The sequence below is a fragment of the Meridianimarinicoccus roseus genome (assembly GCF_003172915.1).
GTDB classification, from domain to species: Bacteria; Pseudomonadota; Alphaproteobacteria; order Rhodobacterales; family Rhodobacteraceae; genus Meridianimarinicoccus; species Meridianimarinicoccus roseus.
Window position 1 is genome coordinate 1 of sequence record NZ_QGKU01000033.1, and the last position, 56,902, is coordinate 56,902.

A 56,902-nucleotide genomic window follows, 5' to 3' on the forward strand; every position below is an offset into this window, starting at 1 on the left:
GCGCCGGTGTTCGGCAATGGATGGAATTCTACAATCACCGCCGCCCGCACAAGGCCCTTGGCGGACAACCACCAGCGGTGGTCTACTCGCTGGAAATCGAAGCAACCCAACCCGATCAGCAGGAGCAGATTAGAGCTTAAAAAGCGCCAGATCCTGTCCAGGGAATGGGGAGCACCTCACCGGCAGCACGCCGACGTTGCCGACGGCCGCCATCGGTGATGATCTCAATTTCAGGCATAGGAACGCGCTCAGGCATGTGCCTTCGCCTTTTTGGTCATGCCCAAATGTCCAGACGAAACGGGGGCCAATGCAGCAACCTGCGATTGTACGGCTGTGCCGAAGATCACAGGGGCATGGAGATTCGCAGCAAAGCCTATGCGTAAGATGCGTTTCGCCCACTGCGGGAATATGCGAACCTGCAATCGCTCACGTTTAGAGCCCGCAGGTTGCATCGTAACGGCGGTGCGGGAAAAATTGTTAGAAAACCCATACGAAAGACAGCGGATTCTACCGATGTCTATATTTGACCACGCAGTCAACGGCTGTACCCTCAGCGCAATCCAGCATAACCCCTCAGCGAGCGTGTCATGCACGTCAAGGCACCATTCTCACCTGTCGGCCTCCTGGAAGGCCTGACCCGCGCCCGCCGCATTGTGGGCGCTCTGTGCGTTGCATGCCTTACTATGCTTCCTGTCCAGCTTTTCGGTCAAGACTTGGAGTATGCATTAGTTGTTGGAGAAACGGGCTATTCGCTCGCCGACCTTGAACGGCGCCCGCAGATCACGTTCACAACCTTAACGATCTTCGAAGACGAGGCGCTTGTTTTTTCGGGGCCGTCACTGCGCGGACTTCTGGTCGAGAACGGGCTGGCGGACGAAGCCATAGTTGCGCACGGGCTTGACGGCTATGCGGCAGTAGTGCCGCCCGAACTGGTGAACGACAACTATCCAATCATTGCGACACGCATCAACGGGAAAAGATTCGGGCCGCGCAGAAAAGGGCCGCTGTGGATCGTATTTCCTTTCGATCGCTTCACCCCTTTACAAAATGCACAGCTCTACAATGTCAGTGTCTGGCAGTTGCAGCGCATAGACGGTGAAGGCTGACGCTGGTGGAGCGCGTATTCAACACCGAACACGACATCATCAGCCGCCAGCAATGGACGGGGAAGCTGTTCCTGCTGGCCTGTCTGCTTCTGATGGGGCTGGGTGTTCTCGTCTTCACCGCCTTTCTGGTGACCTCACGGGCCAATGACGGCGTGGACATTCATACGCAGGACAACCGGACCTGGTTCGTCTCGCAGCTGGCCGTCGATGCCCAGCGGCTTCAAACGGCACTGACCGTCGCCGAGCTGACGGAAGATGCCACTGCACGCGAGGATGCCTTCAACGCCGCCAAGCGCGCGTTTGACATCTATTACAGCCGCGTCGACACGCTTCATTCCCGGCGCGACATGTTCGTTCGCGACGGCAACGACCGGTCGCTGGAACTGGAAGGCCAGCTGGAGCAGATCAGCGATCACCTCGTTCCGCTAACCGAACTGGTCGACTCGACTGACAGTCCGGACCCTGCGCGGCTCGCCGACATTTCAAGAATGCTCAGCGAAATCGAACCGGTCATCAAGAACTTCTCACTCAATACCCTGCATTTCATGGTCGCGAACGCGGCAGAGCAACGGAAAGGTCAGGAGGAACTGCTGCGCTATTTCGTGGCGGTGGCAATCAGCATGTTCTTCGTGCTGTCGGTTGCGGCGTTCCTGTCCTTCATGGCCGAAATCCGCCTGCAGGACGAACTGTCGCTGCAATCGCGTCTGCGGTCCAGCCTCGACAAGGTGGTCAGCGCCAGCCATGACGGCATCGTCGTGTGCAACGCGCTAGGCCAGCCCGTCAAGGTGAACGAAACGGCCCGCGCCCTGTTCCGGATCGGCACGGAGCACTGTTCCGACAGAGATCTGTGCGATTACCTGATGCTCCACGAACCCGACCCGGACGACGACGGTATGGACGAACTGTCCCCGTCGCTGGTGTCATGGCTTTACACGATGTCCGGCAAGGGCGAGGACAAGACCCGCCTGCCCCGCACCATCCGCAACTCGTTCGGCGGCACGTTCTCGGCCGAAGTGACTGTCACCCAGGACATCAACCACGCATCGGACGAAACTGTCTTCATCATCTTCATCCGCGACGTGACCGAAGCGATCGCTGCGGAAACCGAACTGCGCGCGGCCCGTGACGAGGCGCTGCGCAACGCGGACGTGAAAACGCGTTTCCTGTCCATGATGGGGCACGAAATGCGCACGCCGCTGCATTGCGCTATCACGGCACTGGATCTCATTCAGATCGAGGACGCGGCGGGCGACGCCGAGGAGATGCTCAAGATCGCGCGGAACTCCACACGCGACGCGTTGCAGCAGGTGGACGACGTGCTGGAGCGCACGTCCCGCGAAGACGGCGACAAGAAAGAAGAACCGGGCGTTGTCGAGCCTACGCAGATCGTCTTCGCCACTCTCCAGGGACTGGAGGTCGTCGCACGCGAACGCAACACCGTGATAGAGTTCGACAGCGACCTGCCCGAAGGGTTCACCTGCAAGGTCCTGCCGATGACATTCCGGCGCGCCTTCCGCAACATCGCCCAGAACGCGGTCAAGTTCACAGAGAACGGCACGGTGCGGGTCGAACTGACCTTGCGCGACGAACCCGACGGGTCCGTCTTCTTGGTCGTCAGCGTGGACGATACCGGAATCGGTATTCACCAGGACGACCAGGACAGGATCTTCGAAGATTTCGAAGCTTTGGATCAGGGTTACAACCGCCGCGCGAACGGGGTCGGGCTGGGTCTTGGGATTGCCTACCGCGCGATCAGCGCAATGGGCGGAAAGATGGACCTGGTCAGCGCGCCCGGCGTCGGGAGCAGCTTCACCTTCGAGATCCCGGTCGCGCCGGTCACCACCGAAGACTCGAACGTCACGCGAAAGATGCCGTTCAGCGAAGCCTTCGACGCCTGCAAGACGTGTGAGGTATTCAATGCCAGCCCTCTCGCGATCCTCGTGGTGGACGATTACGAACTCAATCGTCGACTGCTTGGCAAGATGCTTGTGGGGCTTGGCTATGAACCGGACTATGCCAAGGATGGGGTGGAAGCCGTCTCGAAGGCATCGGAACGGAAATACGACCTGATCCTGATGGATATCAGTATGCCGGTGAAGGACGGCGTCCAGGCGACCCGCGCCATTCGGACCGAGGGCGGGCCGTCGGCCGACGCACGGATCACGGCGGTTACGGCAAATGCACTGATCGAGGAACAGGCCCGCTTCGTCCGCGCCGGAATGGACAACGTGCTGCCCAAGCCCGTCAGCGAAGGCCAGTTGAACAACGAGATCTGCCTGCTCACGATGCGGCTGCCGGTCGGCGGCGCATCCTGCGGAAGACGACCGGACGCGGCGGAGCCCAGCAATGGTGCCTCTGCGGCGTCGGTACCCGCAACTGCCGCGGAACCAGAGCCGACCACGGTGGCCGAACCGGCGGCCCAGGCGACCGGCGACGAAATCGACATGGGTGTGTTTTCCATGCTCGCCGAACTGCTTGACGAAGAAGAACTGCAACGCCGGATTGACGAATGCCTCGGCGAAGTGACCGAAAGCCTCGCCTGCGCGCGCCGTTACGCACCGGGCGATGCAGACTGCACCGAAGTCGCGCAAATGGTTCACAAGTCGGCAGGCGTTGCGGCGATGATCGGCGCACCGAAGCTGCACCGGACGCTGTGCCAACTCGAGGACGCGATCCGCGGCCGCTCGGACTCCGACCCGTCGAACATGCTGAAAGCAGCAGAAACCTCGCTCGGGAGCGTCAAGAGCGCGCTCAAGGCAGCAATAGATGCCTGAACGGGCGGGCAATCCAACCCGCCGACCGAACACCCGCAGCCATACATTTGATTGCGTCACCTAGACGAAGTCTTTCTTCGAAACGCCGGAAATTCCGCCTAAACTTGGGTGGACAGGGTTCGCCGTTTTCGGCGTGCCAGCGGGCAGTACGTCACGTGCCGAGAGAACGGCCGGACAGGGGAACGGGAACAGACCACTGCGCAGGGTGCCGTCAAATGAACCCGGACCGCGGCAAAGCGCGAAACGGATCTTGCCACTCGTCCACGGAGCCCGCCAGGGTCAGCGACTGGCCTCCAAAAGCCCGTCTCTACAGGAAAAATACTTTCCCGAATTCCCTGCTCTCGGCGGGTACACAATTGTAAAACACCCGCATGTCGTGTAGCACGAAACCTGTAAGCAAGGCAAAATGCAGCTCGGAACGCTGCCTTTTCCGGCAATTCCATAACCAGGTGGTATGAAAATGGTCGAGAAAGATATCCCGCTTGATCGAGATACCTTCTTTCGCCAGATGTTGAGGACACTGTCCGGCACCTTGGAAGATGTAGTCGGGCTGAGTCAGGCTGAAGGCTACATCACCGTCGTCGGCGCCCGCCTCGGCGACGCTATAAACGCAATGTACAAGGAACGTGCGAACACATCGCGCATCCCGATTGCCGATGTTCCGGGCATCCTTGTCGATCTCAAGGCGCGGCTCGACGGGGACTTTTCTGTCGAATCGGTGGATGAAGACAAGATCGTGCTGGTCAACGCGCGCTGCCCTTTCGGTGAAAAGGTCCGCGGGCGCCCTTCGCTGTGCATGATGACATCGAACGTGTTCGGCACCATCGTTGCCGATTCCAACGGCTACGCGAAGGTGCAGGTGGAAAAGGCCATTGCCCGCGGCGACGCCGGATGCCGCGTGATCGTGCATCTGCGCCACTCAAACGCGCCGGGTCGCGAGTATTTCCCGGATGCCTGAAGGGTTGGACCCAACTCTGCAACAAGCCTTGGAGCTTGATTTCAGCCCGGTGGTGGTGCTGACCCGCGAAGGGATGCCGCTTTTCGCCAACCGGCCATTCCGCGAAACCCCGCGCTTCGCGTGCATCATGGCGTCGCTTCAGGACAAGGTCGGGCTGGAACTGATCCAGCGGGGGCTACGCACGACAACCCCCGTCCCTGCCCGGCTGGCGCTTCTGGACTCGGCGAACACGGTCAAGTGTACTGTGGGCCGGATGACGATGCCTGATGGCACCGGCGCGGTACTTTTGCGCATGCTCCCCGAAGGCGACAGCACGCGCTTTGCGGAACTCACCCGGCGGATGCACCAGATCGAAAGCGAGATCGCCCGCCGGATCCGTTCGGAACACGAAGCCCGGCTGATGTTCGAACACATGTCAGATGGCGTTGCGCTGATCAGCGGCACGGGCTACTTCCTTCGTGCCAACCCATCGCTCAAACGGCTTCTGTCGCACTTCGACAAGTCCATCGTGGGGCAATGCCTGACGGACGTGATCGATCTTGGCGTGATGCAGGAGAAGATGGAACGCAGCGGGTCTTTGAAATCCTGGCTGTCGTCGATCCGCAATCTGACGTTCGAAGCGACCGTCGCGGGCGAGGATGCCACGCTGCACCCGGTCGAGATCAACCTGACCCGCGCCGACGCCGCCGGGCAGGACGTGGTGCTGATGGTACTGCGCGACCTGTCGGAAACACGGCGCTTCGCGGAAGCCTCGGCGCGTGCCGAAGTTCTGGAAAAGGCCTGCCTCAGGGCCGAGGCCGGGGAACGCGCCCGAACCCGGTTCCTTGGGGTGCTGTCACATGAGATGCGCACGCCGATTTCGGCGATCATCGCCACCGCCGAACTTCTGTCCGCGGACGACACCCTGAGTGAAGAACAGGCGAAACTGATCGCGATGATCGAACTGTCTGCCGAGAACGCGCTGGACCAGGTATCCAATGTCCTCGAAATCGTGCGGACCGAAAATCGCCATGAACTGGGGCCCAAAGCCGAATACGTGCTCGCCAACGTGGTTCAGGACGTGATCCGGCAGATCGACCCGATCGCGTGGAAACGCGGCACACGCATCCTGTTCTCGCACAGCGGTCCGCGCGACCAGCGGGTGATGGGCTACCCGCCATTGATCTTCCGGATCGTCCAGAACCTGCTGTCGAACGCCGTGAAGTTCGCGCCGGGGGGCGAGGTGACTGTGTCGCTTTCCGAAACGCCGTCAATCGGTCGGTCCAGCTTCGAATTGCAGGTGGAGGATAACGGCTGCGGCATCGAACCCAACCGCCTGAGCAACATCTTCGACACATTCGAAACCGGCGCACAATACGAGAACATCCGCGAAGGGGCCGGTCTTGGCCTTGCCATCGTGAAACGCGCTGTGGACGAACTGGAAGGCCGGATTGACGTGTCGTCCGAACTCGGGCGCGGCACGCGCTTCCGGGTATCCTTCCGGCAGGAAAGCGCGCCGCGCCGCAATTTGGCCGTGCCGAAGGCCAACCGCAAGGACACGGGCGACGCGCCCCAGCCTTTGTCGGTGCTGGTGGTCGACGATCAGGATCTCAATCGCGAGATCCTCGGCAAGACGCTGACGAAGCTGGGAATGGAGGTATTCGAGGCGCGAGACGGATCCGAAGGCCTGACAATGGCGGTGGAAAAGCGCCCGGACCTCGTGCTCATGGATCTTCACATGCCCACGATGTCGGGCTTCGACGCAGTGCGCGAAATCCGCAAACTGACGGCGCGCGGCGACCTTTTCATCATCGGCGTGACGGCCAACTTGTCCGAGGATACCGAGGCTCAGTGCCGCGAGGCGGACATGAACGGTGTGCTGGAAAAGCCGATCCGCAAACAGCAGTTGCTTGAAATCCTGCGTGCTCTTGAACCGAAGGGGACGCAGAAGGAAGATCCAAAAGGGATCTCCGGGCGCAGGGTCGACAAGACCTGAAGCGCCTGTCGGGGCAGGCGGCCCGCGCCGCCCACCGCCAAGGTCTCACATCACGGGCATCACCACAGCGCCGGCCGCCAGCCGCTTGGCCCAGGACAGCACGTCTTCGGCCATGCTCTTGCTCAGGTCCGGGCGAGCCGCCGCGAACGCGGCGATGGCGAATTCCCGGTCCGTGTCGAACGTGCCTGTCACCTTCACCGCCCGCCAGTCGTGCAGCGGCAGACGGATCGCAACGGTGCCGTCCTCATCGCGGCGCAGCTCCCATTCGAACCCCATTATGTCGAAACGCTGCGGCGCCTCCGCAAGGCTGCCCTGCGTCAGGCGGATCAGGTGCATCCGCAGGTAGTCGTGCAGCGCATCCCGCGTGGCGACCAGGATCTCGGCCCCGATATCGTGCCAACCGTCCTCCAGCGTGTGTGTCAGCGCCTTCCAATTGCCCCCCGCGGCGGCGGTAAAGTGCAGGCCACCCTCGACATCCTCGCCGACAGTGTACTGCGTGTCGCCCAGCCGGATGCTCGCGAACGCAGCCGGGACAGGGATATCTTGTGCTTCCGTGGGAAGCGGCGTGTCGGAAATGGTCGCGCGTTCCTGCAACATGGGCTGGCCCTTTTTCTAAACTGTTCAAGTCTTCAACGGCGCCGCGCCGCAGGTCTTTAGGAAGATGTGACAGCGCAGCCCGCGAAGCGGCAAAAAAAGCTTCGCGGGAAATGGCACGGTTCATGCAAAGACCTTCGGCATATCGAAGGCCCCGTTGCCGGCAGGAGTGCGCGATGACCGCCAAGGCGAAAGTTCTGGAAGAAACCATCAACATAGCGCTTGAGGCGGCGGAAGCCGCCAACGACGCCGCCGCCGAGATGGGGCCGCTTCAAACCAGCCTCGAACGGACCTCCACCCGGCTCGAACTGCTGCGCACCTTCGTGATGCGCAGTGTCACGGCCGCACTGGGGGCCGCCGTGGTGATGCTGGTGATGGGCGCGCTGATCTATTTTCAGACGCTGGCCAACCTGCGCACCGCCACCGCCACCCAGATCGAGGCACTGGCGGTCTTTACCGAGAACATGACCCGCCTCGACACGGCGCTGGACCGGACCGACGCGCTGATCGCCGCCGTGGATCGGCTGAACGAACTGGAACCGGCGCTCGGCGCGGTGCTGACAGACGAGATGGCCGCGCAGGAAGCGCGCCTGATCGAGGTCATCCCGCCGCAGGTACAGGCGGGGCTGGATGGCGCGCTGCAGGCGCAGACCGATCAGGTCCTCGCTCTCATCACCGATCTGGAGGCGGCGATGACAAAGCTCGTGGCAGCGGGTCTGACCGGTAGCGCCGAAGCGGCGAGCAGCGCCGCGCGCACCGCCCCGGCGGCCGAACCCGCGCCGAAACCGGCCCCAACCCGCACATCGGGCAGCACGCCCACCAAACGCCGGGCGCCCGCGCCCGAACCGAACCCGTTCAGCTTCCCGTGAGGTTTCCATGACGGACATATCCAGCCGCCAGAAAGACAGACCGCAACCGGCCGACGAAGACGGTACCGCCTTCCTGAGCCTCGACGCGCCCGGGCCGCACGGGGCAGCGCTGGGGCTCAGGCCCGGCGATCTTCTGACTGCCGTGAACGGGATAGCGGTCGGCCCGTCCGAGGCGCATCTGCGCGCCCGGTTCGGCAAGGCCGGTACCAAGACCCGCGCGCTGACCTTCCATCGTGGCACTGGGTGCTTCAACGTGCTTGCCAGCCGCCCCGACCTGGGCCGGTGGGTGCCGCTTGCCCCCGAACCGGATGTGCTGCGGCAGATCGAACGGGAACAGTCCGGTCGGCTCTATCCCGACCACATGTGCAACTGGGAAGTCTATCGCAACGCCGACGGGTTCTATGACCTGCAACCGCTGCGCAACTCGCTGCTTGCGCTGCTGGCCGCGCCGGTCTGGCTGGCGCAAATGCGGCTCTGGGCGCCGATGGCGGTGATGCTGGCCGTGGTCTTGGTGGCGATTCCGACCGGATGGATCATGACGACGCTGATGCACGTTCTGGCCTCGATCTACATCTGGAGGGCCGGGCCCGCACTGTTCCGGGCCGACAGGATCGCGTCCGGTTTCCGGCCGCAGGCCATCGTCGCGGCGGCACATGAGCGGGGCGCACACCAAGCCTACACCGCATTCGATCCCAAGGCGCGTTTCGTTTATTCCGTGCGGCCCGCCCGCACCGATGAAGACGCCGTGCCCGAAGCGACGCCCGGCTGATCGGACGGCGCTCGCCCCGGCCCTGCCCCGTCCTTGTACCCTAACCTGGCAAGGGAAACCCGGACCCGCCGCAAACCGCGCGCGGGTCCGGCGCGCGTCAGGCTGCACCGTTCAGAAGAGCTTCGCGGCGGCGTTGGAAGGACGACTTGATCTTCAGCATGTCCCGGTACTTCGCCACTGTCCGGCGCGCAAGTTCCGTGCCCTCGGACGTGATGATCCGGGCGATTGCATCATCGCTCAGCGGGGCGTCGGCGGGTTCGTCGCGTACAAGCTGCTGGATGCGGTGACGCACCGCGGCAGCAGAGCCGTTCGCGTCGTCGTCGCTTGTCCCCAGCGCCGCCGAGAAGAACGTTTTGAGCGGGAACGTGCCCTGCGGCGTCGCCATCATCAGCCCTGACGTAACCCGGCTGACCGTGCTTTCGTGCACGCCCACCGCTTCGGCAACGTCGCGCAGGATCATCGGACGGATATGCGCGGGCCCGTGTTCCAGGAACGCGGTCTGGCGGCGTGCGATCTCGGCCCCGATCTGAAGGCTGGTCTTGTTGCGGTGCTCGATGGCGCGGCGCAGCCAGCGGGCCGAAGACAGCCGGTCGCTGACAAACTCGCGCGCCTCGGTCCGGTTCATCTGCCGCGCCGACGCATCGTCGATCACCACGGTCGGAAGGGTGGACCGGTTCAGATCTACCAGCCATCCCTCTGCGCTCTTGCGCACGATCAGGTCCGGGCTGCGTTGATTGTCGGTTGGCGCGTCGAACTGTGCGCCCGGTTTCGGATCGAGGCTGCGCAGCCGCTTCATCTGTGTGCGCAGCGTTTCGGGCGTGCAGGAGCAGGCCCGAGACAGGCCCTTCAGATCCGCCGCCGCGAGCTTGTCGAGATTGGCCAGCAGCGCCGCGAATTCGGCGCTCAGCCAGCCCTTGTCGCGCGCCTGAAGCTCCAGGCATTCAGCCAGCGATCGGGCAAACAGCCCGGCCGGTTCGACCTGCTGCACACGGGCAAGGAAGGCGTCCGCAGCCTCCGGATCCAGACCCGCGCGCTGCGCCAGAAGATCGAGCTCGTCACCCAGCCAGCCGCTGGGTTCCAGTGCTTCAAGAAACACCTCGGCCATCGCGCGCTCGCGCGGGTCGGGGAACATCACGTTGAACTGGTCGGACACGTGCGCATAAAGCGATGGCGGTCGCGCCGCGACGCGCATTTCGAGGAAATCGAAATCGGATGCGGGCGCCTTCACACCGCCCGATGGTCCGGACGCTGCCAGTTCCCGCCGCGCTTCAGGGGTCAGCTTTTCGCGCACCTTCATGTCGAGGAACGGGTTTTCCTCGGCCTCCTTCTCGATGAAGCCCTGAAGGTCGGTGTTCGTCATCTGCAACAGGCAGATCGCGCGTTGAAGCTGGGCCGTCACGACCAGGGACTGGCGCTGGCCGAAGTGCTGCGAAGTCTGGAGTTGCATGGGGCTGTCCTCAAATGCGCGTGATTACGCGAGGACATTCTGAAATTGGCACGATTCTCGCAAACAATCTAATTGACAGCCTGATCGGTTGTTGCCCCAGACGACAAAGAACCCCTAAAATACTATTAATAAATAGAAACCCCGGCGCCATCGCGCCGGGGTTCGTTTTTCGACTGTCAGAATACCGTCAGCCGCGGAGCAGCGACATGACGTTCTGCTGCGAGCTGTTGGCCTGCGCCAGCATCGCGGTCGCCGCCTGGGACAGGATCTGGCCGCGGGCCAGCGCGCTCGATTCCTTGGCGAAATCGGCATCCATGACGCCCGAGCGGGCCGATTCCACGTTGACCGTGATGTTGGTCAGGTTGGAGATCGTGCTGTCGAGACGGTTGGACACGGCACCGAGGTCGGACCGGGACTGCGAAATCTTCTGCAGTGCGTAGTCGATCACCTTGATCGCGTCGGCCGCACCATCGGCGGTGGACAGGTCGATTGCTGCAACCGTTTCCAGGCTGGAGCCGTTGGCTGCAGTGCCGAAGTGTTCGGTTGCGGCGGCAACGTCGGTGGCCACGGTGAACGCCTTGGTCGAGGACATCTCGACCTCGCCCGTCACGGCCGAGTTCGCGGTCGTCTGGCCAACGGCCAGCGTGCCGTTCGCGGTGCCGTCTGCCGTCAGCGCGGTCACGGTGAAGTCGGTCGTGCTGGACGTCGCGTTTTCCAGAATGATGTCGTCACCGTTCGCGTCGGTCAGCACGATCGCGCTGTTGTCGTTCTCGGCCATGGCGGCGGTGATGCCGGTCTGACCCGAAACTGCGTTGATCGCGTCACGCAGGCCGCGCACGTCGTTCGCGTCGGTGATGCTGACGGTACCGATGTTCACCGTCTCGCCCGTTGCGGTGCCGATGTCGAAGCTCACGCTGTCGTTCAGGGTGAAGCCCGACAGCTGCGCCTTGGTGATTGCGGTCGCCTCGATCCCGGTGCCGGCCGAAACCTTGTTCACCTCGTCCGCCAGGCTCTTGGCCGACTGACCCGCCGTCGTCGTGACCGTGTCACTACCGGCATAACCGGTCAGCGTGATGGTGGTACCCGCAGCGATGGCGGAGTCGGTGCCGTCAGTGATGCTGACGGTGCTCTGCACGGTGTTGGCGCCGATGTCGGTCGCAGCAGCGCTTTCGACGTTCACTTCCAGCGTCTGGCCCTTGTCGGCGCCGATCTGGAGTTGCATGCCCGAGAAGCTGCCGTCGAGAACCTTCATGCCGTTGAAGGTGGTGTTTTCGGCGACCGAGTTGATTTCGGCGATCAGCTGCTTGCCTTCCGCCGACAGGTTGTTCCGGTTCGCCGCAGTGTTCGTGTCGTTCGACGACTGGACAGCGAGTTCACGCAGGCGCTGCAGCATGTTCGAAACTTCGACGTGCGCGCCTTCGGTGGTGTCCACCAGGCTCTTGCCGTCGGTGGCGTTGCGGACTGCCTGGTTCAGACCCTTGATCTGGCTGGTCATCTTTTCCGCGATGGCCATGCCGGCGGCATCGTCCTTGGCAGCGTTGATCCGCATGCCCGACGAAAGGCGCGACATCGCCTGATTGAAATCGTTGTTGACGCGGGTCATGTTCGACTGCGCCTGGATAGCACCGATGTTCGTGTTGATGGTGGTCATGGTCGTCTCCTTTTGAGTAAGGGCGCCCCGCGGCGCTTGTATCAGGAAACGTCCCTTGCCGGATTTGTTTAGAAATCGTGGCGAGAATCTTTCAGTACATTGTTTTATATAGGTTTTATTTTCCGGGGACTGCGGTGTCCGCTTTTCGTGGACATCGCGGCGTGTCTGGCACGCGGATTGCTGCCTGACGCGCAGCAACCTCACAGGAGCCATCCTCATGGATATCGCAACACTTATCGGCATGATCGGCGCCATCGGCATGATCATCGGCGCGATGATCGTCGCAGGCGGCCTCGGGCCCTTCATCGACATCCCGTCGCTGCTGATCGTGTTCGGCGGCACCTTTTTTGCGGCGATGTCGACCGGGCCGATGGCGACCTTTCTGGGAAGCTTCGGCGCGATGGCCAAGGCCTTCATGCCCAAGGCCCCCAAGAAAGAGGCTCTTGTCGAACGGATGGTCGAATTGTCGGACCTTGCCCGCAAGGACGGGATGATGGCGCTGGAGGGGCAAGAGGTACCCGACAAGTTCTTTGAAAAGGGATTGCAGATGCTGGTGGACGGCGCCGACGAAGCGCGGCTGGTCAAGCAACTCACCCAGGAGATCCGGTCGATGAAGGACCGGCACGCGGAGCGGCAGGGGGCTATCCGGGCCTGGGTCGATATCGGCCCTGCTATGGGGATGATCGGCACGCTGATCGGCCTCGTTCAGATGCTGGGCAATATGGAAGACCCCAAGGCGATCGGCCCGGCGATGGCTGTCGCACTTTTGACGACACTCTACGGCGCGTTCATTGCGAACGTGCTGTTCGGCCCGATCGTGACCAAGCTGGAAGGCTACACGGCGGCCGAGGTGGTGTACCGGGAAATGGCGTTGGAAGGGCTGCGCAACATAGCGCGCGGTGAATCCGGGCGCTCGGTACAGGAAAAGATGGTGGCGACGCTGCCCCCGAAGATCCAGCAGAAGATGCTGGCCGCCTGACAGGAGTGACCGATGGCCAAGAAGGCGATCCCCCTTCCCCTGCCCGTCCCGATCGAGGAACCGGCAGAACAGGACTGCCCGAAGTGCCCCCCGAAGGGCGCTCCGGCCTGGATGGCGACATTCGCGGACATCGCTACCCTTCTTATGGCGTTCTTCGTGCTGATCCTGTCCTTCGCCGATTTCAATCAGCCCAAGTTCAAGATGATCGCCGGGTCGCTGAAGGAGTCCTTCGGCATCCAGCGCCAGGTGCCGGTGACCGAACAGCCCAAGGGCACAACGCTGCTGGAGCTGAAGTTCAGCCCCTCGCCGGCCCCGTCGGTGACAGATACGCTGACCCAGCAGACCACAGAGACAGAAAAGCCGGAACTGGAAACCAAACAGAGCGAAGCCGACGGCGAGGAAGGACGACGCGAACTGGCCGAGGCGCTGGCCGACGCGCTGGAAAGTGGCCAGTTGCAGGCCGAGATGCGCAACGGCGAGGTCGTTCTGTCGTTCGCCGATACTCCGGCGGACAACGCGGATGCGGCACAGGGCACGGGACAGGACGCAGGTCAGGGCACCGCAGGCGACGGGCCGCCTGAAACCGGCGCGCCCCTTCAGGAGCAGTTGGCCGAAGCCGCCAAGGCCGTGGCCGAGGCCGAGGCGCAGACCGGCCGGTCGGCGCAGGACGTTCTGCTGGAGGGGCTGACCGACAAACTTGCGGATCTGGCCGAGGGTGCGGGCGCGGCGACCGGGCCGGGCGGCACGTCGGACGGGGACAGTGCGCGCGCGTCCACCCGCGCCGAGGCGCGCCTGAAAGTGGCGCTGCGCCAGGAAATCGGCGAAGGACTTGTGGATGTCGAACAGCGTGACGGCAAGGTATTCGTGACGGTCGGTGCCGGCGGGGCGTTTCCGTCAGGCTCGTCCGACCTGACAACGGAAGCGCGGGACATCATGAACCGCATCGCCTTCAGTGCCATGAGCGATGCGGGCGAGATCACCGTGACCGGGCATACCGACGACGTGCCGGTAAATCCTACGGCCAGCTACCGCGACAACTGGGGGCTGGCGGCGGCGCGCGCGTCCAGCGTGGTGCGCGAAATCGGCAACTCGGGGCTGATCGCGCCGGACCGCCTGACTGCGGTCAGCCGCGGCGAAAGCCAGCCGGTGGCCGACAATACCACTGCCGCGGGCCGCGAAAAGAACCGCAGGATCGAGATCGAGATCGCCTACTGACGGCGCCGGCGAACGCCAGGGCTAAACTTCGCCGCGCTCGTGCCGTTTCTCTGAGGAAAGAATTTGGGAGGCACATATGGCCACCGATTATCTCAGCGCCCTGAACAAGTCCGGCTCCGGGCTGAACCTCGCACAGGTGACGAACGACCTTGTGAAGGCGACGATCGAGCCGCGCAAGGACATCGTGAACGAACGGATCGCACGGTCCGAAAGCACCATATCGGCGCTCGGAATGCTGCGCTCCAAGTTCGAGGATCTTAGCGCGGGGCTGACCCTCGCGGCCCGCGCTCCGGTGCGCAAGTCGGTCAGCAATGACAGCGCCATCGGTGTGACCGTTGACGACGCCGCAAAGCTTTCGGCCCGTGAGGTCGAGGTGGACGTGTTCCAGCTCGCCAAGCCGCAAGTGCTGGAATTCAAGGGTCTGACCTCACGCGACGCGGAAGTCGCGCCCGGCACCATGACCATTGATTTCGGTATCTGGAGCGGCGATCCACCGGACAGTTTCGCCGCCAACCCCGAGCGCGCCGGCGTCAATCTGACTGTCGGCCCCGGAACCACGCTGACGCAACTGGCCGAACAGCTGGACCAGATGGTCGGTGTGAACGCGCGGGTGTTCGACATCGGAGACGGCACCTTTTCGCTCGGCGTATCCTCTGACAACGGCGTGGCCAATGCGCTGCGCATGACGACGATCGAGTATCCAGCACCGCCTGCCGGGGTGATCTCGCTGACCGTGTTCGACAACTCAACCACCAACAGCACGGTGGAAGTTCAGGCAGCCACCGACATGATGGCCTTCGTGGACGGCATCGCCATATTCCGCCCCGAGAACGTGCTTGAAGGGGTGATCCCGGGCGCCACGCTGCAGGTCAACGGGACGACGACGGCACCCGCCACCATCGCCACAACAGACGACGCCGAAGGCGCGGCAGAGCTGATGGAGGCGCTGGTCACACAGCTGAACGACACGTTGGACTACCTCGCCCAGGCGACCCGGCGCGGCAGCGAAGGCGTGGCGGCGGGCGAACTGGCAGGCGATCCCGCAGCCCAAGCGCTGCAGCGCACGTTGGGCGGGCTGATTTCGCGGGGCTATTCTGGGTTCGGGTCACAGGACGTGTACCTGTCGTCCTTCGGCGTGCGGACCGAACGCGACGGCACGCTGACCTTCGACCGCGATGCGTTCGACACCGCCTTCGCGCGCGATCCCATGGGGATGGCGAACCTGCTGCGCGACAAGGTTGCGTCCGACACGGCGGGGATAGACGCCGTAGGCGCGCCCTACAAGACCGACACTCCTCCGGGCCAGTTCGCGTTCCGCCAGGACAGCGTGACGCGGACCGCAACCATAGGCGGAGTTCAGGCATTGGGATTTGCCGAAGCGGACGGGCGGATCACCTACCCGGTCTTCGATGGACCGCTTGCCGGCGTGACGATCACGGTCGATCCGGACGTGACCGAGGCGACGCTGAACTTCGGGCGGAGCTTCGTGTCCGAAATGCGCAGCAGCCTTCAGTCGGGACTGAACGGCACCGGACCGATACAGCGGCGCGAAAACCAGCTGTCCGAACAGATCGGCCGCGAGACTGACGCGTTGACCGCACTGGATGAACGGATGACCGCGCTTGAGCAGCGCTATATCCGGCAGTTCAGCGCGATGGAGCAGATCGTCACTCAGCTCAATTCCACCGGGGAATACCTGACGAACCTGATCGCGGCCTGGAACAAGGACTGAGCCGCGATGACCCGTCCCACGGGTGCTGAGCGAGCGCCCGCGTCAGGCGCCGGGCTTGCGGATACAGAGTTTCTTCATCTTCTCGATCAGCGTCGTGCGCTGCAGGCCGAGCACCCGCGCCGTCTGGCTGACGCAGCCGTCCTGGGCCAAAAGCGCGCGTTCGATCATCTCGACCTCGATGTCGCGCAGATAGGTGCGCAGGTTGATCTTCGCATCACCCGACAGGTCGACCCCTTGCAGGTGAGGCAGCGGATCAAGCCCGGCGCTGGCCCCCGTGCCCGCCATTTCGCCCGCATCCTCAGCGCCTTGCGCGTACCGATCGCTGGGCACCGCGAAGGTCAGCAGGTTGTGTTCGACCTGCGCCGCGCCAACGGTCCGCCCGGCAAACAGCACGCAGGCCCGGTCGAACACACTGCGCAACTCGCGCACATTGCCCGTCCAAGGCTGGCATTCCAGGAACCGCAGCGCGGCTTGATCGAACTGGGGCAGGCGTGCGCGCGGATCACGGCGCAGGCGCTGGTCCATCATGTGTTCCAGGATTGCGCCGATGTCCTGCGCCCGTTCCGCAAGGCGCGGCACGGTCAGCGGAAAAGTGTTGATCCTGTGGAAAAGATCCTCGCGGAACTTGCCCTCGCGCACCCGCGCTTCAAGCGACTGGTGGGTCGCAGTCACCAGCCTGAAATCGACGCTCAGCGTTTCGCTGCCGCCCAGACGCTGCACCTGCCGCGCCTCGAGTACGCGCAGAAGCTTGGATTGCAGCGCAAGCGGCATGTCGCCGATCTCGTCCAGGAACAGCGTCCCGCCGGCAGCCTGTTCGACATAGCCGATGCGCCGCCGCTCCGCGCCGGTGAAGGCGCCCTTCTCGTGGCCGAAAAGTTCCGATTCCAGCAGGTCGGCCGGGATCGCCGCACAGTTGACAGCAACCAGAGCGCCGCTCCGGCCGGACGCAACGTGGAGCGCCTCGGCGACCAGTTCCTTGCCGGTGCCGGTCTCGCCGCGCACCATCACCGGTGCGTCGCTGGGTCCGACCAGGGCGATCAAATCCTTCAGGCCGCGCATCGCGGGCGAGGTGCCGATCAGAAAAGTGTCGATGCCGCCGGCCCGCGCCGAAACTGTCCCAACATCTCCTCCCATCCCCTCGTTCCGCGCGGAACGCGAAACGGGCAGGCTGTCGGCGGTGCGCGGGGTCCATTGCTGCGTCATCAGGCATCCTCGGGGTTGAAGCATTTGCTAACCGCAAGTTAACCCGGAACGAGCCAAAATTTTGACCCTTACAATCGGATAAGAAGATACTCTTAGGTTGAGCCCGCTGGCCGAATTGCGCAAATTGACGAAGCAAAACTGGCTGTGCGTATACAACCTTGACGAAAGTATGTCCGCCGATCAGCCGTCCTGACGGGGGCGCGCGGCGAATTCGCGGCGCAGATCCTCGATCTGATTCCATCTGCGCTGCAGATGACGGGGCAGCTCGCCATGGGTGCGCAGGCGGTCCGGCGTCGCCGCCCGGAAGGACGGCACCGGCGCATCCGGCAGCACCCCGCCGCCCATCATCGCCGCGAGATAGCTGTCACCCTGGGCGCGCGTGACCGCCACCAGCGGCCCGCCCGGCATCGGCGCGGCCTGCTGTGCGCCGCCCATCGCATCGGCTCCGTCCCCGGCATCGGGCGCGGATACGCCGGGATAGGGCAGCGGGGCGAGCTCGTCTTGGGCTGCAGCCAGCATAACCTTGGCATCCGGCATCTTGGCCAGAACCCGCGCCACCAGCGCCTGGTAGTTGCGGCTGCGGCGCGGATCGGCTGAATGGTAGTTGCCGGTCGCCTCGTCCCATGACCCAAGCCGCTGGCGCAATTCCGTCAAAAAACGCGCGGCATAGGCGGTGTTCGACACCGGGTCCATCATCGCCTCAAGGCTGGGAAACTGGTCACCGTGCCAGCGATAGTTGATCTGCATGCAGCCGACATCGATGTTCTTCACGCCGCGTGCCACGGCGGCGGTCAGATAGGCCATCGCCTCCTCGCGGGTTTCGAAATACATCCCCTTGCCGCCTTGATTCAGCGTCCAGGGCCAAGCGCGGCGGCCTTTCTTGCCTTGGCCGCGGCCCGATTCCACCCGGGCGATGGACGGCAGCAGCCCGTCGGGTATACCCGCTGCCGCCGCCGCGCGCGCGGCCAGCGCCTCGCAATCGGGGAGATTGGCGGCAACCGGCAATGCGGTGAGGGCGATAACGCCGGAAACAACTGCACCAAGACCATGGCGCATGACGAAGCGAAGGCAGGAGGGAAGGCTCATCTGTGTCATGCCGCCTTGTTGCAAGGGTCGCGCCAAACCCGCGCCGACCCGCCGCGAAACCCGTGTGGCACAAGCCGGGTCGGCACGACGGACAGCGCAGGTCAGCGGATGTAGTCGAACAGGCTCTTTGTGCTGATCTTGGCGAATGTCTGCTGCGCGGCATCACGCGTGAGCAGAAGGGCCTGCAGGTCGGTCAGCGCCTTGGCGATGTCGAGATCCTCCAGACCGGCGACGGCCTCGGCCATCAGCACCTTGCGGTTCTCGATCGCTGCGGAATTGCGCGACGCCACGTCGCCAAGCGCACCGACACGCGCACGAAGATCGGCGAAATGGTCGCCCGCAGCCCCGATCCCGTCGATCTGGGCCTGTGTCGTCAGGCGCATCGGCACCAGACGGTCAGCCGATCCTGTCGGTTGCCCCGCAGCGTCCAGCGACCTTGTGTCCGCCAGTGCGGCACGGCGCGCAGGCACCACGTCCACGTCCGACACACGCACCGTGTCGCCGCCCGGCCCCACCGGTGTCAGGATCAGCGTCTCGCCATCGGAATGCAGCGCCGCCGTCACGCCGGTGGCGGCGCTTTGCGCATTGATCGCGTCGACCAGCGGGCCGGGCGCGCCCGCGGCGATGTCCGCCTCGATCGTGGCGCTGCCCGAGGGGCCTGTAACGTCGAGGCGCCATGCCTCGGGCTGTCGGGTCGGATCGGGCCGGAAAGCCAACCCGCCCGCGCCCTCGGCCGCGCCGGGCAGACCCCCGCCCGCCCCCGAGGACAGCGTGAACATCAGATCGTCGATGACGTCGAACACGGTGCTGCGCCCGGCATCGGTATCGAGCCCCATGAACACGTCGCCGCCATCCAGCCCGGTGCGCATCGTCGCGCTTTCGGACACCCGAAGCATGTGCTGCCCGCGGTCGCCGACATAGCTCACCCCGTCCGGGCCATCGATGAAGGGCGGCGTGTCGATGCTGAAGCCGCCGAACAGCACCCGGCCCATCGCGTCCCGCGCATTGGCCATGTCCAGCACCGCGGCGCGCAGTTCCTCCGCCTCGATCCGCAGGGTCGCGCGTTCCGCCGGCACGGCCGAGGCAGACGCACCACGCACCGCGATCTCGGTGAAGCGCTGCATGATCCCGTTGAGTTCAGACAGTGCGATGTCGCTCTGGTCAAGACGGCTGGTCACGCTTTGCAGGTTCGTCGCGTAGCGGTTCAGCGCCTCGGTCTGTTCCTGCGCCACCGACAGGCGCATGGCGCGCACTGGGTCAGACGACGGCCGAGGGTCGTTCTTTCCCGAAGACACCTCGGCCTGAAGGTCGGAAATCCGCGCATCGAGGCGGCTGAACGCCCGCGAGGACAAGGTGCTGAAAAGCGTCGTGCCAAGTGTCATGGATCACCTCAGATCGCGTTCATGAGCGTATCGAACAGTTGTCGCGCCACGGAAACCACCTGCGCGTTCGCCTGGTAGGCCTGCTGGTGGCGCAGCAGGTCCGCCGCCTCGCGGTCCAGGTCCACGGCGCTGGCCTCGGCCTCGGCGCGCTGCGCGCCCTCCTGCGCCGACGTGTCAGCGATCTGACGGCTCTCGGCGGCGATGACCTGCCCGCCGAGATCGCTCAGCATCGTGTCGTAGATCGCCGCGAAGCCACCCGCGCCGGTCGCTGGGTCACGCTGGCGCAGGTCGCCAAGCCTTTCGATGGTGGCGGCATCGCCCAGCCGGCCGGTGTTCGGCGTGATATGGAAGCGGTCGCCGGTCACAAGGGCGCCGGTCAGCGCGATGTCGAAGCCTGCAACGCTCGCCCGCCCGCCAGCGCCCAGCACGCGCTGTGCCACCAGATCGCCGGACGCGGCGTCTATCACGTCGATCGCGCCCCGGTCGGCATCGGTCACTCGGATTTCCAGCGACGGCAGCGGCGGAGGGGCGGCGGAGGGTACGATCTGCCCCGACAGGTTCAGGGCTCCGGGCCCGGACATCACCACCAGAAGATCCTCGTTCGGCAGGTCGCGCAGCGTGATGCGGTTGGCCGACAGACTTTGCGCCGACCCGTCCAGCGCGATAACGCGCCCGTCGGTGGCGGTGGCCGTCAGCGTGCCGCTGGCTGCCGACAGCAGGGTCGCGGCCGTGGCGAAGCCAGCGCGCGCCGCGTCGGCCTGCGGCGCAATGCGCACGCTGCCCGCCGAAGGGTCAAACGAAAGCGACACGATCTGCGTGGCCGGATCGTAGCTGGCCGTGCCCGGAAAGCCCGCCGCAGGGGACAGGCTGACGCCGCTGCCCGTCTTGGTGAAGGCTATCGCGTGGTCCGTGCCATCGACGGTGACAAGGAAACTTCCGGGACCGTTCGGAGTCGCCGCCAGGTCCAGCGGCGGAGAGCGCAACTCGCGCAGTGGCACCGCTGCCGGGTCCATGCCGAAACCCTGCGCGCTGCCCTGCGGCCCCGGCACACGCAACGCCCCCCCGTCGAGTGACCCACCCACCGTTTCGATCACCAGCCGGTTCGCAGCGTCGAATCCGGCCAGCACGCGCCCAGCCTCGGGCCCGGTGACGACCGGCGCGCCCCCCGACATGGTGATGTCATAGCGCTGGCCGTCCAGCGTCACCGCAAGTGTGCTGCCATCGGCCGGCAGCGCGGCCAGCGACGCGCCGGTCAGGCGACTTGCCGGGGCGGTCTCGCGCAGCGACGCCGCCATCGCCAGTGCCGCGTCGGCGGAAGACCCGATGCCGTCAGCGAGGGTGTCAGCCGTGCCGGTCCAGACCGTACCGTCACCGCCCGTCAGGTTGAGGGTGTAGACCGTCGCCGCGGCCAGCGCATCGGTGCCATCTGCGGCCCCGTGACTGCCGTCAAACGCCGGATCATGCGAAAAGCCGATCGATTGCACGCTGCCCGCCGCGCCGCGTGTGACCGTCATCAGCCCGCCGGTCAGCGGATCGCGCGCTGCCGCCGCAAGGCCGCCATAGCCGCCTTCGAACGCCGCTTCGCTGCGCAGCCGCACCTGGCCGGTGGCGCGCAAGCTGTCGGGTCCGCCCGCACCCAGCGTGACTGCAGCGCCCAGGGGTTCGCCGGCCACGTCGCTGCGCGTCACCGACAAAGGCGCGCTGGCGGAATGAGTTACGCGGCCCAGCACGATATCGGCGCCGGCGGCGTGGCTCAGCAGCAGCCGCCCGCCACCTTCGGCCAGTTCGGCGGTTATGCCGGTCTGACCGCTGGCGGCGTTGACGGCGGCGGCGACCGCGTCGAGGCGCCCGTTCAGCACCGGACCGCTCAGCGGGATCGGGGCCATGTTGTCGCCTGTCAGCGTGAAGGACAGTGTCCCGTCCGCCGGCGCATCAAGGGTGATCTGCGTGCTGGCCTGCGCCGCAAGCGGGCTTGTCTCGCCAATCAGCGCGGCAGTCCGCGCGGCGGTGGCGCCTTCCGGCACGGCGACGGTTTCGGTTCCACCCGCCGGGCTGCGCAGGGTCAGCGTCTGTGCTGCCGCAGCCGGGGCGGGCAGCGCGCCGGTCCAGGTCGTCAGCCCACCACCATCGACCGCCAGCGTGAACTGACCGGCGGTGGTGCCGGTGCCCTGCGCCATGCCGCGATACCCGTCCGGGTCGTAGGAATAGCTCGCGCCATCGGCGAACCCGTTGGCCGGTGTAAGCAACGCCGCCGCGCTGACCGGATCGAGCGGCGCCCCCGCGATCTGGCGGCCTTCGCGGGTGAAAACCTGCAACGTGCCCGCATCTGCCACGCCCGGCGTCAGCAGCGCCGTCGAAGCACCGGCCCCGCCAAGCTGCGCCGTGCCGGTAAAATCGCCCCGTGCCGCGGCGAGCGTCAGCGCGCCGCCCTGTCCAGCGGCGTGCACGCCAAGCTCTGCCAGGGTCTCGCCCGTGGCGGTAACGAGGGTACCGTCGTTCAGCCGCTGCGCCAGCGTGGCCATGTCGGACCAGGCCGTGACCGGGTTGCCATCCGCATCGGTCGTCAGATCTACGCTGTGGGCAGTGCCCGCCAGCGTGAAGTCTAGCGTGGTGCTGCCACCCGGCGCGGCAACGTTGAAGGCTGCGGTAGACTGCACGCCAAGACCGGCCAGTCGGGCCTCCTGCGTGCCCGCCGGAATAACGCCGACAACGCCATTCTGCAGGAATTCAATTGCATCGAGTGGCGACAGCGCCGTGCCAAGCAGCGCACCGAGATCGGTCTGCCCGCTGGGTGTGGCGGGCGCGGGCGTGGCAGACACGCGGCCCGTGCCATTGTTGAGCGCGCCGTTGGACACCTGCAGCCTACTTGCCGCCGCGACCTGCCGCGGATCGTCCAGCATGAAGCGCATGTTCGCCGCCGCACCGTGGGTCGCGGTCAGTTGCAGCAGGTCACCCCCCGCCGCGCTGCCGCTGAGCGTTATGCTCAGGCCAGGCAGGTCGATCCGGTTGGCGCCGCTGCCCAGCAACGTGCCCGCGTCGTCGAACGCGTTCCACACGCTGGCCACGTCGTCGCGGATCAGCCGAAGCGGGCCCGCCGGGGCCGGCCCGTCGGTGGTCACGGTGACATCGGCGAAGGCGCTGCCCCGGTTGATCGGCGCGGCACGCACCGACCAGCCGTCCAGCGCGAAAAGATCCCCGCCCGAGGCGCCGAACGCGTTCAGCCCCTGCGCATGCACCGCATTCATGTCCGACGCGATGCCGCCCGCCCAGATATCGAGATCCGCCAGAGCCGCATCGATCGCGCCGATCGCAGCGGTGAAGCCGCCGAACTGCCCGCTCACCGGCTGGCGGGTCTGCGGGGTGCCGCCGATGCCCGGCGGCGCGATGCTGATCCGCCCGTCGGTGGTCAGCGTCAGGCGGGCCGCCTCGCCACCCGCGACAAGGACCGGGCCGCCCGGCGTGCTGCCAAAGCGCACGGTGGCAAGCCCCTCGGCGTCGAAGGTCACGCTCAGGTCGGTCAGGTCCGACAATTCGCTGATCAGCCGGTCGCGCTGGTCCATCAGCGGGTTGCGGCTGGCGGTACCGCCCATTGTGGACATTCGGCTCTGGACGGCGGCCAGTTCGCGCATGGCACTGCCCGCGATGTCGACCGCCTGCTGCATCTCGTCCCGTGTCGCCGTGCGAAGCTGGTTCATGCCCTCGGCCATCGACCGGACGGAGCCCGCGAAGGTGTCCCCGGCCGTCATGAAGACACGCCGCAACCCGGTGTCGTCAGGCGCCTGCGCCAACGCTGTCAGCGCGTCGAACATCCCGTCCATCATGTCGAGCATACCGCCTGCACCCGGCTGCATCTGGTCTTCCAGCTGCGCCAGCTTGCGGGCCATGACCTGGGAGTTTCCAAGCGCGCTGCCCGCGCCGTTTGTCCGCTCGGCCAGCAGCGCATCGAAGGCGCGGCGCACGTCGTTGACGGTGACGCCCTGCCCGTTGGTGCCCTTGGAAAGAAGCGTCGCCCGCCCGCCGCCGATCTCGGCCAGTTCGGCGTCTCGGCGCCGATAGCCTGCGGTTTCGGCGTTGGCGATGTTCTCACCCGTAACCGAAAGCGCGGTGCGATAGGCCAGGATGCCCGACCGGCCGATATCGAGGATGTTGCTCATCGGCTGCGTCCGGCCCCCGGCACCGCTGCCGCGAACTGGTCATAAATTGCTTGCGCGATGCCGAACCGGGTGCGCTGCGAGGCCGACCGGGTCAGTTCCATGTCCAGCATCGACTGGTGCGTGTCGATCGCGCTGCTGCCGAGGATATCCTCGCCCAGCTTCGCGGACCGGCCCGCCTTGGCCAGTTCCTGCAGGAACAGGCCCTCGAAGGCCTGCGCGGCCTGCATGAGTTCGGCGCCGCGATCCGATTTCGCGGCGCGAAACGCGCCAGGATCGGCGGCGGGCGACGGGGCGCGCAGGGAGGTGACCGGATCGGGCATGGCGAGAGACCTCAGATGATGATGAGTTCGGCGCGCAGCGCACCCGAGCGGTGCAGCGCCTCGAGGATTGCGACAAGATCCGAGGGCGTCGCGCCCACCGCATTGATCGCATCGACGAGCGAGGACAGCGAGACGCCAGGATCGAAGACGAAGGCGCGTGCCGGGTCCTGTTCCGCATTGATCTGGGTGTCGGGTGTCACTACCGGCTCGCCGGGGGCGACGACGGTCTGCCCATCGCCCGCGACGACTGTCGCGCCCTGGTCGACGTTGAAATCCTCGTTCACCTGCACTGTCAGCGACCCGTGCGTGATCGCGGTCGGCGTCACGCGCACGTTGCCTCCGATCACGATGGTGCCGCTGCGCGAATTGACGATGACCTGCGCGGGCCCTTCGGCGGGGTCCACCTCGATGTTTTCCAGTAGGCTCATGAAGGCAACACGCTGCGCCGGGTCGGCGGGAGCGCGCACGCGCACGCTGGTCCCATCGATGGCGACGGCCACGTCGGCGCCGAACACGTTGTTGATCCCGTCCGACACCGCCGCGGCGGTGGAGAAATCGTTGCGGTGCAGGTTCAGCAACAGGTATTCCGCCTGCAGGAACGGCGTGTCGATGTTGCGTTCGACGGACCCGCCGCCCGGCACCCGGCCCACCGTGGGCACATTGACCGTCAGGGACGATCCGTCGTTGCCCTGCACGCCCAGCCCGCCAACCACGAGGTTGCCCTGCGCGATGGCGTAGGTTTCGCCATCCGCACCCAGGAGCGGCGTCATCAGCAGCGTGCCGCCGCGCAGCGACTTGGCCTTGCCGACGGTGGACACCGTCACGTCAATCGTCTGGCCCGGCTTCACGAACGGGGACATTTCCGCCGTCACCATCACGGCGGCGGCGTTCTTTGCGTCAACGTCATTGACCGCGATCTGCAGACCCAGCCGCGAGATAAGCGATTGCATGGATTGCCGCGTCAGTGTCGAGTTGCCGTCGCCCGACCCGTCGAGACCGACCACCAGCCCGTAACCGACCAGCGGGTTGGACCGAACCCCGGCGACCGACGCGATGTCCTTCAGACGGTCCGCGTTGCCGGGCGACGAGGCAACGGCCGCCCCGGTCGTGACGAGCAGGAAAAAGATCAGCGGGCGCAGCATGGCGGCCTCCTCAGAACGGCGAAAGGGTGTTGGCGGCGCGGCGCAGCCAGCCCTGCTTGCCGGCATCGGCGATCTGGCCCGCGCCGATATACTTGATGTCCGCATGGGCGATCCGTTCGGACTGCACCACATTGTCGGCGGAAATGTCCGCCTGGCGGACCACGCCGCTGAGGCGGATGTATTCGTCGCCGTTGTTCAACGTCAGCTTCTTCTGACCGAGGATCTCGAGGTTCCCGCCCGGCAGTTGCCGCACCACGGCGACCGACATGCGCCCGGACAGCGAGTTCGACTGCGATGCCGATCCCTGGCCGTCGAAAGCCTGGTCGGTGCCGCCGCTGATGTCGGAGTTGTTGATGCCGGTGCGCAGACCGGTGGGAATGTTCAGGTTGAAATCGTCGGTCTTGGAACTGCTGGCCGCTTGGGATTTCTTTGCGGCAAAGCGTTCGTCCAGATCGACCGTGAGAATGTCGCCGACCTGCGCCGCGCGCCGGTCCGTTGCAAACAGCCCCATGCTTCCGCCACCATAGATGGCGCCCGTGGGCAGGCTCCCGCGGGTCTGAAGCTCTTCGGCGGGATAGACCGGCGCATAGGCGTCCGAAGCGCGTTCTTCGACGTAGGTGCTGCACGCGGCAAGGCCAAGCGGCAGGATGATCCAGGCACGCAATCTCATCGCGGCTCTCCTCAGAGTTTGTTGGACAGGAAGCGCATCATCTCGTCCGATGCGGAAATGGATTTGGAGTTCACTTCGTAGGCGCGCTGTGCCTCGATCATGTCGACCAGCTCCTGCACGACATTGACGTTGGACCCTTCCAGCGCGCCTTGCACCAGCTTGCCGGTGCCGTCCTCCAGCGGGTTGGCGATCACCGGGGCGCCGCTTGCGGGTGTTTCCACCGCCAGCGTCTCGCCCACCGGCTGAAGGCCGCGCGGGTTGCCGAAGCGCGCGATGGTGATCTGACCGACCTCCTGCGGCTCGGCATTGCCCGCCTCGGTCACGCTGACGATCCCGTCCGCCGAAATGGTGATGCTCGAGACGTTTTCGGGGATGTTGATCTCGGGCTGCACGACATAGCCGCTGGAGTTGGTCAGCGTGCCTTCGTTGTTGCGCGAGAAGGTGCCGTTGCGGGTGTAGCCAATGCGCCCATCGGGCATCAGCACCTGAAAGAAGCCCTGCCCGTCGATGGCCAGATCGAGCGCGTTCTCGGTATTGGCAAGCGTGCCTTGCGTATAAAGCTTCTCGGTGTTGACCATCCGCACGCCTGTGCCGATGGCCGAGGGCGAGGTCAGCGCCGTCGCTTCCGAGGTCTGCGCGCCGCCGGGGCGGTAGACCTGATAAAGCAGGCTTTCGAAATTGGCCCGGTCCCGTTTGAACCCGGTGGTGTTCACGTTTGCAAGGTTGTTGGAGATCACCTGCATCCGGGACTGCTGGGCGTTCAGCCCTGTCTTGGCAACGTGCATCGCGCCTGACGACATGTTCCGCTCTCCTCATCCTGTGCGCCCGGATCGCGGGCGACTGTCATGGTGCTGAGGAAGAGGTTGCAAGCAGCGTGCCACCCGCTACGGCAGGGGGCGCGGGAATTTTAGCAAAAAATCATTCGGGCGCCCGCATCAGGCGCGCCCCGGCTTCGTCCATTTCCTTCGCGGTGGACATCATCCGCACGCCAAGCTCGAATTCGCGCTGGATCTCAATGGAGGAGATCAGTTCCTCGACAGGGTTGACGTTGCTACCTTCAAGCGTGCCCTGAAGCACCTCGGCCTGCTGGTTGGGCGGCGGCAGCGCGCCGTCCGGCACGCGGATGCGCCCGTCAAGGCTCTTGCGCAGGGTCACGTCCTTGCCCGGCACCACGGTGGCAAGCGTGCCGATCAGCTGCGTTTCGCCCGGAACGCCGTTCATCGGTTCGATGCGCACCTCGCCCAGCCCGTTGATCAGCATGGACCGGAACGGCGGGACCTGCTGCGGCGCGAGATTGACGTCAAGCATCGCATCGCCAGCGCCGTTGCGCAGGATGCCGTCTGCACCGACCCGCAGGTCGCCCCGGCGGGTCAGCGATGGCTCTCCATCCTGCGGCTGGGCGTAGAAATAGCCCTCGTCCGCGATCGCGACGTCAAGCGCCTCTCCGGTTGGATTCAGGAAGCCCGCCTCGTCCGAGAAGCCGGCCGGACCGTCCTCCACCCGGAAGGCGCGGGTGCTGCCGATCCCGTCAGTCTGCAGGAAGCGCGTGCCGCCCTCGTTCGGAAGATCGCGCCGGAAGCCCGGCACGGTCTGGTTGGCAAGGTTGTTGGCCTGCGTGATCTTCGTGTCACGCCGGACTGCCAGCGCGTTGAGCGCCGTATAGATCATGCGGTCCATGGCGGATCAGCCTCAGGTCCGCATGTTCATGATGGTCTGCGACAGGCTGGACGAGGTTTCGAGCGCCTTGGCAGACGCCTGGTAGTTGCGCTGCGCGGTGATCAGATGCACCAATTCCGCCGTCAGGTCCACGTTCGAGCTTTCGAGAGCGCCCGACCGGATCGATCCGAAGCCCGATGCCCCGCCCTGACCGATGTCCGGCTGACCGGATTCCGACGTTTCCACGAAGGTCGCGTTGCCGATCTGCTTCAGCCCGTTCGGGTTGGCGAAGTTTGCCAGCCCGACCTGACCGATAGCGATGGCTTCCTGCGTGCCGTAGGTCGCCCACACGACACCGTCGTTGGCGATCTCGAGGTTGCTGAGGCTTCGCTTGGTTTCCCCATCCTGTTCGAAATTGCGCACGCTGAACGCGTCGTTCGACATCTGCGAGCCGGTGAAATCCATCGTCAGCGGTCCGGACAGGCTGGTGAACGTCATCGGCCCGAAGCCGCCGGTCATCGTGCCGAAGGCATCGAAGGTCAGTTCGGGCGGGGTTGCGGGCGGGGTCATCGCCGACCCCTGATAGGACAGCTGCACCTCGAACGTGCTGTCGGTGCTGGTGGCCGACGGCTCTGCCGTCTTCACGAAATAGGCGATGGCGTCCACCGGCTGCCCGTCGGCATCAAGGATCGACATGGGCGTGCTGTAGGCATAGCTGGTCGGATCGCCCGGGTTGAAGCCGACCGCCGAGGGCACCGTGGCCTGCCGACCCTGCCCGGATGCAGGAAAGTTCAGGTCAAGCTCCACCGTGGAGGTGGCCCGCGCCGCGCCGGTCTGCGAAGCGATCTGGATCGGGCGCATTGCCGCGGGGTCGCGCGACAGGGGCGTCCCGTTCTGTGCGACCGGGAAGCCGAGCAGGAAGTCGCCGCTGGAATCGATCACCCGCCCCGACGGATCGAGGTTGAACGCCCCGGCCCGCGAATAGGCACGCCCCCCGGTTTCGCCGCCCTGCAGCGCGAAGAAGCCCGGACCTTCCAACGCGAGGTCGAACGCGTTGCCGGTCGTGGTGACCGCGCCTTGTTCGAAGATCCGCTGGGTGGCCAGAAGCTTGGTCCCCGATCCGATCTGCGTGCGCGGGTTCGCCATTGGCGAGGTCGAGAACAGGTCACCGAATTCGACCCGACTGCGCTGGAAACCGGTGGTGCCGACGTTGGCGATGTTATGCGAGGTGTTGGAAATGTCGGCCTGAGCGGCCTTCAAACCGGTAAGTGCAATCTGCGTGGACATGATAGGTTCTCCCGTTAACCGGCCGCGCTCAGCGCAGGCCCTTTACCTGATTTCCCAGGACCGTGCCGTGATCCTTGACGTCGAGCTGGTAGTCGTCGGCCCCCGGCGCCATCGTCACCGACATGACCTGCGCGAAGACCGACGGCCCCAGCACCTCGGTGCCGGCATCGCCAGTGGCGCTGACCGAGATCAGCACCGGGCTGCCTGCCTCGCGGATACGGGACGGCACGTCGTCCCACGAGAAGCCGACCATACCCGCCTCCTGCGCGCCCAGCGTCTGGGTGTGCAGCAGCGTGCCGTCGCGGGCATCCGAATAGCTGACCGTCAACACGCTGGCGGATGTCGACAGTTCCACCGCACCGCTAACCCGGCCGTTCGCGTCTGGCCGCGCCGTGTTGCCCGGCACAAGCACCTCCTGGCCCAGCAGGTTGGACGCGGTGGCGATGCGGAATTCGCCGATCTGGTCGCCGATCTGGTCCAGCGTTGAATTGACCTCGCCGATCCCCGACACTGTCGAGAATTGCGCCATCGTGCCCAGGAATTCCCCGCTTTCCATCGGTTTGAACGGGTCCTGGTTCTTCAGCTGTGTTGTCATCAAGGTCAGAAAATCCTGCTGTCCAAGGTCGCTCGTGGCATTCTTCGGGGCGGGTGCGCCGTTTGCGGCGGCGGATTGCACCGGCGTTCCCGTCTGCGTGTTCGTGATCGTGTTCATGGCTGCGCTCCGTCCGGTGTCATGGTCACTGGCCCATCGTGACGGTGCGGGCCATCAACGTGCGGAGGGTGGACACGACTTCAAGGTTGTTCTGGTACTGGCGGCCGGCTTCCAGCATCTCGACCATTTCCTCGTCGGTGCTGACGGCGGCCTTGTAGACATACCCCTCCGCATCCGCGTTCGGATGGTCAGGCTGAAGGATCTTTGTCGGCTCGCGGTCCAGCGTCGTGATGCTCGACACCTTGACAGACGCCAGCCCGTCCTTGCGCGCGGCTTCACTGTAAACCGTTTCGAACACCGGTCGCATGGGCCGGTACGCCGTCTCGGCCGAGGCCGCCATGCTGTCGGCGTTGGCGATGTTGCTGGCGACCGTGTTCAGCCGCTGCATCTGGGCCGACATGGCGCGTCCCGCGATGTCGAAAACAGTTCCGATACCTGACATCATTCACCTCTTATCGCGCGTGTAAGCCCCGAGATCTTGCGGTTCAGCAGCTCGAGGCTGGTCTGGTAACGCACCGTGTTCTCGGAGAATTCCATCTGTTCCACAGGCATCTCGACCGTGTTTCCATCAAGCGACGGGTTGACCGGCACGCGATATCCCATCTGGCCAGCCGGCGCGTCGCCATGCACGATATGCGCGGCATTGGTCACGGCCAGCGGCCCGCCCCCGGCGGCGCGCTGCAATTCCGCAGCGAAGTCGAAATCGCGCGCCTTGAAATGCGGCGTCGCGGCGTTGGCGATGTTGGACGCCAGCACCTCGTTGCGCCGTTCGCGCAGGATCAGGGCATCGGCGTGGATGCCAAGATGTTCGCGGATGCCTGTCATGGGCGCTTCTCCTTTCCGGTCTGGGCGAAATCTGTGCCCGTGGCGGTGATATGGACCGGGTTTTGCAAGCGGGATGCCAAGTGACGGAAAACCGGCGAAAGGATCGCATCATGGCGGAGACGGCCCCCGACAAGACGGCCCCGAAGACGAAGACGCACCCTTTGCGCAAGCTGCGACGCGCGCTGCGCAAGTGGGAACCGGACGAGGCCGGCGCTGCGCTGCGCGAAGCCTTCCACGACCCGGCCGCCAGTCCCGGCTATCGGCGCGCGGCGATGAGCGCGCGTGTGGCCCTGCTGCGCGACGCACTGGACGACCTGCACAAGGTCAAACCCGCCGAACCTCCAGCCCCCGCACCCGAAGCGCTGCCCCTGGCCCCGCCCGAGCCCGAACCTGAGCCCCTGCCTGAGCCGCCCGCCGCCCCGGCAGAGCCTGTCCGCCACAGCAAGATGGGTACGCTCGATCTGTCGAACGCGGCGATGCTGCTGATGATGACCGGCGACGAGGACGAGGAAGAGAACGACGTGCAAGGCAACGGTGTGGACCCTGCGGAAGCCACGCGCGCCGCACTCGACGGCGGCAACGGCGACAGTGCCGACGACCCGATGGCATTGTTCGCGGCTTTCGGGGACGACGATCCCGCCGACGCCGACGAACCCGATGGCCCCTCCGGACCGCCACAAAAATCCGCCGGACCCGACCTCGCCGCCGCCGCTGCAATGCTGATGTCCGCCGATGGTGCGTCCGAAGACGGGCCGGAAAAGCCGCAAGATGACGGGCCGAAGGGCACTGGTGCCAAGTCTTCAGGCGACGACGACGATTGGCCCTGGGACGAATGACGGCCCGCGCCCGGCGCAAGTGCGCCGGGCCGCTACACCTGCGATGGCAGCCAAAGGACGATGGACGGGAAGGCCACCAGCAGTGCGATCGTGATCCCGTCCGCGACGAAGAACGGCGTCACACCCCGGAACACGTCCTGCACGCTCAGATCGTCGCGCACCCCTGCCACGACGAAGCAGTTCAGCCCGATGGGCGGCGTGATCAGGCAGAATTCAGCCATCTTCACCACAAGGATGCCAAACCAGATCGCGCACATCGGGCCGGACATGCCGAAGGTCGCGTCCTCGGCCGAAACGAACGCGCCTCCGTTCAGCGCCATCACCGCCGGATAGACCACAGGCAGCGTCAACAGCAGCATTCCGATGGCATCCATGAACATGCCCAGAACGGCATAGGCCAGAAGGATACACACGAGGATCAGAATCGGTGACATGGTCAGCGACGTGATCCAGTCCGCGAAGGCGCCCGGCAGGTCGGCGAAGCCAAGAAAGCGCACGTATATCAGAACACCCCAGATGATGGTGAAGATCATCGCGGTCAGTTTCGCTGTTTCCAGAAGTGCATCGCGCAGTTGGCGCCAGCGCATCCCGCGCCACAGCGCCATCAGGAATACGACGAAGGCGCCGATGGCGCCGCCTTCGGTGGGGGTGCCCCAGGCGTCGCCGCCGAACGGGTTGTAGACGAAGAAGATGATCGTCACGACCACGAACACGATCGGCAACGCGGGTGGCAGGGACGCGAAGCGCTGGCGCCATGTGAAGCCGCCGACCGGCGGGCCGAAACCCCGGATCGTCAGCGCCATTCCCACGATGAGGATGGCATAGATCACCGCAGAGAACATGCCGGGAATGAAGCCCGCCAGCAGCAGCTTGCCCACGTCCTGTTCCACGATGATGGCATAGATCACGAGGATCGCCGATGGCGGGATCAGCGAGGCGAGCGTGCCGCCTGCCGCCACCACTCCCGCCGCGAAGCGCTTGTCATATCCGATGGCGAGCATTTCCGGGATCGCGATGCGCGCGAAGACGGCCGATGTGGCGACTGACGCGCCCGAGACGGCTGCAAAGCCCGCTGTGGCGAAGACCGTGGATACGGCAAGGCCGCCCGGCACCCAGGCAATCCAGCGTTTGGCAGCCTCGAACAGGGCACGGGTCAGGCCCGCGTAATAGGCAAGGTATCCGATCAGGATGAAGGTGGGTATCAGGCTCAGCGCCTGGCTCGAAACCTTGGAATGGGGCACTTGCCCCGCTGTCTTGACAGCGACGGTCAGCGCCCATCCCAGTTCCTCGGGCGCGTAGCCCTTGCGAGACCAGAAGATCCAGACCAGCCCGACCAGACCCGCCAGTGCCGCCGCGAAGGCGACCCGCATCCCCAGGATGACACAGACCAGAAGCCCGCCCGTGACCGCAAGGCCGATGTCGATACTGTCCATCTCAGCGGCCTTTCCCGGGCGTATCGGCGCAACCGTCCAGTTGCGCGGCCTCCAGCGCGGCGACAGTTGCGGCATCCAGCACCAGCGGAACCGCGACCGGCGTGTCGGTGCCGCTGGCCAGCGCCCGCCCATAGGCCCAAAGCTGCAGCGCAAGTCGCAGCGCCAGCACCGACAGCGCCACCGGCACAAGCAACTTGGCGGGCCAGATCGGCAGGCCGATATCCATGCTGCTGTCGCGGCTCCAAAGCGGGGCGGCAAAATCGAAGCTGCGGTCGAAATGCGCCCAGCTGCCCCAGATCAGCAGCACCACAAGCGCCAAAACCAGAAGCGTCGTGACCAGTTCGGCAAGATAAAGCGCCCGTCCCTTCAGCGCGCCGACGACAAGATCCATCCTGATATGCCCGCCGTTGCGCTGCGCGAAGGAGATGCCCATGAACGCGATCAGCGGCATGGCCTGTTCGATCCAGTCGACATAGCCGGGCAGCGGCCGACCCATGAAATTGCGCCCGCCGACCGACGCGACCGCCAGCAGCATCAAACCGAACACTGCAAGGCCACTTAGCAGCGCCAGCCCAGTCTCCAGCCGGAGCAGCGCCCGGTCAATCCGGCTGACGAGGCTGTCATCGGTCAGAACCTGCGATCCGCCCGCCATCCGAACCCGTCCTTTCTGGAAAAACGGGGCGGCGACGGTCGCCGCCCCGGCAAGGCGTCAGGAGCCCTCGGCGACCATGCCGGTGACCATGTCGTAAAGCTCCTGCGCGGGCAGGCCGCGGGCGCTGTTCTCGGCGATCCAGTCCTGCGCGGCGGGTTCTGCCGCGGCGGCCTTGAACGCGGCGATCTCTTCGGGCGCGAAGGTCACGCGCTCGATCCCGCGTTCGTCCAGCGCCGGACCCCAAGCCGCCATCGTTTCGTTGTTGTAATACTCGATATAGTAATCGAGCGCTTCGTCGACCGACCCCAGAAGGGCGTCGCGATGGGCGTCGGACAGACTGTCGAGCGCGTCGGTGTTCACCACCACCGGGCAGTTGACCGTGCCGGGGTTCAGGTTGGTCGTCCACCAGTTCGCGTTCTCGATCGTGCCGAAGGACATGTGCGCGTGCGGCGCGAAACTGGCCGACTTGATCACGCCGCTGTCCATCGCCTGGCGCACCTCGGTGGCCGACATGGAAGTCGGCACCGCGCCCACGGTTTCCATGGCGGCGCCGATCCCGCCGGTCGCACGAACACTCAGCCCTTCGAAGTCGGCCAGCGACGAGGGCGTGTCGCCCACACCTACGAGGTTGTACTGCGGCAGCGGCGACGGCATCAGAAGTGTCGCGTTCCAGCGCGCGAGATCCGCTGCGACCGCCGGGTGCGCATAGACCGCCATGGAGATCTCGCGCTCCTGCTCCAGCGTGCTGACGCCAAGGAACGGCAGTTCGAGCACGGTAATCGACGGGTTCTTGTCGGGGTGATAACCGGCGCAGAACTGCGCCATCTCGAATGCGCCGATGGAAATCCCGTCCAGGTTCTCGCGGTTGCTCGACAGGCCACCATAGCTGATGTTCATTGTGAACTCACCGCCGGTCTTTTCCGACACAAGCTCGGCCAGCTTTTCCACGTGTTCGGTGAAGGCGCGGCGCTTGCCCCAAAGCGACACGTTCCATTCGGTCGCAAGCGTTTCGGTCGCAAAGCCCATCGCCAGCGCCGCGACTGCGGCACCGCCCAGATACGTCTTCATGTGTCTTCCTCCCCGGATGACTGATTTTTGTGGGTCCGATAATGCCGGCTCAGCCCATGAAATCCATGAAAAAATGCCGCGCAAAGGCACCGAAGCGGCTGACGCAGCGTCGCCTTGAGGGGACACATGCAACCTGAGGGTCAGCGCGAAAGGTCGAAATCCGCCAGCACCGGATAGTGATCGGACGGCCACTGACCGTCATAGGAACGGCGCAGCACGACCGGCCCGGCGACCGGCCGCACCCCCGGCCCGGCGCCAAGGTGGTCGATCGCGCCAAACAGGTTCAGCCCCCGGTCGAAATGAAAGGTCGCGCCCGGCACGGGTGGAAAATCCAGTCCGGCCTCTTGCAGGATGGCCATCGTTCGGGCGCCGTGCAGCGCATTCAGATCCCCCGCCAGAACGACGGCGTCGCCCGCGGCGATGCGCGGCGCGATCCGGTCGCGAACAAGTTCGGCCGACAGGCGACGGTTGGACCTGCTGCTGTATTCGAAATGCACGTTGAACACGTGCAGCGGTGGCCCGCCATCCAGAGGCTGCAGCACGGCCCAAGAACAGAACGCAGGGTAGGATCCGTTGAAGGTGCGCGAATAGATCACGTCGGGGGTATCCGAGAAGAAGAACCAGCCCTCATCGACAAGGCGCAGACGGTCGCGGCGATAGAAGATCGGCTGGGTCGACGGGAAAACCCGCCAGTCGCCGCTCGCAGCAACCGCATAGGCCGGGTTGCGCGCAAGCAGCCAATCGCGTGCGAGATTCACGGACCCGTCGCTGCCACGCGAGAAGCTTTCCATTTCCTGAAACGCGACGATGTCGGCGCCGAGTTCCTTGAAGGCGCTGTCGAGTGCGCCCCTGCGTGCCTCCCAATCTGCCACGGTCCAACGCCCCTCCCGGTCCGCGCCGAGGACGATGTAGTGCACGTTGTGGGTGGCGATGCGCAGCGTACCGGGCATCTGTGGGGGCACCGGGACAGTGCCGGAATGGGTGACATGCAGTGCGCAAGCGACAAGCGATAGAAGAAGAAGTGTTCCAGCTGTCAGCCGAATGATCAGTTTCATTGCATTTTCCCGTCGCCCACCCTCTGGCCCCGTAGGCTGAATTACTCCCAACCGACCGGCGGGCCTCCACGCGAATCGTGCTATGTTGTTCGTGCGCGGTACATCCTGCTTTTGCGCGCTGCCGGGTGGAGTTTTCGACGCATGGACCCATCCTTTTGATTTCGGGACCGTTCGTTGGTACGGAAGCGCACAACCTGAAGTTAGGGATTTGCCACCCCGACCCGTCGGCCGCGCAATTAGGGTGTGGTCAAGTCCATACTCTGTATGTAACCATCAAATAACGATTTGTTCGTGAAAATAAGGGGTGGGCCGCCCATGCGAATGGTCTGGAGACGATGTATCGAGTTGCGTGTAGAAGTTGAGCGTTGCAAGACACAGATACTCCTTTGAAGGTCGCTCCGAACAAAAGGCATGCACATCATGGCAGACGGCAAAAAAACTCGCATCATGATCGCGGACGACCACGAAATGGTTCTCGACATGCTGAGCCTGTTCCTGCAGCAGGTTGACGATTTCGAAGTCAAGACGACAAACACCCTTGACAAGGTGCTCGAAGAAATCGACCGCGGCGGGACGTTCGACGTGGTGCTGCTGGATTATGACATGCCCGGCATGAACGGGCTGAAAGGCCTTAGCCGGGCTCTCGAAAAGAACAGCCCCAATCCCGTCGCGCTGCTGACCGGCAACGCCAACCATGCGATGGTCCATGAGGTGATCGCACTTGGGGCGATGGGCATCCTGACCAAGAACATGTCGGCCCGCAGTCTTGAGAACGCGATCCGGCTGATTTCGTCCGGCGATCCTTATATTCCGCTGGCGCTGATGCAGGCCGAACCCGAGGACACCGACAAGAAGGCAAGTCCTCTGAGCGATCGGGAGATGACAGTGCTGAAGCGGCTGGGAGAGGGATGGCCGAACAAGGAGATCGCCGCGGCGCTCAACCTGTCGGAAGCCACGATCAAGATGCACGTGCAGTCGGTGTGCCGCAAGCTCGATGCGCGCAACCGCACGCAGGCGGTGATCAACGCCCGCGACCGCAACATCCTTTAGCCACCGGCCCGGTCCTTCGGGGTCGGGCGGTTCGGGCAAGGGGCCGTCTCAGGTCCGGCGCGGCGCAAGGCGCGTCAAAGTCGCCCCGCGCCAGGGCCCCTCGTCTCCGTCAAACCTTTTCCATCAGGTGGCCGCGCAGCCGTTCGATCGCAGCTTTCTTGATTTGCGACACGCGGCCAGTGGTCACGTCCATGATCGCCGCGACCTCGTACACGTTCAGTTCCTCGACATAATAGAGCTGCAGCACAAGCGCCTCGCGTTCCGGCAAAAGCCGCATCGCGTTGCGCAGAAGCTGGCGCATCTCGTTGCTGTGGGTCGCTTCTTCGGGCGACTGGGTCTGGTCCTGGAACAGCAGCGAATGGTCCGAATACACCTCGTCCAGCGAGCGGACCTGGTTGGCCTGGAACTGGGACTGCCAGTCCTTCAGCTCGCTCACCTCCATGTTCAGGTGTTCGGCGATTTCATGCGGTTCGGGTGTGCGCAGCAACCGACCCTCAAGGACCTGCTCGGCCTTCTTGATCTTTTTCTGCATCGCGATGGTGGACCGGCACAGGTTCGAGTTGCGCCGCAGGTAGTCGATGATCGCGCCGCGCACGCGGATGCCCGCATAGGCCGAGAAGTTGACCCCGTCCTGCACCGTGTAGCGGCGGCTGGCGTCGATCAGCCCGAGATAACCGGCCTGCAAGAGATCCTCGATCTCGATGAAGCGGCCCACGCGGCCGTGGAAGTGCCAGGCCAGCCTGCGCACGATGTTCAGGTTGTCTTCCACCAGGCGGTCCGGTGAGGGGCTCTGTTCCCTGTATCCCTTCGGAGCGATCATCGGTTCAGTCCTCTCGCCAGGCCGCGCTGCGCTGCCGGGGTTGCATCAATGCACGCCATCATGTTGCCGCCGGACCCGGCAGGGCGCCGGTCTCGCCCAGAGTGGCCACGATCTCGATCCTGCGGTTGTCGGGCAACTCGTTCACGGCCAGCACGATGCTGTCGTCTCCCTGCCCGCGCAGGAAGGCCGCGAAGGGCCGGCGCAGCTGCGCAGACACCACCACAATGGGCTGCCGTCCCTGTCCGGCTAGATCCTCGCTCAAGGCCGACAGGCGCTGCAGCATCGACTGCGCCAGACCCATGTCGATCATCAGGGGCCCTGCGCCGTTCTGCTGCCGCGAGCGCATCAGCAACTGTTCGAATTCCGGCGCCAGCGTGACCAGCGGCAGTGGCTGGTTCAACGGCGCGATCTGCTGGATCAACAGAGGCGCCAGTGCGGGTCGCAGCGCTTCGGCCATGTCCTGCGTGGACAGGTTTCGCCCCGCAAGATCGGCGAGCCCTTCCAGAACCCGGCGCAAGTCACTGACCGGGATCCGTTCGGACAGCAGCACGCGCAGAACCGCGGTCAATGTGTGCAGCGGGATCAGCTTGGGCACCACCGCCTGCACCAGTGTCGGGCTGAGACGTTCGAGATTGGTCAGCAGAACCTGCACGTCGTCCGGCCCGATCAGGTCTGCGGCATGCTTGTACAGAACCTGGCTGAGATGAGTCGCGATCACGCTGTCGGGTTCGACCACCACGTTGTCGTCCGCCTCGGCCTCGGCCTGCTGGTGCGGCTGAATCCACACGGCATCCAGCCCGAAGCTGGGGTCCTTCACCGCGATGCCCTTCAGCTTGCGGGTAGACAGGCCGCCCGGCAGCGCCAGCTTGCGATCGGGGTAGACGACGTCCTCGGCCACGATCGCGCGCCCGATCCGGATGCGGTACTGGTTCGACGGCATCGTCAGGTCGTCGCGCAGCCGCACGCCGGGCACGACGAAACCCATGTCGCGCGACACATCTCGGCGGATGCTGGTGATCCGGGTGATCAGACTGCCGCCCGCGCCGTCGTCGATCATCGAAATCAGCCCATAGCCGATCTGGATCGAGATCGGCGAGTAGTCGGTCACGTCCTCCGCGGTGATCGCCTCGGGTGCGGTGGTGGTCGACGCGGCCTCGCCCGGATCGGTGGGCACGCCATCGGCAAGCTCCGTGGCGCCGCCGCTGCGCGCGGACATCCAGGCCAGCGCGGCGGCTGCCGCCGCTGCGATCAGGAAAAGCCCGTTCGGCATACCCGGTACAAGCCCAAGGATCGCCATCACTGCGGCAACCGGGATCCAGGCCCGTGTGACATGCATCTGCGTGCCGATATGCCCGGCCATGTCGTGATCCGACGACACCCGCGTGACGATGATCGCGGTGGCAATGGACAGCAGCAGCGACGGGATCTGCGCGACAAGCCCGTCGCCGATCGACAGCAGCACATAAAGCTCAGCCGCCTCGCCGAGGGCGAGTCCGTGCTGGCTGGTGCCGATCACCATGCCGCCGACGATGTTTGCGATCAGGATCAGGATGCCCGCGACCGCGTCGCCCTTCACGAATTTCGACGCACCGTCCATCGCGCCGTAGAAATCTGCCTCCTCGGCAACGGCTTCGCGGCGGGCCTTGGCGGCCTCGGGTGTCAGTATCCCGGCATTTAGGTCGGCGTCGATGGCCATCTGTTTGCCCGGCATCGCGTCCAGCGTGAAGCGCGCCGACACCTCGGAAACCCGCCCCGCGCCCTTGGTGATCACCACAAGGTTGATGATCACGAGAATGGCGAACACGAAGATGCCGACGGCGAAATTGCCGGCAATGACGAACTCTCCGAAGGCCTCGATCACATGGCCGGCAGCGCCGCTTCCGGTGTGTCCTTCGCTCAGCACGATGCGGGTGGAGGCGACGTTCAGCGCCAGCCGCAGCACGGTGGCGATCAGCAGAACGCTTGGAAAGCTGGAAAAGTCGAGGGGGCGGTAGCTGTGCATCGCCACCATCAGCACGAGCAGCGACACCAGTATGTTCAGCACGAAGAAGGCGTCCAACAGGAAAACCGGGAGCGGCAATACCATCATCGCCACGATGGCCAGGATGCCCACCGGCATCAGCATGCCGCCCAAGCTTCTGGACATCGAACCGGGTGCGGTGATCGCGGTCATGAACGGGTCTCCTGTAGGTATCGCGGCGCAGCGTACGGCTGGGCGCTGGTCGCGTCTCGCCACAATGGTGCAAGCCTCGTGCCAGCCGCCTCCGACGCTGGACCCCGGCCCGGATGCGCCGTCTGGCACGGCCCTTGCAGGACCGGTCCGCAAAGCAAGCCCCGTTCCCGATGGAGTGCCCATGACAAGCCCCCGCCAATCCGCCGCCCGACTGGCCCTGCTGTGCCTGTGCGCCGCAACCGCGGGCTGCCTTCCCATGCACCGTTCCGCCACCAGTTCGCTGCCGCTCGGCGCCGACCCTCAGACCCGGCAACTGGCCGTGCTCAAGGACGACCTGGACAATGCCTCCGCGGTCCGTGCCGCTGCTCCGTCGGTGACGCGCAGCACCGGCACGGTCACGCAGTTGACCGGCCTCGGCTTTGCGCAGGTCTCGCGCCAGCCGGGTCACTCGCTGAACCAGCGCCGCATTCTCGCAATGCGTGCCGCCCGGATGGAGGCGATGCGCGATCTGGTGGAACAGATCCACGGGCTGAAGCTGAGTTCCAACACCACGGTCAAGGATGCCGTGCTGCGTGACGACGTTCTTCGCGGCAAGGTCGATGGCGAGATCCGCGGCGCACGCACCGTGCGGATCACGCCGAAAGGGTCGGACAGCTTCGAGGTGGTGCTGGCCATCGATCCCGACACGGTGCGCTACATCGTCAAAGCCGCACGGGGGTACTGACCATGATACGCCTGATCCTTCTCATCCTCGCCGTAGCCGCCGGACTGGCGGTGCAGACCGCGCGTGCAGGCAACGACCGCACGCTGTGGGTCGAAGCGACCGGCATCGCCGCGATCCGGTCCACCGCCGACAGCGACAGTGCACGGCGTCGGGCGCTGGCAGATGCGCTGCTGACCGCCGCGCTGGCAGGCGGCGCCGAGCTGAAGGGCTACACTGCGATGGACCGCGGTGTCATCACCGCAGACCTTTCGATCCTGCGCCCGCGCGGACGCATCCTGCGGCACCAGCTTCTCGATGCACACCGCGAGGGCGCCTACTGGAAGGTGCGGGTGCGCGCCCAGGTCGGCGAGGCGACGCCGCTAAACTGCGGTGGCAACCGCCAGCTTGTCGTGACCGCCTACGCGCCCGCGATCCAGGTCTCTCCCGCCGCGCCTGCCTGGTCTGCGGCCTTCGCCAGCACCCTTGCGGTGCGGCTCGTGGACCTGCTGGACCGCCACCCCGCCACGCATCTCGACCGGGTAACCGACCGCAGCCGCCCAACCGAGGAAATGCCGGTGAACGCGGCCTTCGACTACACCTCGCTCACGCGCGGGCCGATCGTGCAGCGCGGCGGCGACACGGCGTTCGAAACGGTGATCGAGATCCGCGCCAGCGGACAGACGGTCACGATGCACACCGAACTCCGCTTCACCGAAGGCACGGGCCGCGTGGTGCGGCGCGAGATCGGCACCGAAACCGTCGTGCCGCAGTTGCACAGCCTGAGCCAGCTGAACGGCCGCCCGCGCGCCCGGGCAGAAGCCGATCTTGCCGGTACGATCGAAAAGACCTTCACCGGAATGCTCGACGCGCTGGCCTGCCAGCCGCCCGAGGCACGCCTGTCAGTGGCGGGCGATCTGGTCACCGCGCCGATCGGAAGCCGCCACGGTCTGCGCCGGGGCGCCCTTGCGGTGATCGTGGACCCAAGCCAGAACTTCGGCTTTCTCGAAGTGCTGGCCATCGACCGCGAAAGCGTCGCACTGGAACCACTGGATCCGACGCGTCGGCCCTCGCAACTCAACGGGCTGCGGGTCGAATTCCTGGAGGCTGGCTTGTGAGACCGCCCCGCTTCCTCACGGCCGCGCTGCTGTGCGCGCTTGCGACCCCGGGCCAGACGGCACCGGGGTTTCCGGCCGGGCTGGGCGGCGACGACGTGATCGCGCTGGTCACGGCCGCGCTGGCCAAAGAGGGCCTTTCGGCGCGTCCGGAGATCGCCAGCGCGCGGCGTTATCCCGCCTGCGGGTCCGCGCCTGCGGTCTCCCCCCGCAATGGCGACTGGAGCACGGTGGAACTGTCCTGCGCCGGTCCAGCGCCGTGGTCGCGCGCGGTGCGTACCGGGCTGCCCGCCGCGCCCGTGATGGCGGAACCCGCCCCGCAGACCCCGCAGGGCCCGCTGGTCGCCACGCTGGTCGGTCCGCTGGCCGCCGGTGCCGTGATCGGCCCGGACGACATCGCGCTTGCTCCCGCCGCGGTGGGCACCGGAACCGGCGCATTCGGCCGCATTGATGCGCTGGTTGGGCGGCGGCTTGCCACCAACCTTGGCGCCGGACATGTCGTTCTGGCCCGGCACCTGGAACGCGACTGGGTCGTCACGCGCGGAAAACCTGTTGCGATCGCGTTCGAAGGCGGTATCGTATCGGTCACTGCGCCGGGAATCGCGCTTCAGGATGGGCAACAGGGTGACCTCATAGATATCGAGAACCGCGCCTCCGGGCGCGTGATCAAAGGCTATGTGGCTGGTCCGAACAAAATCTCCGTGCACGCTAAACTAAATTGAGCGAAGGTCGTTATCTGGGGGAAACAGGAGTACACAATGGTTGATCCTCTCTCCATATCCGGCCGGTCCCGGCTCATGAAGATCGAGACGGACACGCCGGCGGCGCAGGCACCCTCCAAGGCCGCGTCCGCACCCGCACCCGCCTCAGCTGCCGACCAGGTGACCCTGAGCAAGGCCGCGAACACCCGTCTGCCCGCAAGCCTCGCTTCGGGGCCGCCCTTCGACATGGACACGGTTCAGCGGATCAAGCAGGCGATCACGGACGGCAACTATCCGATCAACCACGACCGCATCGCCGACAATCTGTTCGAAAGCTATCGTGACCTGACCAGCTGACCGCAACCTTTGCGTGCCGGTCTGTCGGTGATCTGCCAGATCACGGCCCGACCCACATCACGGCCCGGTATGATCAACGACCCCCGCCTGCCAGCGCAGCGGGGGTTTCCTGTTGTCGCCTGAAGGCTTTCCCGGCGCAGGCATTGCGGCGAGGCGTGCATGTCATCACGCCACCGCGCCGCGCCCCGACGTGTTGGCGGTCGCGCCCAGGTACTCGTCCGACAGCGCTTCGAGTTGCAACCGCGTGAGCGGCTTGGCCAGCACCGCGGTCGCCCCTGCCGCGCGGAAACGCGCCGCGTCATCGCCCATGATCGCTGCCGTGATGCCGATCACCGGAACGGACTTGTCGTAGCGTCGGATCTCGGTCGTCAATTCGTCGCCACACATCTGCGGCATGAAAAGGTCGGTGATCACGAGGTCGGGCTTGTCCGACCGGAAAATCTGAAGCGCTTCGGTGCCTGTTTCGGCCAGCGACACGCGGGCGAACATCTTGCGCAGCGTGCCGCCCATCACTTCGCGGATCATCTGATGATCCTCAGCCAGCAGCACATGGGCCTGGACCTTGTCCCTGTGCGCGTCCGACGGGCGCGACCGCGGGCGGTCCGGGACGACCGCCGCACCTTGGGGCGCGTCCGCGCCGCGCGTCTGCGCGTTGCGGAATTCCGGCACCCGCAACTCGAACCGCGCCCCGCCGTTGCGGCCCGGCTTGTAGGTGACGGACCCGCCCAGAAGCTCGATCGAGCTTTTCACGATGTACAGGCCAAGACCCGACCCGTCCGCCTTGTCGGGCATGTCAGGCCCGCGCTGGAACGGCTCGAACAGCAGGTCGACATCCTGAGCCGGGATGCCGCGGCCGTCATCCTCCACGCTCCACAGGCCAACGCGCCCTTCGGACGTCTCATGAGCCTCGTAGCTGAGGCTGATCGTGGTGCAGTCCGAATGCAGGATCGCGTTGCGCAACAGGTTGGCGATGGCCTGGCGCAAGCGGTGCACATCGCCCTCGCTCGTGTCGAATGTGCCGTTGCCGACCAGGATCTCGATGCCGACGTTCTTGTTACCGGCCGCAAGGTCGTAATTCGCCTTGATCTCTTCCATCAATTCGATGGGTACGATCGGACGCAACGACACCGGGAGGTTCTTTTCCGGCTGCACGGTCTGGCGAATGTCGGCAAGGGTTTCCAGCAGTTCCGCCGTGACCTTTTTCATCTTGGGTCCGATGGCTGACCATTGCTCGCCCTCGTCCATCTTCTCGATAAACATAGAGATCAACGAGGCCGGCGTGCGCAGTTCATGCGAGACCATCGAAAACAGCTCGCTCTGGAATTGCTGCTTTTCCGACAGCTTGGCCAGCGCCGATTCCAGTTCCACACCCCGGTCGTGTTCCTCGGTCACGTCCACGACGAAGCCGTGCGCGAAGTGGTCGCCCTTTGCCGCCTTCTGGTACCAGAAATAGAATTTCACGACCCGATGGTTGCCGCCCTCCTCGGGGCTGATCTGGGCAGACACGATACGGTTCTGCCCGGTCTGATCGGAGAAGGCGCGGGTCAGGGCCGCCGCGTCCTCGGCATGAACAAGCCGCATGAACGCCGCGATGGGAAAGCGCGCGGGCATCCCCGTCATGCGCTGCGCGGCCGGGTCGATCCACGCCACACCGCCCCGCAGATCGACCGAGAAACGGCCCACATCGGCGAAATCGTAAAGCCGCTCCAGCCGTTCTTCGGTCACCGATTGGCGATGCGCCGCGCTGCGCACCGCGTACTTCACGACGATCACGAAAGCCACGCCGCACAGGACTGCGACGGTCAACACGTCCAGCGTGAAATGGCGGTGACCCTCCATCGGCTCGGGCGCCACCGAGAACCAGGTCAGCAGCGGGATGACGACGGATATGAACAGGATCAGGATCGCGCTTGTCCCGGCGGGCAGCGCCATCGAAAGGATAAGCAGCGCGACGGCCAACTCCAGTTCCGGAAACTCGGACAGCCCGAGCTTCCAGCCGATGACAATTGCCGCGATGCTCAACGCGCTGACGATCGAGAAGGTCAGATCCAGCCGCTTGATCGGGAAGCTGATCAGCAGCAGGAACATGCCCACGACCAGCCCGCCCCAGACCCCGCGCTGAACGGTTCGGGCGATCTGGTCCAGCGACAGGCCGATCTCGCTCCAGCCGGGCAGACGCAGCGCCCCCCCGATGCCCCACAGCGCGAGGTAGGCAAGTGGCGACAGGAGGGCGACAAGCGCGCCGGCGGTGATCACCTGCAGCACCCTTCGGTCGACCTCTGGGAACAGGCGCACCAGCCAGTCGCCGGAATTGCGCGCGATCATGCCGATGATCAGCGCCAGCGCGAAATTGACCTCGAAGGCGAGGGCATGGACCATCAGCTGCGCCTCTGCGCCCTCGATCGGGAGGGTACGCATCTGCGGTACGAGAAAGCTGCCCCCGTAGAGAGCGAGGAACAGCAACGCTGCCAGCCACAGCTTTCGCGGTGGCAACAGCACCAGTGCAACGACGAAGGCCTTGCTTGCGATATGCGGTGCGATCATGGCGGCATAGTGCTGCACCACCTGCCCGGAATGACTGATCGCCTCGCCCAGGATCCAAAGAACGCAAAGCAGCGCGAACAGTATGATGTTGCGCATCGCAGTACTGTCGTCGCGCGACTGCACCCTGATGCGTGGCATGGAGATGTCGTTCGTCACTGCCTTGCGACCGCCAAGGGTCTTACCGAGCCGGGCAAGTCGCGGAATGCTGCCCGCCGCGCGTTCCCGGTCGATGAGTGAGCCGCCTTGCATCAAGCCAAACCTTCCAGCCGTTCCGTCACGCGGCCACGAAAGCCACATCTGCGTCCAGTGCAATCGACATGCCAGATTTCCGCAGACGGTACGGTTTTCGGTTCCTCGCCTACTTTCCTGCCATCATGACCAATTGCAGATATAACAGACGTTTCCGCATACCATTTCGCGGGTTGCTTTCATAGACCACAACTCTGGGTCGTGACGCGCCTTCGGTTTCGATGGCGATGGAAAAGATGTCCGGAAGATAGACATCGTACTCGGCAAGGATGCCCTTCGGGTCGGCAAGGAACCTGTCGCGGAACGCCCCGTCGATCCAGCAGCGCGCCAGCGCCCGCCCGAGGATATCGGGCAGGTAGCGCGCGACCTCGTCGCGGTTCAGCAGGCGTGTCTTGCGCCGAACGAGTTCGTCCGCAGGGATAGGATCGGCCGCCTGAGGGGCGGCTCGTGTCGGCACCACGCGGTTCAGGACCGGCGCCAGCGCGCGCGAAAGCTCTCGTTTCATCGGATACCATGCCGTTCTGCGTCGGAGGTCGACCCGGGAACAAGAGTCGCCACAAAAGGTCTAACGGCCGTTTACCGGAATATTTTAGACCGCTGAGTCATTGCGAGATCAGCAGGCTGACGATCAGTACTTCGAGCACGGGCGCAGGCAGCGCGTCGTCGCCCAACCGCGCGTTCACGGCGGCGCGGAAGGCTTCGGGCAGCAGATCGTGCAACGCCTCCAGCGATGGGGCAGTCTCGGCCGTCACGCGCAGGGTTTCGGACAGCGGCGTGATCAGGTCCTCGGGCCGCGACTGGATGGTGGCAAGGATTGCGTTGCGCTGATGTTCGGGGACGGCAAGGGCGATCTGAACCTGTACGATTCCGCCCAGCGACGGGATGCTGGAGGACACTGCCTCCTGGATCCGGACGTAATGGCGCGGCTGAGGCTGTGTGTCGCCCGAAGCGTCGCCGCCGGCCTCGTCTGTGGGGGCCGCACCGTCCTCGGCTGCGGCATCGCCTTCCTCCGCCACAGCAGCAGCGACTGCGCGGGCCGCCGCATCGAAAGCGGGCACCGCGGGCGGAAGCATCAGGTGACCCATGCCAAACAGCGCCAGCCCGAAGGCGGCGGGCAGCATCGCCCCGACGAAATGGTAAAGGTTGCCTTGCATCCGCCTTCCCCGTTCTCGGCCCGCCAAACTCCGGCAGGGCGCCGGTTTCACTTGGCAGCGTTCTTGCAGACCATCCCGCAGTCCCCAGTTCCAGGAGAGCCGAAATGACCCAACATGCCATCTTCCCCGCCGCGACCTTCGGCCCCGCACCGCTGGACCTGCCGCTTGACGGTGTCGGAGTCGAAATCGTGCATTGCGCCGAGGACGGCACGCCCTGTCGGCGCGAGCGTCGGGCGCTCAGCCGCTACCTCGACCCGCTGCTGCACGCAGCGCTGGCTGTCAGCCGTCCCTGAGATGGGCGCGCAGGCGCAGCGCGAAAGACAGCGCCGCGACCAGCGCGATCCCGGCGCCGATCATCCCGGCATCGGGCATCCGACCGGCCAGCGCCACCACGGGCGCGGGCCGCAGCGCCATCAGGCAGATCAGCCCGACCCCGCAGATCAGGAAACCCCGCATCATAAGGCAGACCCCGCAAGGCGCTGCATGCTTTGTCGCGCGACGGCTCATGTTTCGTCCACCAGCCGGTACTTCAGCTGGATGTTGCGCGAGCGTCCGCGGCGGCGGGACAGTTCGGCGCGCTGATGATCGACCATCGCGCCGGCCCGCTGCACCGCACCAAGCGCGGTCCACAATGCGCCCACGGCAATCTGGTCCACTGCCTCGCCGTGGCGCCCTTCGGCCAGCGCCACCGCCTGGCTGCGCAGCGCCGTGTCGAGATCGGCAAGCGCGCCGTAATCGCGCGCCTCTGCCGCCCGTTCGATATGTTCAGCCAGAACGATGATCTCGGCGGCGGGTTTGCCCGGCGGGCTGCGGTCCTGCATCGGCTCAGCCCACCTGGTCGCGGATCTCGCGCCAGGCCGACAGGATTTCCGTCACCGCCAGCAGCGCGTCGTCGAGTTGTGCGTCCGGCTCGCGCCGGAACGCCTTGAGGACCTGGATGCGCACGAATTCATAGACCTGAAACAAGCTGGTGGCGATTTCCGCCCCCGCTTCGAAATCCAGGCTCGATTGCAGGATGTAGACCGCGGTCAGGCCCCGGTTCAGGTGATCGTCGGGATACGATCGCCCGGCCGCCCGCGCCGCAATCAGAACCTGGACCGAGCGTTCCAGTTCACGCAGCGTGACCTCGATGATCCGGTGCGGATTGTCCTGTTCCGCCGCAGCGGTGCTTTCGGCCTTTCGGTACTGGGTGCGGGCAAGCGCAACGTTCATCTGGCCTCTCCTGAATTCGCTGTGTCGCGTCCATTGTCCATTCTAGTAACGGCCTGATCCGGAAAGTGTTTAGGCCAATTACCGAATCAGGCCGCCTGAAGACGGCTGACCGACAGGACCATGCCCACGTCACCGCCGGCCAGCAGCGCGATCCCGGTCAGCCCGCGCATGCCCGACAGCACCCCGCGCAGCGGACGCAGCAGAACCATCTGCTGGCCCAGCAACTCGTCCACAGGCAACGCGATCTGACGCGACGCCGACCGCACGATCACGTAGATCCGTTCGTCCGTCGCCTTTTGCGGTGCGGGGGCCGCACCCGCGCCTGTGGCCGGACGCCCTGCGATGTTGGCACCGTGCAGCGAATGGATCGGCACATGCTCACCCTCGCTCAGGCGCAACATCTGCGCCCCGCCCCCGGCCGAGATCGTCAGCACGTCGGCAGGCTTGCATTGCTGGATGCGCTGGATCGATTCCAGCGGCACGACGTAGTTCACCTCGCTCACGCGAACGACCATGCCGTCCAGAACCACCATGTTCAGCGGCAGCATCAGGTGGAACCGCATACCACCCGTGGGAGGCGTCGCCACCCGCAGGCTGCCCGACCGCGCGGCAAGTTCCGCCGCGATCTCGGCCACCACTGCGTCATCGTCCTGCGCGCCGCCATTGTCCTCCAGTGTCAGCACGACGCCGTCATCCTCGCGCAGCACGGCGACATGGAAACGCGTCGGCGCGGTCCCCGATGCGATGCGCATGGTCAGCAGCGCCTTGAGATGCGCGCGCATTTCCTCGAGGATGGTCTGGTCCAGCGTGATGTCTCCGCCTTCGCTTGACAGCCGCGCCTCGCATCCCTGCGCGCGGGACCGGGTTTCGACAAAGGCCGCAAGCGACTGCAGCAGAGCCTGCGCCGGGCGAGAGCGCAGCGCGACCCCGGCCTCCTGGATTCGTGTCACCTGTTCGGACAACTGCGCTTCGGCATCGGCGACCTGCGTGATGGCATCGCCATAGTCGTCCAGCCGGTCGCGCAGCGCGCGCCACACAGTCGGGTCGACCCGTTCGACCCCGGCTTCGCGCAGCGCCAGTTCGATTTCGTGCACGAGGTCACGTGCCGCGACGGCGCTCAGCATATGCTGAACCATCGCCTGCCCGGCAGCCATTTCGCCGATCATCTCGATAAGCTGGATCGTATTGCCTATACTGGCAGGTGCGGCCAAGGTTTCAGTCGGCACGTCCTCGGCGCTTGGCGCGGCTGCCTCCGCGTCCTCCTCCGACCCGGCGGCCAGTGCCTGCATCAGCGACAGGTTCTTGCCCGACGCATCGATGGTGGCCAGCGCCTCCACAAGTTCGGAGCTGTCCCGACGCGATGCGAGCAGGAAGTCGAAGACCACGTCCGTTTCAGTGAAAACGGTCACGTTGGTGATCATCTTCGCCTCACCCGCGCCGATCCAGTCAAGAAACGCCTCGGCCTTGGCCTGGTCCTGGTTGAGGTCGGCCCGCACGATGTAGAAGGACAGCTTCTCGTCGATCGCGGCCTGCGCCTCCCGCACGCTTTCGGGCGACAACACGCGGTGGAACGCCTCGGGCAGGCCCAGCCGCTTCTCGATAGTGCGCGCGGTGACCAGCCCGCTGGACACGAAACAAGCGTTCGAGGCTTCCTCGAACAGCTGGTTGATCGCTTCCATGTCCGGGGTGTCACCCTGATCCAGAGCGTCGAACACAAGTTCGAGCGTGTCGAGGAACCCGCGCGCAATATGCGTCAGCATGGCGTCCGGCATGTCGCCGCCGACCCTCACCCGCGAGAACAGGTCCACCAGCGCCATCGTCAGTTGCGCGGCGGTTTCCATGCGGAAATGACTGCAGGCGTGATAGACGAAGCGCATCTGGCGTTCGAATTCGGCGAAATGAGCCTCGCGGTCGTAGTCCTTGCGCAGCTTGTCAAGAATTTTGCGCAACTCGCCCAGCACGTCATAGATGTGATCGGCGCACCAGGTTTCCAGCAACGCGCTGGGGGCGATGAACTCCTCGCCGCCGCGTGCGGGCTTCACCCGTTCGATGGAGGCAAGCTCCTCGTAAAGCTGCAACTCGGCCCGGCGATACCCGGCCGCGTCAACAGCCGCGCCGAGCTCGGTTGCGGCGGCATCCAGCCGGACATACCCATCGGCCACTGCCAGTGCACGGATCGCGTCGGCAAGTTCCGCCTGCCTCGCGGGATCCGGGGTACTGCCCTCGGCGAACCCGAGCCCAAGCTCAGCCACAGCGCCGTAATATTCCTGCATCGCGGCCAGAACGTCCGTTTCTGCCGCGTCCTGGCCCTCATCCGCGCTCGGCACGGCCGAGGCTCCGATGCCGCGGTCAAGGAGCGCCCGCAGATCAGCCAACAGCACCGGGATGTCGGCTGATGCGTCGCCGCCGCCCTTGATCTGCTGCACGAAGGCATCAAGCCGGGCCTGCCAGTCGTCAAGGCCCATCTGGCCCGCCGCATAGCCAAGCTGGTCAGCCTGCTTGGCCGATTGCGCGCCAAGTTCGTCGCCACCCGCCGCAAGCAGGGCGTCCAGCTTGCCGATCGCTTCGTTGGCCATGCCTATGAAGATGTCGCGATAGGTCGGGTCATCGCACAGCCGCGGCGCGGCGGGCTTTGGTTCCGCTTCGCCGGCAGCCGGGGCGGCCTCCACCGCGGATTCCGGTGAAGGCGCAGCATCCTCCGCCGTGACCGCGTCGGGGTCGGCGGGCGCGTCCAGCGGTGCGGCCTCCGGTCCGGCACCGTCACCGGCGTCGTCCGTGTCATCCACGTCGTCGAAAACATCGAACACCGACGCGTCCAGCGGCGACGGAATAGGCGCGGCGGGAGCTGCCCCGTCACCTTCGCCTTCTCCGACCGCGCCGCCCTCCAGCCGTGCCGTGCAGGCTGAAATCATCTCCTGCAGCCGCTCCGTCAGCACTTCTGACGGCTCCGGCGCCACGTCCGCGCGGGTGGAGGCAGTTTCCTCCAGCATCCCGCGCAGCGTGTCGCAAGACAGCATCAGCACATCGACGATCTCGGACGTGAGCGGCACGCCGCGGTCGCGCACCAGCCCGATCAGATCCTCGGAAAGATGCGCGCGGTTTTCCACCACGGCCAGGCCCAGAACCCGCGAATTGCCCTTGAACGTGTGCACGGCGCGGAACAGGGCCCCGATCTGGACCGATGGGTCGGCCGCGTCGCCCTCCTGCAAGGTCAGCAGCGCCGCCTCCATGGCATCGAGCGCCTGGGCCCCGTCGTCCGCATAGAGTTCCCAGATTTCGTCCATTTCGTCAGACATCTTTTTCCGCTTTCCTTGCTAGGGATCCAGACGGGGGACGCCGCGCGCCCGCCCGTTCAGGTCAGGCGACCAGCGACCGCATCACCGAGGCGAGCTCTTCGCCGCTCTTTTCCTCGAGATCGTGGGACACGGTGCCGGACGGCTTGGCAACGATCCCGTCCGCGCCCAGCTCGCGCGCCTTCGCGGCGTGGGGCGAGCCCTGCACCGTCACCGACGACAGCATGCAGATCTTTGCGCGGGTCTTCAGCTTGGCGTGGCGCAGGAATTCGAGCCCGTCCATGACCGGCATCTCGATATCCAGCAGGATCAGGTCGATATCCGGGGTGGTTTCCAGCTTGTCGAGCGCGTCTTGCCCGTTCGCCGCCTGTGCCGCGACCTTGAAGTCGGGCAGCGACGAGATGAAGCTGGAAATGTAGAGCCGCATCATGGCGGCATCGTCAACGATCATAACCTTGTGGGCCATCTTGGTCTCTCCGTGGGGATTGGGGCCCGCGCCTCGTGGCGCGGGCTTGGGATCAGAACATCTCGAAGCCGCGTTCGTCGTGATCGCCGGACTTCACCTTGCCGTTGCCGTTGACCTTGCCGTTGAGGGCACCGTTGGGCTTGGCCGGCGCCGCGGCGGGCATCGCCCCGGCGGCCATCATCATCTGGATCTGCTGAAGCAATTCGGGCGACAGCTGGTCCAGCGCGGTGGCGCCGAATTCGGTTTGCGGCTTCACCTCGCGCAGGCGGAAACGCTGGATTTCCTTGGTCATGTGGGTGGTCGCCGCGGTCATCTGCTGCGCGGTGGCCGACAGCTCGTCCGCCTGCTGGCTGGTCGACAGCGCAGTCTTGGCCACTTCGCCGATCGCCTGGTTGATCTGAGCCACGCCGCGGGACTGCTCCTCGCTTGCGCTGTTGATCTCCTGCACCAGCGTCTTGACCTGCTCGATGTCGGACACGATCTTCTCGAACGCTTCGCTGGTCTCGTTGGCGATGCGCACGCCTGCGCCGACACGGTCGGTCGCACTTTCGATCAGGTCAGACGTCTCGCGCGCAGCCTTGGCCGACCGGCCGGCAAGGTTGCGCACTTCCTGCGCCACCACGGCGAAGCCGCGCCCGTGCTGGCCGGCGCGCGCGGCTTCCACCGCGGCATTCAGCGCCAGAAGGTTGGTCTGGAACGCGATCTCGTCGATGACCTTGATGATCTTGGCGATGTCGGACGAGGACGCGTTGATGTCCTGCATCGCGCCGACCATGCTGTCGACCTTGCGCGACCCTTCCTCGGCCACCTTGGAGGCCGCGTTGACCAGCGTGTCAGCGTTGCGGGCCGCCTCGGCATTGGCCTTGACCTGCGCGTCTGTCTCTTCCGCCGACGCGGACACTTCGTCCACCGAGGCAGATGTGATCTGCGAATTCTCGGCCAGCGACTGCGATGCATCGTTCATCTGCGACACGGTCTGACCAACCTGGTCCACCTGCGCCGCGATCGTGTTGAACGACTGGTTCAGGCTGCTGAAGGCGCGGTCGAAGGAGTTCACGATATCGAGGTATTCCCCCTGGAAGCCGTCGCGGTTCACCGAAACGTCGAGACGCCCGTCCACGATGCTGTCCGACAGACGGCTGATTTCGCCGACGACGGCCTTGAACCGTTCGCGCACCTTTTCGACGGCGACGTTGATGAAGGCACGCTGGCCCGAGAACTGCTCGAGTTCCACATCGAAGTTGCCCTTGCCGAACTCTTCCGTGACAGCGATGATCCTCTTCTTTGTCGCGATGTGGTTCTTGACCATTTCGTTGACGAGCCGTGCAGTTTCGGCGGTTTCGACGTCGAAGCGATCAAGATCGATGTAGGTTTCGATCATCCCCTCGTTATGGGCGATTGCCATTTTCTCGATCTCCTCGCGCAGCAATTCGCGCTGAGCGGAGCGTTCGTCGCGCCATTCCACGATGACACCGTCCAACTCGCCGTCTTCCTTGAAGATCGGCGTCGCCATGAAGGCCAACTGGACGCCGCCCAGTGTAAACTTCGCCGAATGCTGTTCCTTCATGCCGTCCAGCAGTGCGCGCTGGTGATTTGGGTTCTTGTGGAACACATCGATCGACTTGCCGACCAGGTCGTCGGCACGGAAATTCGGCAGATCGCGGCGGATTTCGCTTTCGATGCGGCTCAGCATCTTGACGGCGGCATTGTTGACGACGCGGATCACGTGGTTGCTGTCGGACAGCATCACGGGGTTGCTGAGGTAGCGGAGCGTTTCGCCGACATTGGGCTTTTGGAACAGGCTTCTCACTTCGGTCACGGTCTCTTTGGTCGGCATGGCTTTGGTCCTCTTGGGCGCGGTTTTTGCGGGGGCTTTCGCGGCGCTTGCAGTTTCGGGTTCGGGCGCCGCCGCGGGCAGCGGCGCTGGCGTTGTGGTGTCATCGTCGGCAAGCCATTCAAGCGGATCGTTGCTTGGCGATTTCGGCGCGGCGCGACGGGAGGTCCGTTTCGGCGTTGTTGTCATAGCGCGTCACTCCTTTCGGTGGCGGACAGGGTTTCGGCGGGAGCCGCCAGCGCGGCGAGGTGACGTGCAAGGCGGGTGTAGTCGGCCGCGCCGCGGCTGCGCGGGGCATGCCCGAAAATGGTCCGTCCGTGGCCGGGCGCCTCGGCCAGCTGGACCGAGTTGTGCACCACGGCGGGCAGCACCGTATCCGGCCCGAACCGCTTGACCAGCCGGTCGCGCACTTCGCGGTGCACGATCAGGCGCTGGTTGACCCGGTTCAGAACGAAGCGCAGGCGCGACCAGGGCAGCGCCGCCTCCTGCATCGACCGCATAAGCCGATTGATGCCCTGAAGGCCCAGGAAGTCCGGCTCCAGCGGGCACAGCACGAGGTCGCACTGTTCCATCATCGCGGCGAGTTGCGGCGACCAGGTCGGCGGTGCGTCGATCAGCAGCCAGTCGGCCCCGCAGCTATCGAGCTGCCCTGCAGGCCGTTCGCCCGGCGCCGCGTCGGTGCAGCCGGGGATCAGCGACAGGCCCGGCTCAGCTTCAACAGGCACAGGCGCGCCCGGCGTCCCGGCGATCCAGTCGGCCACCGTCCAGTCGAATTCCTGGCCGATATATCCAAGTCCCGCGGTCAGGTGCGTCTGCGGGTCGAGATCGGCCAGCACCACGGTGCCTGCCCCGTCGCGGACCAGCGCCGCGCCAAGGTTCATGGCCGTGGTGGTCTTGCCGACCCCGCCCTTCTGGTTGAAGATGAGCACGCGCATGGATCAGGCCTTGAGCGTTTCGGGAATGGCGACGTCCACGTCGGACACCAGCACCCGTTCGTCCAGCAGGATTGCGACGCGTTCACCGATCCGCCCGAGGCCGCGCACGACGCTCTGGCGGTCGGAGGACCGGAAGCTCGAGGCCTGGTCGATATTCTCGGCCGGGATTTCCAGAACTTCGCTGACCGCGTCAACGATCAGTCCGATCGGCGCCTCACCGAGGTCGAGCACGATGACGACGGTGCGTTCGTCGTATTCCTTCTCGGGGATGCCGAAGCGCAGCCGCACGTCCATCAGCGGTATCACCTTGCCACGCAGGTTGATGACGCCCTTGATGAAATGCGGCACATCGGGCACCAGCATGATACGCTGCATGCCGACGATCTCGGTCACGACACCGATGGTCACGCCATAGTCTTCACCGGCAACGGCGAAAGTGAGGTACATGTCATCGATGTTGTCGCTTTCGTCCACGCTCAGATGCGGGTCCATCGGCGCCGCCGTCTTCTCGGCCAGCAATTCGGTCATGTTGGTCTTCCTTTCATGTTGGCCAACCGCCCGGCTGGGCAGCTGTCAGTTTGTTATCGCCCGGTCCACGGGCACCCTGGCCGACCGATCGCAGCAGCGTGTCGGCCACCCGGTCGAGCGGAATACGGTCCTCGGCAGCGCCGTTTTCCCAAGCAGCAAGAGGCATGCCATAGACGGTCGAACTGGCCTCATCCTGCGCAAAGGTGCGTGCGCCGCTCGCGCGCATCTGGCGCAGCCCCTCGGACCCGTCGCGCCCCATGCCGGTCAGGATCATCCCGGTGGCGCGCCCGCGCGATGCGACGGCGACCGAATTGAACAGAACGTCCACCGACGGGCGCGAAAAGCAGACCGGCGGACCCTCGGTCAGCCGCACGCGGAAATCGTCGCCCATGCGCACCAGCGACATGTGGCACAGCCCGCCGGGCGCGATGAGCGCGAGGCCGGGTTCGACCCGGTCGCCCTCGGCCGCCTCGCGCACCTCGATCCGGCACAGCCCGTTCAGCCGGCGCGCGAAAGCGTTGGTGAAATCCTCGGGCATGTGCTGCACGATGACGATGCCGGGAATGTCCGGGCCGAAGCTTTCCAGCACCGCGGACAGTGCCCGAACCCCCCCGGTGGAGGCGCCGATGGCGAACAGCCAGTCCTTTGGGTGCAGGCGAAGCGACGGAGTGTTCTGCGCCGGACGGCTGGCAACCGCCCGCATCAGGGCCTCGCGGTGCATCCGCGCACCGGGTCGCGCGACGCTGCGCGCCGCCGCCTTCACGCTTGCCGCCACATCGGCCATGATCGTGTCCAGCCCGGACCCGACGCCGACGGTCGGCTTCGCGATCACGTCCACCGCACCCGCGCGAAGCGCCTCGATGGCGATGTCGGTGCCGCGCCCGGAATGGCCCGAGATCACGACGGTGGCGACCGGCCGGTCGCGCAGGTATGTCTTCAGGAAACTCAGCCCGTCCAGCCCCGGCATCTCGATATCGAGCGTCACCACGTCCGGTGTTTCGCGCGACAGGAATGCCTCGGCCGCGGCGGCGTTCGACGCGGTGCCGATCACCTCGATGTCGGGATCGCGGCTCAGGCCCATGGTCAGGACCTTTCGGATCATCGCACTGTCATCGACGATGAGCACCCGCACGGCGGAGGGTTCCGCGATCATTCGCCCCTCCTGTAGATGCCGGTGGACACGGGGCGCCAAGCCGTGCCGAGGTCGCGGATCGGCTCGGTCACGCTGGTCACCAGCCAGCCACCCGGTTCGGTCACCGCATGGATCGCCTTCAGCGTGTTGATCTGGTCGCTTTTGTCAAAGTAATACAAAATGTTGCGGCAAAACACGACCTGGAACGGCTTGGAAAACGGATAGGGCCGCGCCTTCAGGTTCATGCGCCGGAAGGTGCAGCACGCCCGGATGTCATCGTTGACGCGGAACTGATCGATCCCGGTCGGCTTGAAATGTTTGCGCAGCATGTCGGGCGGCGTCTGTGCCAGTTGGCGGCGTGCGTAGACGCCCAGTTCGGCACGTTCGACCACCGGCGCGCTGATGTCGGTGCCAAGGATCGCCATCCGCTTCAGGAACGCCGGGCCCAGCGTCTCGGCCGCCAGCATGGCGACGGAATACGCCTCGTCCCCGGTGGAGGCGGCCGCACTCCAGATACGTACTTGCGAGCGGTCCGCCAGCCCCGGCAGGATCTGCGTTGCGAACTTGTTCAGCACTTCGGGTTCGCGGAAAAAGAACGTGTGGTTGGTGGATGCCGCGTGCATCACCGCAAGCTGGACGGCCTGGTTCTCGTCCCGGATAAGCCCCGCGGCCAGCTGGTCGAGATCAACGAGGTTGAAGCTGCGCAGCACCCGCGACAGCCGTTGGCGCAGCAACTCGCCCTTGCTTTCGGCGTAGACGATGCCGCAGCGCGTGCTCAGCCAGTTGCGGATTTCTTCGAAACCGACGTGATCTGAAGCGATCATCGCTCACCTCCCGGTGCAAGCCGCTCGCAATCGAGCACCACTGCGACCTCGCCAGTGCCCAGCAGGGCGCAGCCCCAGCTGGCCCGAATGCCCGACAGCGCGCCCAGCAGCGGCTTCATCACGACCTGTTGGCGGTCCAGTACCTCGTCCACGGGCACCGCGATCAGGCCGCTGTCGGTGCTGAACACGATCGCCACCATTTCCGACAACGGGCGCATCTCGGCGCCAGTGTCGCGATAGAACCGTTCAAGGCGGCAAACCGGCA

At 65.3% G+C, this 56,902-nt stretch carries 53 protein-coding genes (1 of these 53 cut by a window edge); 17 read left to right on the plus strand and 36 right to left on the minus strand.

Going from position 1 to position 56,902, the window contains the following annotated elements; translation table 11 throughout:
- From DKT77_RS21515 to DKT77_RS10175, 5 genes are all read left to right on the plus strand, one after another.
- The coding region (locus tag DKT77_RS21515) for an integrase core domain-containing protein (RefSeq protein WP_146204958.1) at positions 1-140 on the plus strand (140 nt) is incomplete at its 5' end.
- A gap of 447 nt (positions 141-587) precedes the next feature.
- The gene (locus tag DKT77_RS10160; protein WP_146204991.1) at positions 588-1,106 is read left to right on the plus strand and encodes a putative pterin-binding protein; all 519 of its coding nucleotides are present in this window, start codon (positions 588-590) and stop codon (positions 1,104-1,106) included.
- 5 nt (positions 1,107-1,111) lie between these two features.
- Positions 1,112-3,880: an ATP-binding protein gene (locus tag DKT77_RS10165; protein WP_109811601.1), complete on the plus strand. Its 2,769-nt coding sequence runs from the start codon at positions 1,112-1,114 to the stop codon at positions 3,878-3,880.
- A 460-nt stretch (positions 3,881-4,340) separates the two neighbouring features.
- Entirely contained in the window at positions 4,341-4,838 is a 498-nt protein-coding gene (locus DKT77_RS10170; protein ID WP_238547790.1) for a methanogen output domain 1-containing protein, read from the plus strand.
- Between the two features lie 28 nt (positions 4,839-4,866).
- A complete protein-coding gene (locus DKT77_RS10175) occupies positions 4,867-6,813 on the plus strand; it encodes a PAS domain-containing hybrid sensor histidine kinase/response regulator (protein ID WP_238547791.1) in 1,947 nt (648 codons plus the stop codon).
- Between the two features lie 45 nt (positions 6,814-6,858).
- Here DKT77_RS10175 and DKT77_RS10180 read toward each other — a convergent pair whose 3' ends face one another.
- A complete protein-coding gene (locus tag DKT77_RS10180) occupies positions 6,859-7,410 on the minus strand; it encodes a DEAD/DEAH box helicase family protein (RefSeq protein ID WP_109811604.1) in 552 nt (183 codons plus the stop codon).
- Between the two features lie 173 nt (positions 7,411-7,583).
- Here DKT77_RS10180 and DKT77_RS10185 point away from each other — a divergent pair, with 173 nt between their 5' ends.
- On the plus strand, positions 7,584-8,276 hold the full coding sequence (locus DKT77_RS10185) for a hypothetical protein (protein ID WP_109811605.1): 693 nt from the start codon (positions 7,584-7,586) through the stop codon (positions 8,274-8,276).
- A gap of 7 nt (positions 8,277-8,283) precedes the next feature.
- Positions 8,284-9,045, plus strand: a complete 762-nt coding sequence (locus tag DKT77_RS10190; protein ID WP_109811606.1) for a PDZ domain-containing protein — start codon at positions 8,284-8,286, stop codon at positions 9,043-9,045.
- 97 nt (positions 9,046-9,142) lie between these two features.
- On the opposite strand, the gene rpoN is transcribed toward DKT77_RS10190, so the two are convergent.
- On the minus strand, positions 9,143-10,492 hold the full coding sequence (gene rpoN, locus DKT77_RS10195; protein WP_109811607.1) for an RNA polymerase factor sigma-54: 1,350 nt from the start codon (positions 10,490-10,492) through the stop codon (positions 9,143-9,145).
- 187 nt (positions 10,493-10,679) lie between these two features.
- Positions 10,680-12,143 (minus strand): flagellin N-terminal helical domain-containing protein, encoded by a 1,464-nt coding sequence (locus DKT77_RS10200; protein WP_109811608.1) that lies wholly within the window; start codon positions 12,141-12,143, stop codon positions 10,680-10,682.
- Between the two features lie 217 nt (positions 12,144-12,360).
- Between DKT77_RS10200 and DKT77_RS10205 the strand changes: the two genes are divergently transcribed.
- The 3 genes from DKT77_RS10205 (at position 12,361) to fliD (ending at position 16,069) form a co-directional block, all read left to right on the plus strand.
- A complete protein-coding gene (locus tag DKT77_RS10205; protein WP_109811609.1) occupies positions 12,361-13,122 on the plus strand; it encodes a motility protein A in 762 nt (253 codons plus the stop codon).
- Between the two features lie 12 nt (positions 13,123-13,134).
- On the plus strand, positions 13,135-14,337 hold the full coding sequence (locus tag DKT77_RS10210; RefSeq protein WP_109811610.1) for an OmpA family protein: 1,203 nt from the start codon (positions 13,135-13,137) through the stop codon (positions 14,335-14,337).
- A gap of 76 nt (positions 14,338-14,413) precedes the next feature.
- Entirely contained in the window at positions 14,414-16,069 is a 1,656-nt protein-coding gene (gene fliD / locus DKT77_RS10215; RefSeq protein ID WP_109811611.1) for a flagellar filament capping protein FliD, read from the plus strand.
- Between the two features lie 42 nt (positions 16,070-16,111).
- Here the strand turns inward: fliD and DKT77_RS10220 are convergent, their stop codons facing one another.
- From DKT77_RS10220 to flgB, 13 genes are all read right to left on the minus strand, one after another.
- Positions 16,112-17,272: a sigma-54 interaction domain-containing protein gene (locus DKT77_RS10220; protein ID WP_238547792.1), complete on the minus strand. Its 1,161-nt coding sequence runs from the start codon at positions 17,270-17,272 to the stop codon at positions 16,112-16,114.
- A gap of 180 nt (positions 17,273-17,452) precedes the next feature.
- The gene (locus tag DKT77_RS10225; protein ID WP_238547793.1) at positions 17,453-18,358 is read right to left on the minus strand and encodes a lysozyme family protein; all 906 of its coding nucleotides are present in this window, start codon (positions 18,356-18,358) and stop codon (positions 17,453-17,455) included.
- Positions 18,359-18,459: 101 nt separating this feature from the next.
- Positions 18,460-19,740: a flagellar hook-associated protein FlgL gene (gene flgL, locus DKT77_RS10230; RefSeq protein WP_109811613.1), complete on the minus strand. Its 1,281-nt coding sequence runs from the start codon at positions 19,738-19,740 to the stop codon at positions 18,460-18,462.
- Positions 19,741-19,748: 8 nt separating this feature from the next.
- Positions 19,749-23,894: a FlgK family flagellar hook-associated protein gene (locus tag DKT77_RS10235; RefSeq protein ID WP_109811614.1), complete on the minus strand. Its 4,146-nt coding sequence runs from the start codon at positions 23,892-23,894 to the stop codon at positions 19,749-19,751.
- Positions 23,891-24,214, minus strand: coding sequence for a rod-binding protein (locus DKT77_RS10240; protein WP_109811615.1), 324 nt, complete (start codon positions 24,212-24,214; stop codon positions 23,891-23,893). The genes DKT77_RS10235 and DKT77_RS10240 overlap by 4 nt, the downstream gene beginning before the upstream one ends.
- A gap of 11 nt (positions 24,215-24,225) precedes the next feature.
- Entirely contained in the window at positions 24,226-25,356 is a 1,131-nt protein-coding gene (locus tag DKT77_RS10245; protein WP_109811616.1) for a flagellar basal body P-ring protein FlgI, read from the minus strand.
- Between the two features lie 10 nt (positions 25,357-25,366).
- Positions 25,367-26,026, minus strand: coding sequence for a flagellar basal body L-ring protein FlgH (locus DKT77_RS10250; RefSeq protein ID WP_109811617.1), 660 nt, complete (start codon positions 26,024-26,026; stop codon positions 25,367-25,369).
- 11 nt (positions 26,027-26,037) lie between these two features.
- Positions 26,038-26,826, minus strand: a complete 789-nt coding sequence (flgG, locus tag DKT77_RS10255) for a flagellar basal-body rod protein FlgG (protein WP_109811618.1) — start codon at positions 26,824-26,826, stop codon at positions 26,038-26,040.
- A 118-nt stretch (positions 26,827-26,944) separates the two neighbouring features.
- The gene (locus DKT77_RS10260; protein WP_109811619.1) at positions 26,945-27,703 is read right to left on the minus strand and encodes a flagellar basal body rod C-terminal domain-containing protein; all 759 of its coding nucleotides are present in this window, start codon (positions 27,701-27,703) and stop codon (positions 26,945-26,947) included.
- A gap of 12 nt (positions 27,704-27,715) precedes the next feature.
- Positions 27,716-28,969 (minus strand): flagellar hook protein FlgE, encoded by a 1,254-nt coding sequence (locus DKT77_RS10265; RefSeq protein ID WP_109811620.1) that lies wholly within the window; start codon positions 28,967-28,969, stop codon positions 27,716-27,718.
- A 28-nt stretch (positions 28,970-28,997) separates the two neighbouring features.
- Complete coding sequence (locus DKT77_RS10270) at positions 28,998-29,681, minus strand: flagellar hook assembly protein FlgD (protein ID WP_109811621.1); 684 nt, start codon at positions 29,679-29,681, stop codon at positions 28,998-29,000.
- A gap of 25 nt (positions 29,682-29,706) precedes the next feature.
- Complete coding sequence (gene flgC, locus DKT77_RS10275; protein WP_109811766.1) at positions 29,707-30,123, minus strand: flagellar basal body rod protein FlgC; 417 nt, start codon at positions 30,121-30,123, stop codon at positions 29,707-29,709.
- Complete coding sequence (flgB, locus tag DKT77_RS10280; RefSeq protein ID WP_109811622.1) at positions 30,123-30,506, minus strand: flagellar basal body rod protein FlgB; 384 nt, start codon at positions 30,504-30,506, stop codon at positions 30,123-30,125. The genes flgC and flgB overlap by 1 nt, the downstream gene beginning before the upstream one ends.
- A gap of 110 nt (positions 30,507-30,616) precedes the next feature.
- Between flgB and DKT77_RS10285 the strand changes: the two genes are divergently transcribed.
- Complete coding sequence (locus DKT77_RS10285) at positions 30,617-31,342, plus strand: hypothetical protein (RefSeq protein WP_109811623.1); 726 nt, start codon at positions 30,617-30,619, stop codon at positions 31,340-31,342.
- Positions 31,343-31,374: 32 nt separating this feature from the next.
- Here the strand turns inward: DKT77_RS10285 and DKT77_RS10290 are convergent, their stop codons facing one another.
- From DKT77_RS10290 to DKT77_RS10305, 4 genes are all read right to left on the minus strand, one after another.
- Positions 31,375-32,775, minus strand: a complete 1,401-nt coding sequence (locus tag DKT77_RS10290) for a TRAP transporter large permease (protein ID WP_109811624.1) — start codon at positions 32,773-32,775, stop codon at positions 31,375-31,377.
- A gap of 1 nt (position 32,776) precedes the next feature.
- Complete coding sequence (locus tag DKT77_RS10295) at positions 32,777-33,427, minus strand: TRAP transporter small permease subunit (protein ID WP_109811625.1); 651 nt, start codon at positions 33,425-33,427, stop codon at positions 32,777-32,779.
- Positions 33,428-33,484: 57 nt separating this feature from the next.
- The gene (locus DKT77_RS10300) at positions 33,485-34,495 is read right to left on the minus strand and encodes a C4-dicarboxylate TRAP transporter substrate-binding protein (protein ID WP_109811626.1); all 1,011 of its coding nucleotides are present in this window, start codon (positions 34,493-34,495) and stop codon (positions 33,485-33,487) included.
- Positions 34,496-34,635: 140 nt separating this feature from the next.
- Positions 34,636-35,550: an endonuclease/exonuclease/phosphatase family protein gene (locus DKT77_RS10305; RefSeq protein ID WP_109811627.1), complete on the minus strand. Its 915-nt coding sequence runs from the start codon at positions 35,548-35,550 to the stop codon at positions 34,636-34,638.
- 420 nt (positions 35,551-35,970) lie between these two features.
- On the opposite strand from DKT77_RS10305, the gene DKT77_RS10310 reads away from it, so the two are divergent.
- A complete protein-coding gene (locus DKT77_RS10310) occupies positions 35,971-36,600 on the plus strand; it encodes a response regulator transcription factor (RefSeq protein WP_109811767.1) in 630 nt (209 codons plus the stop codon).
- A gap of 109 nt (positions 36,601-36,709) precedes the next feature.
- Here DKT77_RS10310 and DKT77_RS10315 read toward each other — a convergent pair whose 3' ends face one another.
- Together DKT77_RS10315 and flhA are read right to left on the minus strand one after the other, a co-directional pair.
- Positions 36,710-37,420 carry a sigma-70 family RNA polymerase sigma factor gene (locus DKT77_RS10315; RefSeq protein ID WP_109811628.1) on the minus strand — a complete coding sequence of 237 codons (711 nt, stop codon included), beginning with the start codon at positions 37,418-37,420 and terminating at the stop codon, positions 36,710-36,712.
- Positions 37,421-37,478: 58 nt separating this feature from the next.
- Positions 37,479-39,593 (minus strand): flagellar biosynthesis protein FlhA, encoded by a 2,115-nt coding sequence (gene flhA, locus DKT77_RS10320; protein ID WP_109811629.1) that lies wholly within the window; start codon positions 39,591-39,593, stop codon positions 37,479-37,481.
- A 181-nt stretch (positions 39,594-39,774) separates the two neighbouring features.
- Between flhA and DKT77_RS10325 the strand changes: the two genes are divergently transcribed.
- From DKT77_RS10325 to flgM, 4 genes are read left to right on the plus strand one after another with little or no spacing between them, the layout of a single operon-like run.
- Entirely contained in the window at positions 39,775-40,317 is a 543-nt protein-coding gene (locus DKT77_RS10325) for an LPP20 family lipoprotein (protein WP_238547794.1), read from the plus strand.
- A 2-nt stretch (positions 40,318-40,319) separates the two neighbouring features.
- Positions 40,320-41,411 carry a flagellar assembly protein T N-terminal domain-containing protein gene (locus DKT77_RS10330; RefSeq protein WP_109811630.1) on the plus strand — a complete coding sequence of 364 codons (1,092 nt, stop codon included), beginning with the start codon at positions 40,320-40,322 and terminating at the stop codon, positions 41,409-41,411.
- Positions 41,408-42,130, plus strand: a complete 723-nt coding sequence (gene flgA / locus DKT77_RS20965) for a flagellar basal body P-ring formation chaperone FlgA (protein ID WP_238547795.1) — start codon at positions 41,408-41,410, stop codon at positions 42,128-42,130. The genes DKT77_RS10330 and flgA overlap by 4 nt, the downstream gene beginning before the upstream one ends.
- 36 nt (positions 42,131-42,166) lie before the next feature.
- The gene (gene flgM / locus DKT77_RS10340; protein WP_109811631.1) at positions 42,167-42,466 is read left to right on the plus strand and encodes a flagellar biosynthesis anti-sigma factor FlgM; all 300 of its coding nucleotides are present in this window, start codon (positions 42,167-42,169) and stop codon (positions 42,464-42,466) included.
- A gap of 165 nt (positions 42,467-42,631) precedes the next feature.
- Here the strand turns inward: flgM and DKT77_RS10345 are convergent, their stop codons facing one another.
- The 3 genes from DKT77_RS10345 to DKT77_RS10355 all read right to left on the minus strand — a co-directional run bounded on the left by DKT77_RS10345 (position 42,632) and on the right by DKT77_RS10355 (position 46,413).
- Positions 42,632-45,259 (minus strand): hybrid sensor histidine kinase/response regulator, encoded by a 2,628-nt coding sequence (locus DKT77_RS10345; RefSeq protein ID WP_238547796.1) that lies wholly within the window; start codon positions 45,257-45,259, stop codon positions 42,632-42,634.
- A 109-nt stretch (positions 45,260-45,368) separates the two neighbouring features.
- Positions 45,369-45,764: a hypothetical protein gene (locus DKT77_RS10350; protein ID WP_109811633.1), complete on the minus strand. Its 396-nt coding sequence runs from the start codon at positions 45,762-45,764 to the stop codon at positions 45,369-45,371.
- A gap of 97 nt (positions 45,765-45,861) precedes the next feature.
- Positions 45,862-46,413, minus strand: a complete 552-nt coding sequence (locus DKT77_RS10355; RefSeq protein ID WP_109811634.1) for a hypothetical protein — start codon at positions 46,411-46,413, stop codon at positions 45,862-45,864.
- A gap of 104 nt (positions 46,414-46,517) precedes the next feature.
- Here DKT77_RS10355 and DKT77_RS10360 point away from each other — a divergent pair, with 104 nt between their 5' ends.
- Positions 46,518-46,706 (plus strand): hypothetical protein, encoded by a 189-nt coding sequence (locus DKT77_RS10360; protein WP_109811635.1) that lies wholly within the window; start codon positions 46,518-46,520, stop codon positions 46,704-46,706.
- Here DKT77_RS10360 and DKT77_RS10365 read toward each other — a convergent pair.
- From DKT77_RS10365 to DKT77_RS10415, 11 genes are all read right to left on the minus strand, one after another.
- Entirely contained in the window at positions 46,693-46,872 is a 180-nt protein-coding gene (locus tag DKT77_RS10365; RefSeq protein ID WP_109811636.1) for a hypothetical protein, read from the minus strand. The genes DKT77_RS10360 and DKT77_RS10365 overlap by 14 nt on opposite strands.
- 44 nt (positions 46,873-46,916) lie before the next feature.
- On the minus strand, positions 46,917-47,234 hold the full coding sequence (locus DKT77_RS10370) for a hypothetical protein (RefSeq protein ID WP_109811637.1): 318 nt from the start codon (positions 47,232-47,234) through the stop codon (positions 46,917-46,919).
- Between the two features lie 4 nt (positions 47,235-47,238).
- Positions 47,239-47,625 (minus strand): flagellar export chaperone FliS, encoded by a 387-nt coding sequence (locus DKT77_RS10375; protein ID WP_109811638.1) that lies wholly within the window; start codon positions 47,623-47,625, stop codon positions 47,239-47,241.
- An 86-nt stretch (positions 47,626-47,711) separates the two neighbouring features.
- The gene (locus DKT77_RS10380) at positions 47,712-50,921 is read right to left on the minus strand and encodes an Hpt domain-containing protein (protein WP_109811639.1); all 3,210 of its coding nucleotides are present in this window, start codon (positions 50,919-50,921) and stop codon (positions 47,712-47,714) included.
- A 61-nt stretch (positions 50,922-50,982) separates the two neighbouring features.
- The gene (locus tag DKT77_RS10385; protein ID WP_109811640.1) at positions 50,983-51,384 is read right to left on the minus strand and encodes a response regulator; all 402 of its coding nucleotides are present in this window, start codon (positions 51,382-51,384) and stop codon (positions 50,983-50,985) included.
- A 52-nt stretch (positions 51,385-51,436) separates the two neighbouring features.
- Entirely contained in the window at positions 51,437-53,221 is a 1,785-nt protein-coding gene (locus DKT77_RS10390; protein ID WP_238547797.1) for a methyl-accepting chemotaxis protein, read from the minus strand.
- Positions 53,222-53,403: 182 nt separating this feature from the next.
- Positions 53,404-54,153: a ParA family protein gene (locus DKT77_RS10395; protein WP_109811641.1), complete on the minus strand. Its 750-nt coding sequence runs from the start codon at positions 54,151-54,153 to the stop codon at positions 53,404-53,406.
- 3 nt (positions 54,154-54,156) lie between these two features.
- Positions 54,157-54,681, minus strand: coding sequence for a chemotaxis protein CheW (locus DKT77_RS10400; protein WP_238547798.1), 525 nt, complete (start codon positions 54,679-54,681; stop codon positions 54,157-54,159).
- A gap of 13 nt (positions 54,682-54,694) precedes the next feature.
- Positions 54,695-55,834, minus strand: coding sequence for a protein-glutamate methylesterase/protein-glutamine glutaminase (locus DKT77_RS10405; RefSeq protein ID WP_109811642.1), 1,140 nt, complete (start codon positions 55,832-55,834; stop codon positions 54,695-54,697).
- Positions 55,831-56,637: a CheR family methyltransferase gene (locus DKT77_RS10410; protein ID WP_109811643.1), complete on the minus strand. Its 807-nt coding sequence runs from the start codon at positions 56,635-56,637 to the stop codon at positions 55,831-55,833. Before DKT77_RS10410 ends, DKT77_RS10405 begins: the two co-directional genes overlap by 4 nt.
- Positions 56,634-56,902, minus strand: the 3' portion of a protein-coding gene (locus tag DKT77_RS10415) for a chemotaxis protein CheA (RefSeq protein WP_109811644.1). 943 nt of this gene lie beyond the right edge of the window; 269 of the gene's 1,212 nt are visible here — the last part of the coding sequence; the start codon falls outside the window, past its right edge — the gene reads right to left on this strand; the stop codon is at positions 56,634-56,636. Before DKT77_RS10415 ends, DKT77_RS10410 begins: the two co-directional genes overlap by 4 nt.

Coding starts and splice junctions, on each gene's coding strand:
- DKT77_RS10160 (WP_146204991.1), top strand. CDS start 588: ATGCACGTCAAGGCACCATTCTCACCTGTCGGCCTCCTGGAAGGCCTG.
- DKT77_RS10170 (WP_238547790.1), top strand. CDS start 4,341: ATGGTCGAGAAAGATATCCCGCTTGATCGAGATACCTTCTTTCGCCAG.
- DKT77_RS10180 (WP_109811604.1), bottom strand. CDS start 7,410: ATGTTGCAGGAACGCGCGACCATTTCCGACACGCCGCTTCCCACGGAA.
- DKT77_RS10185 (WP_109811605.1), top strand. CDS start 7,584: ATGACCGCCAAGGCGAAAGTTCTGGAAGAAACCATCAACATAGCGCTT.
- DKT77_RS10190 (WP_109811606.1), top strand. CDS start 8,284: ATGACGGACATATCCAGCCGCCAGAAAGACAGACCGCAACCGGCCGAC.
- rpoN (WP_109811607.1), bottom strand. CDS start 10,492: ATGCAACTCCAGACTTCGCAGCACTTCGGCCAGCGCCAGTCCCTGGTC.
- DKT77_RS10200 (WP_109811608.1), bottom strand. CDS start 12,143: ATGACCACCATCAACACGAACATCGGTGCTATCCAGGCGCAGTCGAAC.
- DKT77_RS10205 (WP_109811609.1), top strand. CDS start 12,361: ATGGATATCGCAACACTTATCGGCATGATCGGCGCCATCGGCATGATC.
- DKT77_RS10210 (WP_109811610.1), top strand. CDS start 13,135: ATGGCCAAGAAGGCGATCCCCCTTCCCCTGCCCGTCCCGATCGAGGAA.
- fliD (WP_109811611.1), top strand. CDS start 14,414: ATGGCCACCGATTATCTCAGCGCCCTGAACAAGTCCGGCTCCGGGCTG.
- DKT77_RS10220 (WP_238547792.1), bottom strand. CDS start 17,272: ATGACGCAGCAATGGACCCCGCGCACCGCCGACAGCCTGCCCGTTTCG.
- DKT77_RS10225 (WP_238547793.1), bottom strand. CDS start 18,358: ATGAGCCTTCCCTCCTGCCTTCGCTTCGTCATGCGCCATGGTCTTGGT.
- flgL (WP_109811613.1), bottom strand. CDS start 19,740: ATGACACTTGGCACGACGCTTTTCAGCACCTTGTCCTCGCGGGCGTTC.
- DKT77_RS10235 (WP_109811614.1), bottom strand. CDS start 23,894: ATGAGCAACATCCTCGATATCGGCCGGTCGGGCATCCTGGCCTATCGC.
- DKT77_RS10240 (WP_109811615.1), bottom strand. CDS start 24,214: ATGCCCGATCCGGTCACCTCCCTGCGCGCCCCGTCGCCCGCCGCCGAT.
- DKT77_RS10245 (WP_109811616.1), bottom strand. CDS start 25,356: ATGCTGCGCCCGCTGATCTTTTTCCTGCTCGTCACGACCGGGGCGGCC.
- DKT77_RS10250 (WP_109811617.1), bottom strand. CDS start 26,026: ATGAGATTGCGTGCCTGGATCATCCTGCCGCTTGGCCTTGCCGCGTGC.
- flgG (WP_109811618.1), bottom strand. CDS start 26,826: ATGTCGTCAGGCGCGATGCACGTTGCCAAGACAGGGCTGAACGCCCAG.
- DKT77_RS10260 (WP_109811619.1), bottom strand. CDS start 27,703: ATGGACCGCATGATCTATACGGCGCTCAACGCGCTGGCAGTCCGGCGT.
- DKT77_RS10265 (WP_109811620.1), bottom strand. CDS start 28,969: ATGTCCACGCAGATTGCACTTACCGGTTTGAAGGCCGCTCAGGCCGAC.
- DKT77_RS10270 (WP_109811621.1), bottom strand. CDS start 29,681: ATGAACACGATCACGAACACGCAGACGGGAACGCCGGTGCAATCCGCC.
- flgC (WP_109811766.1), bottom strand. CDS start 30,123: ATGTCAGGTATCGGAACTGTTTTCGACATCGCGGGACGCGCCATGTCG.
- flgB (WP_109811622.1), bottom strand. CDS start 30,506: ATGACAGGCATCCGCGAACATCTTGGCATCCACGCCGATGCCCTGATC.
- DKT77_RS10285 (WP_109811623.1), top strand. CDS start 30,617: ATGGCGGAGACGGCCCCCGACAAGACGGCCCCGAAGACGAAGACGCAC.
- DKT77_RS10290 (WP_109811624.1), bottom strand. CDS start 32,775: ATGGACAGTATCGACATCGGCCTTGCGGTCACGGGCGGGCTTCTGGTC.
- DKT77_RS10295 (WP_109811625.1), bottom strand. CDS start 33,427: ATGGCGGGCGGATCGCAGGTTCTGACCGATGACAGCCTCGTCAGCCGG.
- DKT77_RS10300 (WP_109811626.1), bottom strand. CDS start 34,495: ATGAAGACGTATCTGGGCGGTGCCGCAGTCGCGGCGCTGGCGATGGGC.
- DKT77_RS10305 (WP_109811627.1), bottom strand. CDS start 35,550: ATGAAACTGATCATTCGGCTGACAGCTGGAACACTTCTTCTTCTATCG.
- DKT77_RS10310 (WP_109811767.1), top strand. CDS start 35,971: ATGGCAGACGGCAAAAAAACTCGCATCATGATCGCGGACGACCACGAA.
- DKT77_RS10315 (WP_109811628.1), bottom strand. CDS start 37,420: ATGATCGCTCCGAAGGGATACAGGGAACAGAGCCCCTCACCGGACCGC.
- flhA (WP_109811629.1), bottom strand. CDS start 39,593: ATGACCGCGATCACCGCACCCGGTTCGATGTCCAGAAGCTTGGGCGGC.
- DKT77_RS10325 (WP_238547794.1), top strand. CDS start 39,775: ATGACAAGCCCCCGCCAATCCGCCGCCCGACTGGCCCTGCTGTGCCTG.
- DKT77_RS10330 (WP_109811630.1), top strand. CDS start 40,320: ATGATACGCCTGATCCTTCTCATCCTCGCCGTAGCCGCCGGACTGGCG.
- flgM (WP_109811631.1), top strand. CDS start 42,167: ATGGTTGATCCTCTCTCCATATCCGGCCGGTCCCGGCTCATGAAGATC.
- DKT77_RS10345 (WP_238547796.1), bottom strand. CDS start 45,259: ATGCAAGGCGGCTCACTCATCGACCGGGAACGCGCGGCGGGCAGCATT.
- DKT77_RS10350 (WP_109811633.1), bottom strand. CDS start 45,764: ATGAAACGAGAGCTTTCGCGCGCGCTGGCGCCGGTCCTGAACCGCGTG.
- DKT77_RS10355 (WP_109811634.1), bottom strand. CDS start 46,413: ATGCAAGGCAACCTTTACCATTTCGTCGGGGCGATGCTGCCCGCCGCC.
- DKT77_RS10360 (WP_109811635.1), top strand. CDS start 46,518: ATGACCCAACATGCCATCTTCCCCGCCGCGACCTTCGGCCCCGCACCG.
- DKT77_RS10365 (WP_109811636.1), bottom strand. CDS start 46,872: ATGATGCGGGGTTTCCTGATCTGCGGGGTCGGGCTGATCTGCCTGATG.
- DKT77_RS10370 (WP_109811637.1), bottom strand. CDS start 47,234: ATGCAGGACCGCAGCCCGCCGGGCAAACCCGCCGCCGAGATCATCGTT.
- DKT77_RS10375 (WP_109811638.1), bottom strand. CDS start 47,625: ATGAACGTTGCGCTTGCCCGCACCCAGTACCGAAAGGCCGAAAGCACC.
- DKT77_RS10380 (WP_109811639.1), bottom strand. CDS start 50,921: ATGTCTGACGAAATGGACGAAATCTGGGAACTCTATGCGGACGACGGG.
- DKT77_RS10385 (WP_109811640.1), bottom strand. CDS start 51,384: ATGGCCCACAAGGTTATGATCGTTGACGATGCCGCCATGATGCGGCTC.
- DKT77_RS10390 (WP_238547797.1), bottom strand. CDS start 53,221: ATGCCGACCAAAGAGACCGTGACCGAAGTGAGAAGCCTGTTCCAAAAG.
- DKT77_RS10395 (WP_109811641.1), bottom strand. CDS start 54,153: ATGCGCGTGCTCATCTTCAACCAGAAGGGCGGGGTCGGCAAGACCACC.
- DKT77_RS10400 (WP_238547798.1), bottom strand. CDS start 54,681: ATGACCGAATTGCTGGCCGAGAAGACGGCGGCGCCGATGGACCCGCAT.
- DKT77_RS10405 (WP_109811642.1), bottom strand. CDS start 55,834: ATGATCGCGGAACCCTCCGCCGTGCGGGTGCTCATCGTCGATGACAGT.
- DKT77_RS10410 (WP_109811643.1), bottom strand. CDS start 56,637: ATGATCGCTTCAGATCACGTCGGTTTCGAAGAAATCCGCAACTGGCTG.